The organism is Streptomyces sp. NPDC091682, from assembly GCF_044756625.1.
In the GTDB taxonomy this organism is placed as follows: domain Bacteria; phylum Actinomycetota; class Actinomycetes; order Streptomycetales; family Streptomycetaceae; genus Streptomyces.
Map to the genome: position 1 here is coordinate 230,686 of NZ_JBIVTH010000011.1, position 56,571 is coordinate 287,256.

The window sequence follows — 56,571 nt, forward strand, 5'->3', positions numbered from 1 at the left end:
TCCGGGTTCTTGACGGCGAAGGTGCCGCCGAAGCCGCAGCACTCCTCGGCGCCCGGCAGCTCGACCAGGTCCAGGCCCTTGACCGCGGCCAGCAGCCGCCGCGGCCGGTCCCCGAGCCCCAGGCCGCGCAGGCCGTGACAGGAGGGGTGGTAGGTGACGGTGTGCGGGAAGTGGGCGCCGACGTCGGTCACCCCGAGCACGTCGACCAGGAACTCGGTCAGCTCGTACACGCGCGGCGCGAGCGCGGCGGCCGCCTCGGCGAGCTCGCTGCCGCGCCCCTCGGCCGCCGCCTTCCGGCCGATGCGCGGGTAGTGCTGGCGGATCATCGCGGCGCAGGATCCGGAGGGGGTGACCACGTACTCGTGTCCCGCGAAGGCCCGCGCGGTACGCCGCACGAGTGGTTCGGTCTCGTAGCGGTATCCGGTGTTGTACTGCGGCTGCCCGCAGCAGCTCTGGGCCGCCGGGAAGTCCACGCCGACCCCGAGGCGCTCCAGGAGGCGTACGACGGCGATGCCGGTCCGCGGGTAGAGCGCGTCGTTGACGCAGGTGACGAACAGGGCTGCTCGCATGATGGGCACAATAGCCGGGTGAAGAAGTTCTCAGTGATCGGCATAGGCGCGGGCGACCCGGACCATCTGACCCTCCAGGCGGTCAGGGCGATCGGCGCGACGGACGCATTCCTCATCCTGGAGAAGGGCGAGGAGAAGGCGGATCTGACCGGGCTGCGGCGCGCGATGCTCGATGCGCACGCCCGCCCGGGCCACCGGCTGGTGGAGGGCCGCGACCCGGACCGGGACCGGACGCCCGCCGACTACGCCCCGACGGTGGACGGCTGGCGCAGCGCGCGGGCCGAGCTCTTCGAGCGCTTCATCGCCGAGGACCTGGCGGACGGCGAGAGGGGGGCGTTCCTGGTCTGGGGCGATCCCTCCCTCTACGACTCCACGCTCGCGATCCTCGACGAGGTGCTGGAGCGCGGCCGGGTGGCCTTCGAGCACGAGGTCGTACCCGGCATCAGCAGCATCTCCGCGTTGCTGGCACGGCACCGGACCAACCTGAACCGGGTCGGGCGCCCGGTCCAGATCACCACCGGCCGCCGGCTGGCCGAGGGCTGGCCGCAGGACGTGGACGACGTGGTGGTGATGCTGGACGCGCGGCACGCCTTCACCGCCCATCTGGACCAGGACCTCTTCATCTATTGGGGAGCCTACGTGGGCACCCCGGACGAGATCCTCGTCTCGGGCAAGCTCGCGGAGGTCGCCGGGCGGATCGAGGAGCTGCGCACCGAGGCCCGCGCCCGCAAGGGCTGGATCATGGACACGTACCTGCTCAGGCGCGGCTGAGATAGGACGGGAGGGCGGCGGCGAGGCGTTCGTACTCCTCGGGCCGGTTGTAGATCTGGCCGCAGACGCGGATGCCGCCGCCGCCCGGCCAGGGCCAGATCAGCACCCGGATGCCCTGCTCGGCCGCGATCCGCTCGCGCAGCTCGCGGGCCCGGTCGGGGGTGTCGGCGACCCCGGGCGGCAGGCGCAGGGTGCGCATGGCGAGGGCTTCGCCGTGCGGGAGCGGGGTGAGACCGGGGAGCTCGGCGAGCAGGGCCGCTCCGTGGGCGGCCAGCGCGCTGTTGTGGGCCCGGACCTTGGCCGCGTCGAGCCGTTCGAGCAGGTCCAGCCCCTCGGGGGCGGCGAGCCAGCCGGTGTAGTCGGCGGTGGCGCGGTTCTCGACGGAACGCGGGAATCCGTGCTGGTCCTCCCATGACGGTACGAGGGCCCTGATCCGGTGGCGGTGTTGCGGGGCGACGGCCAGGACCGCGCTGCCGGAGGGCGCGTAGCCCCATTTGTGGAGGTTGCCGAACCAGAAGTCGGCGCCGCCCGCGAGGGGGTCGGCGAGCATGCCCAGGGCGTGGGCGCCGTCGACGACGGTGGTGACCCCGCGTTCGCGCAGGTCTGCGAGGAGTCGGGGGGAGGCGATGATCCGGGCGGTGGGCGAGCTGACGTGGTCGAGCACGGCCACCCTCGTACGGGGTGTCAGCGCGGCCAGTACGGCCTCGCGCACGGCGTCTTCGTCGGGCAGGTGGGGGTCGATGGCCACGGTCGTGACGGGGGCGCGGCGGGCGGCGGCCGCGACGACGGTGCCGTAGCCGTGGTCGGTGACCAGGATCTCGTCGCCGTCGGCGAGCGGGACGGCGTCCAGGGCGAGGTTGGCGCCCTCGGTGGCGTTGGCGATGAAGGCGATGCCGTCGGGGTCGGCGCCGAGGTGTGCGGCGATCCGGGTACGGGCCGCGGCGAGGCGGTCCGGGACGGCGATGAAGAAGGCGTCGGGGTCGGCGTGCACCTCGGCGCGGAGCGCGGCCTGGGCCTCCTGGACGGGGACGGGCACCGCGCCGAAGGAGCCGTGGTTCAGGTGGGCGACCCGGGGGTCGAGACGGAACAGGGCGGGCCCGCCGGGGAACTCCTGGGCGGACCCGGCGGGACGTATCGGCTCGGTCACTGCTCCTCCGGGGATGCGGCGCGGCTGTCCCCCGGATCATCCCCCGCCGCCGCCGGCTCCGGTAGACCGCCGTCGTACGGCGCGTCGGGGTGGGCGCCGCGAAGGCGCGGCTCGCCGGACCGGGTAGAGCAGGGTGCTGCGCACCGGCGTGCGCGGACTGCGCGGTTCGATCATCACGGGCCGACCGCAGGGGGGCGGGTCGGATCGGCACCACCTGCTGCCGGGTGTGGCAGGAGAACCGATCGCCAACACGCCTCCTAGGAGTCCCGGCCGCTGGTGGCCGCGTAGTACTGGAGGTCCTGCACCTCCACCTTGTGGTCCACCCGGTACGGCAGGTCGACCTTCACGCCGGCCTTCCCGTCCCGGACGACCTGCGCCGAGCTGGTGCCCGCCCTCAGCGGCAGCAGTTGCGAGTGGATCCCGGCGGGGGCCTCGTAACTGCCGTCCGCGGTGCCGACGGCCGTCCGGACGGCTCCGGCCCCGGTGAGGAAGCTGAGCACCTCCACCTTGTCCCGGGGCGGGGCGCTCCCCTTGCGGAGCGACATCACCAGCGACTGGTCGCCCGTCGGGTCCGCGTCCGCGAACTGCGTGCGCGCGGAGAGGTAGAGGGTGTCCCGGACGATCTTCGGCCAGCTGCCCGTCTTGAACCGGGTCAGGTAGTACGAGGTCAGGTCCAGGTACGCGTGGCCGTTGTGCAGGGAGGGGGCGAACTGGCTGCCCTCCGAGTAGTCGTTCCAGGTGGTGAGCTGGACCCAGTCGGCGCCGTCCTCGATGGCGTGCGTCCAGGTCGAACGCAGGGTCGCGGTGTTGCCCGCCTCGTCGTAGATGCCCTGGTTGGGGCGCGCGTCCTGGACCGACACCGGCTGCATCCAGATCTTGCCCATGTCGTGGGCCCGCTGGACGTCGCGCGTCGAGCTCTCCTGGCCGACGTAGCTGCGGCTGCCCCACTCGGAGAAGCCGTGACTGATCGGGGCGAACGCGCCGCTGTGGGCGCCGAAGTCGAGGAAGAGCGGGACGAAGGCGGTGCGGATGCCGTGCTCGGACTTGAGACGGGCGATGACCTCGGTCCACCAGTCCACGCTCTTCTCCTCCGCCTTGAAGGGGGAGACCACGAGGCGGCCGTCCGGGAGCCGGTGCGCGGCGGATGCGTCGGCGAGCGTGGCGATCGCCTCGGCGAGCACCGCGGGGTCGTCGGTCTTCAGCGAGGTCATGTCCGGCATCAGCATGATCTTGAAGGCCGGGTCCACCGAACGGGCCGCCGCCATCAGCAGGTTGCAGCGGTCCCAGTTCTTGCCGGAGAGGGAGAGCAGGTCGAGGGTGAAGCCGTCGATGCCCGCCGCGCGGGCGGTGCGCACCTCCTGCTGGAGGTTGGCGTACTCCCAGTCGCCGCTCTTCGTGGGCACGGGCAGCGGCCGGTCGCGCAGCAGGCCGCCGTACCGGCCGTGCTTCCCGTTCTCGCCGTCGGGCTTCAGGTAGTTGCGGGTGTAGTAGTCCCGGTCCGCGGCCGCGTTGTCGAGGGAGAGCGGGTAGGGGGTGAAGTAGTGGGCGAACACCAGCTTCTTGCCCGCACCGCCCGAGCGCAGGGCTGCCTGCGAGGGCATGTCGAAGGGCAGGGCTCCGGTGGGGCGTTCGGCCCCGGAGTCCACCGCCTCCTTGGGGTTGCCCTTGGTGGCCGCGCCCTCGGTGAGCGTCGGGGGCCCGGTGGGTGAGGGGGTGGCCCCGCCGGGTGTGACGGGAGCGCCGCCGGTCGCGGTGGCCGCCGGCAGGCTCCCGCCGGGGGCCGAGGCGTCCTGCACGGAACCCGCGTCGCGGGGGTCCCAGGCGATTCCGGTGGCCGCGCAGACACCGACCAGGAGGAAGCCGGAGAGCACCGTGGCGAGCAGCGACCTGCGCCCCCGGAAGGCCGGCCGGCGCCGGTGCGACACGGGTCCGGCCGCCCGGCCCCCGCGCAGTGTCCGCCTGCCGGCACGGTGCCGTGCTCGCCGGTCCGTTCGCCGGTCCGCTGTCATTCTGGTTCCTCCCGCGAATATGCCCCTTACGAGGGGCTGCACAGCAGTAGAGCCCAATCCCGGCTTCCGGACAACCGTTCCCAGGAGCCGGAGTTCGGGTGCGTACGTCACACGGACCACGGGAACTACGCCGCCCGTCCGGCGGCTCGGACGAAGTCCCCACCTGGGGCGCAGCGAACGCGTTCTTCGGAATGCGACATTCCCCTAGCCTTACGTCGCAAGTGGCGCATAATCATCGTCACGCGGCTCGAAAAAACCCTCTTGCCGCACTTGGTCACGCATGCAATGGGGGGCATCGTGCCGATGAGGGAATCCGGGGCCATGGGGGAAGCCGGGTCGATGAAGGACGAAGGTTTAACCGGAACGCTGCCGGCGACGTCCGCCGAAATGTCCCGGCTGCTCACCACCGTGCGGCGGGGGCGCGTCCTGACCGTGGCGGGAGCCTTCCGGGAGCCGCGGAGCCTGTTGGTACGGGAGATCGCGCGGCGGATCGCGTCCAACTTCTACGACGGGGTGGCCGTTGTCGCCATGAACCCGCAGCACGGCGGCTACGGAGTCCGCGAGTTGACGGCCGAACTGGGCTGCGTACCGGGGATGCCCGCACCGGCCTGCGGGACCGCGCACACCGCCTCGTGGCTGGCCGAACGGGACATGCTGCTCGTCCTGGACGGCGCGGAGCAGCTCGGCCCGGACGCCCTGGCCTGGCTGCGGAACCTACTGACCGTGGCGCCGGGGCTGCGGATCCTGGCGGCCGGGCGGTCCCCGCTGGCCTTCGAGCAGGAGCGGATCCATCGGCTCTGATCCACCGGCTCCGCTCCGCCCGCTCCGACGCGAAGGCTCCGGTGCGAGGGCTCCGGTGCGAGGGCTCCGGTGCGGGGGCTCTTGAACATCGGCTTCCGGGTGGCCGCGGACACCTCCGCGGACGGGCGGCGGACGAAGCCGTGGACGTCGCCGCCGGGGTCAGCCGAGCTGCCGGCTGAGCTGCCGCCACACCGGGGCCGGGCAGCGCCCCTGCGGCCGGGACTTGAGGAACATCCCGTATTCGACCAGGCGCGGTGGACGGCCGAACTCCACCCAGTGCGCGCGGCCGGAGGCCTTGTCCCACCCGTCGTTGGGCATCCGGATGTGGTCGGTGCGCCCGTCCTTGTCCTTGGTGGTGATCTGGGCGACCTCCGCGTGGCCGGGATGGACGGCCAGCACCACGCAGTAGTGCCGCAGCTGCCGCGCCGGGTCCTCCCGCAGCGGAACCATGGCCAGCCAGATCTCCCCCGGCGCCGGCCGGTGGGTGCCGACGGCGACGCGCGGGCCGCCGCGCGAGGCGTCCCACCGGCGGACCGCCACGACGAAGGCGAGCGCCACCAGCCCGGCGGCCATGCTCTCGGCCGTGGCCCGGACGTTCCACACCGGGTACTCCCCGACCTTGCCCTGCGTCCACCACAGCGCCGCGGCGACGAGCGCCAGCAGGGCCGCCGCCCGGGCAGGCACCAGCCACCGGGCGCCGGTCCGGCGGCGCGACGCGAACAGGGCCAGCAGCAGGGCCACGACGACCGGAATGGCGTAGACGATGAGGTACTGACCGAAGCCCTGCAGCTGCTGCGGCGGTGACTGCTCGGCCAGCAGATCGGGCAGTGCCAGCGGCACCGCCAACAGATAGCCGACGGTGGGGAGGACGAACAGAACGAGCAGGACCGCCAGGCAGCCGGTACCGCCGCAGGACGTGTCGGAACGACGTGCCACAGAACCCCCAGAGCGTTTTCGGCGAAGCCCCCCGGGGCACCGACCCCGAACGCTAGCGCAGGGCCCACGCCTCGGCCAGGAGTCCCCTGAGGACCTCGGCCTCGCAGGCGCCGAACACCCGGGCCGAGCGGCGCGGCCCCGGACACGGCTCCGGACACGGCCCCGCCCCGGCCGGGCACGGGGCCGGCCGGGGCGGAGCGGATCACGTCGTCAGGGACGCGTGGGTACGACTGTCGGCATCAGCCCAGGAGGGCGAGCGCCTCGTTGAGGGTCGCGGACGGGCGCATGATCGCCGCGGCCTTCGTGGCGTCGGGCTGGTAGTAGCCGCCGATGTCGGCCGGGGAGCCCTGCACCGCGACGAGCTCGGCGACGATGGTCTCCTCCTGCTCCGACAGGGTCTTGGCGACGGGCTCGAAGGCCTTGGCCAGCTCGGCGTCGTCGGTCTGCTTGGCCAGCTCCTGCGCCCAGTAGGTGGCGAGGTAGAAGTGGCTGCCGCGGTTGTCGATGCCGCCCAGCTTGCGGCTCGGCGACTTGTCCTCGTTGAGGAAGGTGCCGGTCGCGCGGTCCAGGGTGTCGGCCAGCACCTGGGCGCGGGCGTTGCCGGTGGTGGTCGCGAGGTGCTCGAAGCTGGCGGCCAGCGCGAAGAACTCGCCCAGGCTGTCCCAGCGCAGGTAGTTCTCCTTGACCAGCTGCTGGACGTGCTTCGGGGCGGAGCCGCCGGCGCCCGTCTCGAAGAGGCCGCCGCCGTTCATCAGGGGGACGACCGACAGCATCTTGGCGCTGGTGCCCAGCTCCAGGATGGGGAAGAGGTCGGTCAGGTAGTCGCGCAGCACGTTGCCGGTCACCGAGATGGTGTCCTCGCCGCGGCGGATGCGCTCCAGGGAGAAGGCGGTGGCCTCGACCGGGGAGAGGATCTTGATGGTCAGGCCCTCGGTGTCGTGCTCGGCGAGGTACGTCTTGACCTTGGCGATCAGCTGCGCGTCGTGGGCGCGGTTCTCGTCCAGCCAGAAGACGGCCGGGACGCCGGTGGCGCGGGCGCGGGTGACGGCGAGCTTGACCCAGTCCTGGATGGGGAGGTCCTTGGTCTGGCAGGCGCGGAAGATGTCACCGGCGGCGACCTCCTGCTCCAGGACCGTGTTGCCCGCGGCGTCGACGACACGGACGGTGCCCGCGGTGGCGATCTCGAAGGTCTTGTCGTGGCTGCCGTACTCCTCGGCCTTCTGCGCCATGAGGCCGACGTTCGGGACCGAGCCCATGGTGGACGGGTCGAAGGCGCCGTGGGTGCGGCAGTCGTCGACGACGACCTGGTAGACGCCGGCGTAGCTGCTGTCCGGGAGGACGGCGAGAGTGTCGGCCTCGGCGCCGTCCGGGCCCCACATGTGGCCGGAGGTGCGGATCATGGCCGGCATCGAGGCGTCGACGATGACATCGGACGGCACGTGCAGGTTGGTGATGCCCTTGTCGGAGTCGACCATCGCGAGGGCCGGGCCCTCGGCGATCTCGGCGTCGATCGAGGCCTTGATCGCGTCGCCGTCGGGCAGCGCGCCCAGGCCGTTCAGGATGGCGCCCAGGCCGTCGTTGACCGACAGGCCGGCGGCGGCCAGGGTCTCGCCGTAGCGGGCGAAGGTCTTCGGGAGGAAGGCGCGGACCACGTGGCCGAAGATGATCGGGTCGGAGACCTTCATCATCGTGGCCTTGAGGTGCACGGAGAACAGGACGCCCTCGGCCTTGGCACGCTCGATCTGGTCGTTCAGGAAGGTGCGCAGCGCGTCGACGTGCAGGACGGACGCGTCCACGACCTCACCGGCGAGGACCGGTACGGACTCGCGCAGCACGGTGGTGGCGCCGTCGGCGGCGACGTGCTCGATGCGCAGGGTGCCGGCCTCGGCGATGACGGTGGACTTCTCGGTGGAGCGGAAGTCGTTCTCGCCCATGGTGGCGACGTTCGTCTTCGACTCGGTGGTCCAGGCGCCCATGCGGTGCGGGTGCGTCTTGGCGTAGTTCTTGACCGAGGCGGGGGCGCGGCGGTCGGAGTTGCCCTCGCGCAGGACCGGGTTGACGGCGCTGCCCTTGACCTTGTCGTAGCGGGCGCGGATGTCGCGCTCCTCGTCGGTCTTCGGGTCGTCCGGGTAGTCCGGGAGGGCGTAGCCCTGGCCCTGGAGCTCGGCGACCGCGGCCTTCAGCTGCGGGATCGAGGCCGAGATGTTCGGAAGCTTGATGATGTTGGCTTCCGGGGTCTTCGCCAGCTCGCCGAGCTCGGCGAGGGCGTCGGCGATCCGCTGGCTCTCCTGGAGGTACTCCGGGAAGACGGCGATGATCCGACCGGCCAGGGAGATGTCACGGGTCTCGACATTCACACCGGCCGTCGACGCGTACGCCTGGATCACAGGCAGGAAGGAATACGTCGCGAGGGCCGGGGCCTCGTCAGTGTGCGTGTAGATGATGGTCGAGTCAGTCACCGGATGCTCCGCTCCACAGTCTGCGTCTCTCGTCTGCAACATTGCTCGACATCAAGATATCTCGTGATCGGGCCTCTCTGGACAGCCCCCTGCCGCCAGTCCGGGAGACGCGTGTCACGCGGGCCCCGGCGGGCCCCGGAAAAGGCGGAAGCGCCGCCCCTGGCTGTTTCCGGCCGGGGGCGGCGCTCAGGCGTTCGGGCCTTGATCAGGCCCGTACGGCAGATCAGGCGGCGTAGGCCTTCGGGTCCGGGCCGTACTGGTTCTGCTGCGGCTGACCGGCGGTGGCCAGGAGGACGATGAGCCAGATGAAGCCGACGAGGGGGACGAACATGATGAAGTACCAGGCACCGGACTTGCCGAGGTCGTGCAGACGACGGACGAGGAGCGCCAGCGTCGGAACGAAGGTACCGAGGAAGTACAGGCCAACGATGATCATGTTGGCGCCGATGACGGTGTCCAGGATCGCGAGGACGATCACGGCAGCCACCTGGAAGAGGACGAACATCCAGTACTCCTGGCGGCGCGCGCGGCCGGAGAAGACGGCGTACTTCTTCAGAACATCGGTGTAGTGGTTCATGAGGGTCCCCCCAGAGGACGATCGTTCGGGCCCGTCCTGCTGGAGCAAGCCGGGGCAGAACTTATGCCCCCCTTACGTCGCGGTCAAGCCAGTTCACAACCGGTCGAAACGGGAACTTTCCTTCGCTTCTCCAGCCAAACGCTGTTGTATCTGGCGTTACTTGAGCCCCATGGATCACCTTTGACCACAAGGCGTGGCGAAATGGCCCGCGTTCAAGAGGGGCGGGGGCCCCACTGAGAAGCGCAGGGCCACCCGGGGGTGGCGAAAAGCCCTCAATGTCCGACGTGTTAACGCGCCCGCCCCGCCGAACCCGGCTTGATCCACTTACGGATCGTTACCTCACCGCAGCCTGAGCCGTCGCGGCCCGGGACAGAAGATGACATTCCGGCCCGGGCCACAACGGCGTCGCGGCCGTCAGCCGATGTGGAAGGGGTCCCCGTAGACCTTCCAGTCGAGCGGCGTATTGAGGTTCAGATTGCCCTTCTTCAGGAAGACCCGCTGTGCGGTGTCGACCCGACTGGTGTCGCTGTGCGCCTCCTCCTGCTTCATCGCCCAGACCCGGGCGTCGAGGAAGGCGTTGAGGTAAGCGGTCTCGTTGCCGCCCTGGGACGGGGGCTTGGCCTTGGACAGGGCGCGCTTGCGGATGTTGCGGAAGCTGGTGGAGTCGCCGCCGTCGCCGTGCATGACGATGGCGTCGTAGTAGATGAACTGACCCAGTACGCCGACCCCGTCGGCCTTGCCCTGGTTCACGGCCGGATTGAAGTAGACCCGGTCGCGCTCGTGGTCCTGGGCCTTCCGGAAGTCCGCGTCCTGGGCCGCCTTCGCCCAGTCCTTGGTGAAGTTCGGATCGAGGCCGGCGTGCGAGTCGCTGCCGTCTACCTTGCGCAGGGCGGGGAGGTACTTGGCGAGGACGTTGCCCGGCTTGATCTGCGCGTAGTACTCGACGAGGTCGAGCATGTCGCCGGTGCCGGAACAAAATCCGATGATGCCGGCCGTGTAACCGCGGCCGTCGTCTATGTCCTCGATGTATTTGTACTGGGCCTTCCAGTCCAGCGAGGAGTTCTCCGCACTGGAGACGATCTTCATGGCGATTTCCTTCTTCGCCGGATCGTCGAGTCCTACGGCCGCTGCCGCTGCGGTCTCCGCCGTGGAGGCGGGGGCCGTGACTGCGGGAGTCGTGGTGGCGTGGGCGGCGACGGGGGCGGCGATCAGCGCACTGCCGAGCAGTGCTCCGATCGCCAGCATCTTGCGGCGGGGGGTGAACACAAGGCCTCCATCTGGTAGTTGAGGCGTCCCAGCTTCGTTAGGAAACTTTACTACCAGAGCTGACGACGGCTCAATACCCGGGCGCACCCCAAGGAACGGACCCGTCCGGTCAGAGCCAGCCGTTGCGCCTGAAGCCCCGGTGGATGACGAAGCAGGCGAGCACCATGACGCCGAGGACCAGCGGGTAGCCGTAGGTCCAGTGCAGTTCGGGCATGTGGTCGAAGTTCATGCCATACACCCCGCAGACCATGGTGGGGACGGCGACGATCGCCGCCCATGCCGTGATCTTGCGCATGTCCTCGTTCTGGGCGACGGTCACCTGCGCCAAGTGGGCCTGCAGGATGGAGTCGAGGAGGTTGTCGTAGGCGCCGATCTGCTCCGTGGCCCGGGTCAGGTGGTCCGCGACGTTCCGGAAGTACGCGCGGGTCTCCGGCGGGATCACCGGTATCGGCTGCGTGGCCAGCTGCTGCAGCGGGCGGCCGAGCGGTGCCACCGCCCGCCGCAGTTCGAGGAGTTCGCGCTTGAGCTGGTAGATCCGCCCCGCGTCGCCGCGGCCGCCGTCCTCGCTGAACACCGCGGTCTCGACGGCGTCGATGTCGTTCTGCACCGCGTCCGTCACGGCCGCGTAGTCGTCGACCACGTGGTCGGCCATGGCGTGCAGAACGGCCGCGGGCCCGTTGGCCAGTTGGTCCGGGGCGCGCTCCAGCTCCTCGCGGACCGGGCCCAACGTGCCGCGGCCGCCGTGCCGGATGGTGATGATGAAGTCCTGGCCGGTGAAGGCCATCAGCTCGCCGGTCTCCACCACCTCGCTGGTCGCGGTCAGCTCCTCGTGCTCCACGTAGCGCACGGTCTTGAAGACGGAGAACAGCGTGTCGTCGTAACGCTCCACCTTGGGGCGCTGGTGCGCGTTGACGGCGTCCTCGACGGCGAGGGGGTGCAGGCCGAACAGCTCGGCCAGTCCGGCCAGCTCCGACCTCGTCGGCTCGTGCAGGCCGATCCAGACGAAGCCGTCACCCGTCTTGCGGACCCGGCGCAGCGCCTCCTCGACCTCGGCGCAGTCCTCCTGCCGTACGCCGTCGCGGTAGACGATGCAGTTGACCACCGCACTGCCGAGCGGGGAGCGGGCCGGGTGGCTGAGGTCGACGGCCCTCCGGTAGCTGCGCCGCACGACCCGGCGCAGGTTGCTGAACATGGACAACGGCGTACTCCCCTTCGGCGGATCAGCGGCCAGTCTGCCATCGCCGCCGGAACGCCTGCGTCCGGGCTCACCGCCCGGCCGGACCTCCGCCGCCCGCGTCAGATCCGGTCGATGAACACGCTCGTCGACTTCACCCGCGCCGTGGCCCGCGCGCCCACCTCGAGACCGAGCTCCTCCACCGCTTCCCGCGTGAGCAGCGACACGATCCGGTGCGGTCCGGCCTGGATCTCCACCTGCGCGTCGACCGTGCCCAGCTTCACCCCCGTGACGATGCCGGGGAAGGCGTTGCGGGCCGAGGTGTACGGGGCCTCCTCGCCCTCGGCGCCCTCCTGCGCGGCCTCGACGCAGAAGGCGGCCAGGTCGGGCCCGTCCACCATCCGCCGCGTGCCCTCGCGGTGGGTGGGGAACCGTTCGGCATCCGCCCAGCGCCGGGCCGTGTCGACGCTGACGCCGAGCAGCCGGGCCGCCTGGCCGATCGTGTAGGACTCCATGGTCGGCAGCTTAGGGGGTGTGCCGTCGATCGGGCCGGACCGGGCCCGTGCAGGTCTGACCCGGGCCGGACCGGTCAGGCCGCCGGGGGCCGGAGCGACTCCCGGGCCGCCGCCGCGATCACTTCCGCGACCGTCGACAGCGCGGGCGAGTCGAGCCTCCACTGCTGCCAGTACAGGGGGACGTCCATCGGCCGCAGCGGCTCCAGCAGCACCAGCTGCCCCGTCCGCACCAGCGGTCTCGACTGCTGCTCCGGCACCAGACCCCACCCCAGCCCCGCGACCACCGCGTCACGGAACCCCTCCGACGTCGGTATGTAGTGCCGTACCGGCCCTGCACCGGCCGCCGGGTCCCCCGTGAGCGCGCGGACGAAGGCGTCCTGGAGGTCGTCCTTCCGGTCGAAGACGATCGTCGGCGCCTCGCGCAGGTCCCGCTCCGGCTCCCCCGTCAGGTACCGGGCCGCGAACGCCGGACTCGCCGTCGGCAGGTACCGGGCCAGCCCCAGCATCCGTACGCTGCACCCGGCCACCGGATCGGGCGAGGAGGTCACCGCCGCCATCACCTGTCCCTCCCGCAGCAGCGCCGTCGTGTGCGACTCGTCCTCGCGGTGGAGCTCGATGCAGACCGGCGGATCCTGCGGCACCCGCGCGAGGGCGGGCAGGAACCAGGTGGCGAGGGAGTCCGCGTTCACCGCGATCGGCAGCCGCACCGGCCCCATCCCGTCGGCCATGCCCAGCTCGGCGCGCGCGTCGCGCTCCAGGCGGGCCAGCTGCCGGGCGAAGCGGACCACCACCTCCCCGGATTCGGTCGCCCGCACCGGCTTCGTCCGCATCAGCAGCACCCGCCCGGTCCGCTGCTCCAGCGCCTTGACCCGTTGGCTGACCGCGGACGGCGTCACGTGCAGGGCGGCCGCCGCCGCGTCGAAGGTTCCCTCGTCCACCACGGCGAGCAGCGTGCGCACCTGGTCCAGCGGTAGCTCGTCCATCACGAGCGCTAATGGTACGTAAAAATCTTTAGCTGTACTGAACCGACCTCGCTGCCTACCGTCGACGTCATGAACTACGGCATCGTCACCGCGGCCCTGGCCGGCTTCGGCAGCGGACTCTCCCTCATCGTCGCCATCGGCGCGCAGAACGCCTTCGTCCTGCGCCAGGGCGCGCGCCGCCACGCGGTCCTGGCCGTGGTCGCCATCTGCGCCGTCTCCGACGCGGTCCTCATCACCCTCGGCGTCGCCGGCGTCGGCGTCTTCGTCACCGCCTGGCCGGCCGCCCTGACGGTGGTCGGGCTGGCCGGGGGCGGGTTCCTGATCTGCTACGGGGTCCTGGCCGCCCGCCGGGTGCTGCGGCCCGTCCCCGGCGCCGCCCTCACCACGGAGGGGGCGACGAGCGGGTCCGCCCGCCGGGCCGTGCTGACCGCCCTGGCCATGACCTGGCTCAACCCGCACGTCTACCTGGACACCGTGCTGCTCCTCGGCTCCCTCGCCGCCGACCGCGGCGACCTGCGTTGGGCCTTCGCCATCGGGGCCGTGCTGGCCAGCCTGACCTGGTTCGCCGGTCTGGGCTACGGAGCACGGCTGCTGAGCGGCCTGCTGGCCCGCCCGGCCGCCTGGCGGGTCCTGGACGGGCTCGTCGCTGCGACCATGGTCACCATGGGCGGCCTGCTGCTGGCCCGCGCCTAGGCCGTCTCTTCCGGATCTTTCCGGGCCGACGGGAACGTGACGACAGCACCCGGGGGTGTCTTGCCGGGCGGGCCGGCCTGACCTGCAAGACACCCCGGCCCGCATGTCGGCGCCGGGCACCCGCCGCGGCCGGGGCATAGTGCTGTGGCCGCCGACCCGATCCACAGGAGCCCGCCGTGCCCGACCGTCCCTCCCCGCTCGTGGCCGCCACCGGGGTCGTCCTGGACACGCGCGGGCGGGTCCTCGTACTGACCACCCCGGGCCGGACGGACCCGGAGCTGCCGGGCGGCGCGGTCCACGACACCGAGACCCCGGAGGAGGGGCTCGCACGGGTGCTGCGGGAAGGGCTGGACCTCGAGCTGCCGGCCGGCCGGCTGCTGGCGGTGGACTCCCGGCCGCCCGCCACGACCGGCACACCCGGCACGCCCCGCCCGCCCGGCCGCTCCCTGATCGTCCACGTCCACCTCGTCGGCCCGCTCCCGGCGTCGCGGGCCTCGACGATCTCCTTCCCCGTCGGGGCGACGACCGAGGCGCGCTGGCTCCCGCCGGAGGCGGCCTGCGCGCTACTGCCGGCCCCCGTCGCGCCCCGGCTGCGCGCCGCACTGGCCGCCCTGCACACCGGTTCCTTCGCCCACCTCGTCGACGGGGTGCCCCAGCCGGGCTCCCCGGCCGGTCTGGACCCGGCCCGGCGCGTGGCCCTGGAGCACTCGGGCACCCTCGACCCGGCCAGCCACCGGGCCAGCCGCCCCAAGGCGGTGACCGCGGCGAGCGTGCTGTTCACCGGCTCCGACGGCAGGATCCTGCTGGTGCAGCCCGCGTACGGCAGGTCCGACCGCTGGAACCTGCCCGGCGGCGGCATCGACAGCGACCTCGGTGAGATCCCGCGCGCCGCCGCCCGGCGGGAGGTCCACGAGGAGCTCGGCCTCGACCTCGCCCCGGGTCGGCTGCTCGCCGTGAACTGGTCCCACAAGCCCGGCCGTCCGGCCCGCATCCGCTTCCTCTACGACGGCGGCGTCCTCGATGCCCCCACCCTCGCCCGGATCCGGCTGGACCGGGCCGAGCTGCTCCAGTGGCGCACCGTCACCCCCGCGGAACTCCCGAGCCTGGTCAAACCCGCCCTGCGGCGCCAGATCACCGCCTGCCTGACCGCCCGCGCCACGGGCGCCGGCCCGCTGGAACTCCACGCGGGCCGCCCCTGACCGGCGGGCCCCGCCGCCGGGCCCCGGCCGCGGGGTTACCGTCGGCGGCATGGACGGTGATCGCCGACGGTGGCGCCAGTGCTTGCTCGGCGGGGCGGTGTTCGCCGTGTGCATGGCGGGCACCACGCTGCCCACTCCCCTGTACGGGCTCTACCAGGAGAAGTTCGGGTTCTCCGAGCTGGTGGTGACCGTCGTGTACGCCGTGTACGCCTTCGGGGTGATCGGCGTGCTGCTGCTGGCGGGCAACGCCTCGGACACCGTGGGCAGGCGGCCCGTGCTGCTGGCCGGTCTCGCCTTCTCCGCGGCCAGCGCCGTCTGCTTCCTGTGCGCCACCGGCATGGGCTGGCTGTACGCGGGCCGGCTGCTGTCGGGACTCTCCGCCGGGCTGTTCACCGGGGCCGCCACGGCCTACGTGATGGAACTGGCGCCGAGCGGCGGCGCCGCGCGGGCCACGTTCGTGGCGACGGCCGCCAACATGGGTGGGCTGGGGTGCGGCCCGCTGCTCGCCGGAGTGCTCGCGCAGTACGCCGCCTGGCCGCTGTACCTGCCGTTCGCGGTGCACCTCGCGCTGGTGGCCGTCTCGGCCGCCGTCCTGGTGCGGCTCCCCGAAACCGTGCGCGACCGGCAGCCGCTGCGCGCCGTACGACCGCAGCGGCCCGGCCTGCCCCCTCAGGTGCGGTCGGTGTTCGTGCCCGCGGCGATCGCCTCCTTCGTGGGCTTCGCGCTGTTCGGGGTGTTCACCTCGGTCAGCCCCGCCTTCCTCGCGCAGTCCCTGGGCGTGCACAACCGCGCGGTGAGCGGGCTGATCGTCGCGCTGGCCTTCTTCGCCTCGACCGCCGGGCAACTGGCCGTCGGCCGGGTCGGGGTGGGCCGGTCGCTGCCGCTGGGCTGCGCCGGGCTGCTCGCCGGGCTGGCGCTGCTCGCCGGCGCGCTGTGGTGGGACCTGCTGGCGCTGGTGGTGGCGAGCGCCGTCGTCGGCGGGGCCGGGCAGGGCCTGGCGTTCCGCGGTGCGCTGGCCTCCGTCGCCGCGGCCTCGCCGCCGAACCGGCGCGCGGCGGTGATCTCGATGCTGTTCGTGGTGGCGTACACGGGCATCTCGCTGCCGGTGATCGGGGTGGGGCTGCTGGTGGGCCCGATCGGCCTGGAGGGTGCCGGGCTGGTGTTCATCGCCTGCATGGCCGTCCTGGTCACGGCCGCGGCCGGCTACCTGCTGCGCCGGCCCGTGCGGGTGCGCGCCTGAGCACGGACGCGCGTGCGCGCGGCCGCGTACGGTGGCCGCGGTTCACCCCGGCCGGCCCCGGCCGCTCAGCTCGTCGCCGAGCGGGCTGCGGCGGTAGAGGACCTGCCGTCCGTCGCGCGCCCGGGAGAGGAGGCCGGTGGCGTACAACACGCCCAGGTGCTGGGAGACTGCGCTCGCGGTGACCCCGAGGCGACGGGCCAGCTCGACGGTGGGCAGCGGCTCGTCGAGCAGGTCGAGCAGTCTCGCCTTGGGCGCGCCCAACAGGGACACCAGGGCGGCTGGGTCGGCGACGGGCTCGCGCACCCAGAGGGTCGCCACGCCGCGGCTCGGGTACGCCAGCGTCGGCGCCTCCTCGGGACTGACCGGGGGCGCGGGCTTGTGCGCGAACACGGACGGCAGAAGGAGCAGCCCGCGGCCGGACGCCACGACGCGGTGCCGGCTGATCATCTGCCCGATGTGCAGCACGCCGTCCTGCCACCGCAGGTTCGGGTGGATGTCGGCGAAGAGGAGGCGGGCTCCGCCCATGGCCAGCCGCCGCGCACGGTAGGTCATGTCGGCCTCCAGCAAGAGGCGCATCCGCGGCCACATCGGCTGGACGGCGATCTCCCAGTACCGGCGCAGCAGCGCGCAGAGGTCGTCGCGGAGGGCGACGACGGGCCCGTCGTCGGGAGCGAGGGCGGCGAGCAGCGGGGTGGGGAGCGGGTCCGGGTCGTGCGCGGCCAGCAGGTCGCGGCGGACCAGGTCGGGGGGTGTCCGGCCGACGGCGGCCAGTTCCTCCTCGAAGGAGGGCGCGAAGCTCGTGGGGCGCGGGGTGAGGAAGTCGGGCAGGGTGCGCCGTACCGCGACCACGGACATCAACAGCTCGGTGTCGAGCCCGCCGAGGCCGTCGAGGCCGTCGAGCGCGTCCAGTGCGCCGAGGACCGACCTGCGCCACGGGAGGTGCAGGGCGGAGAGCCCGGGCTCGCGCAGCACGCGCAGGCTGAGCACGGTCTCGTACAGGGGTGAGAGCGCGAACCGGGTGTCGGCGAGGTCCTCGACGCCGAGTTCGAAGCTGATCATGAAGGCATACGCTACATCGATTGTCGCGGGCGGGGACGTGCCGTGAACTCCCCCCATGACAACTCCCTGCACGACGGGCGCCGTTCACCGCGGGTCCGGGATGAGCCGCCGGTTGCTCCTGCTCCTCACCCTGACCTGCGCCGTCGGCGTGGGCACCGTCTACTTCCCGCAGGCGGTCAGCCCGCTGGTCGTCACGGCCCTGGGCGCGTCGCCCGGCTCCGCCGCCCTGGTGGTGACCGCGGTGCAGATCGGCTACACGGCCGGGATCTTCCTGCTGGTGCCGCTCGGCGACCGGCTCCCGCACCGCCCGTTCCTCGTCACCCTGCTCGCCCTGACCGGAACCGGCCTGCTGGCCGCGGGCTGCGCGCCGGGGCTGGCGCCGCTCCTCGCCGCCGCGGCCGTCGTCGGTGTGACGACCGTGGCCGCGCAGGTCATCGGTCCGCTGGCGGCCGGTCTGGTGGCCGCCGACCGCCGGGGAGCCGTACTGGGCACCCTGCTGAGCGGTTCGACCGGCGGCATGCTGCTGGCCCGCACCTTCGGCGGCGCGCTCGGTGAGTGGCTGGGGTGGCGGGCCCCCTACCTGGCGGCCGGGGCCGTGGCCCTGCTGCTGGCGGCCGTCCTGGCCCGCGCCCTGCCGATCACCGTCCCGACGTCGCGCCGACCGTACCCGGCTCTGCTGGCCGAGCCGCTGCGCCTGCTGCGCACCGAGCCGGAACTGCGCCGTTCCTGCCTCTACCAGGCGGCGGTCTTCGGCGCCTTCTCGGCGGTCTGGACCTGCCTGGCGCTGCTGCTCACCGGCCCGGCGTACGGCCTGGGCGCCCACGCGGTGGGGATGCTCGCCCTGGTGGGCGCGGTGACGATGCTGTGCACCCCGTACGCCGGGCGCCTGGTGGACCGCGCGGGAGCGGACCGGGTGAACCTCGTCTGCCTGCTCGGGGTGCTCGTCTCGGCGGCGGTCCTCGCGGCGGGCGCCGGCGGCGGGGCGGCGGGACTGGCCGCGCTGGCGGGCGGCACGCTGCTGCTCGACGTCGCGATGCAGTCCGGCACGGTCGCCAACCTGGCCCGGGTGTACGCCGTGCGGCCCGATGCCCGCAGCCGGCTCAACACCGCGTACATGACCTGCGCCTACCTGGGCGGCAGCGGCGGGTCCTGGCTGGGCGTACGGATCTACGACCGGGCCGGCTGGCAGGGCGTGTGCGCGCTCGTGGCGCTGTTGGCCGTGATCGCCCTGGCCCGGCACCTCGTGGCGCCGCACGGGCGCGGGCCGGACGCACGACAGGCGGGGGGCGATGGGCGGGGCGCCCCGCCGCCGGTCGGCGTCGGGGGCCCGCCCACCGCCGCCCCGCCTGTCGGATCAGCCGGCCGAACGGTGTAGCGGTGTGGCGGGTGGTGCGACGGATCAGACCGCCGGCACCGGGTAGGTCGGGTACTCGACGCCGGACACGTGCTGGACCACACGGATGACCTGGCAGGAGTAGCCGAACTCGTTGTCGTACCAGAGGTAGAGGATGGCGTTGTCGCCGTCCACCTTGGTGGCGCCCGCGTCGACGATCGAGGCGTGGCGCGAGCCGACGAAGTCCATGGAGACCGCGTCGGGAGCCGTGGTGAAGTCGATCTGGCGCTTGAGCGGCGAGTGCAGCGAGACGTCGCGGAGGTAGTCGAGGACCTCTTCGCGGGTGGTCTCACGGCCCAGGCGCAGGCTCAGGATGGCGATCGAGACGTCCGGGACGGGGACGCGGATCGAGCTGCCGGTGATCGGCGCCTTGAGGTCGGGCAGCGCCTTGGCGACGGCGGAGGCGGCGCCGGTCTCGGTGATGACCATGTTCAGCGGCGCGGAGCGGCCACGGCGGTCGGCCTTGTGGTAGTTGTCCAGCAGGTTCTGGTCGTTCGTGAACGAGTGGACGGTCTCCACGTGGCCGCGCAGGACACCGTACTCGTCGTCCATCGCCTTGAGCGGCGGAACGATCGCGTTGGTGGTGCAGGAGGCGCAGGACAGGATCTGCTCGTCCGGCTTGATGGTGTCGTGGTTGACGCCGTGGACGATGTTCGGGACGTCGCCCTTGCCCGGGGCGGTCAGCACGACCTTGTCGATGCCGGGGCGCAGGTGCTTGGACAGACCCTCGCGGTCGCGCCACTTGCCCGTGTTGTCGATGAGGATGGCGTCCTTGATGCCGTACTCGGTGTAGTCCACCTCGGACGGGTCGTTCGCGTAGATCACCTTGATGGCGTTGCCGTTGGCGATGATCGTGCTGTTCGCCTCGTCGACGGTGATCGTGCCCTGGAACTGGCCGTGGATCGAGTCGCGGCGCAGCAGCGAGGCGCGCTTGACCAGGTCGGCCTCGCCGCCCCCGCGGACGACGACGGCTCGCAGGCGCAGTCCGTTGCCGGAGCCGGCCTTCTCGATCAGCAGGCGGGCGACGAGGCGACCGATGCGGCCGAAGCCGTACAGGACGACGTCGCGGCCCTCGCTGCGCTCGATCTTGTTCGCGCCGGTGGCGCCGGCGACGGCCTCGGCGGTGAACTCGGCGACCGACAGGCCCCGGTCGTCGCTCTTGTAGTCCGCGGCGAGCATGCCGATGTCGATCTGGGACGGGCCGAGATCGAGCGTGGTGAGCACCTGCAGGAACGGCAGCGTCTCGGTGACCGAGAGCTCCTCACCGGCTATCTGCCGGGCGAAGCGGTGGGTCTTGAGGATGCTGACCACCGACTTGTTCACCAGGGAGCGGCTGTGGAGCAGGATCGTGACGTCCCGCTCCCGGTGCAGCTTCCCGATGATCGGGATCATCGACTCCGCGATCTCTTCGCGGTTCTTCCAGCTGGTGAACGAGTCCTCATTGACAGTCACAGGATTATCTTTCGAGCTAGGCGGTGCTCATATGCTAACCCGCCGCCATTTTGGTCACTTAAGCGGTACCCACCGTGTCGGGAACGGGCACTATGTGACATGAATTTGTACGTTTTTTCAATGGTTTGCCGAGAGAGCGTGCTTCAGAACCTGCGGCGGAGCCGCATCCCGAGCGGGCGGCCGTCCGGGTCGACGAGCACGTGGTGCAACGGGGCGACGAGGAGCCGCTGCGTCACGGCGAGCTCCGGGGGCACGTACCGGCGCAGCCGGCCGGGCGGCCGGGGGCCGGGGCGGCCGCTCTCGTGCCAGGCGTCCAGGGCCCGCGCGCTCGCGGCGAAGGCGTCGAAGGCGGACACCGGGTCGCACAGCTCGTCCGCCGCCCCGGCCCCGGTGTGCTCGCGCATGAGTTCCAGGCGCAGCTCCCGGGCGAAGGCGCGGGCGCCGTCTCCGAGACCGCCCGGGTCGGCCGGCCGCCTCGGGTCCGGGCGCTCGTCGTACACGGCGCAGCCGAGCTCCGAATCGTGCGTCCACGAACGGAGGTTGACGTTGTCGGAGCCGACCGAGGCCCACACGTCGTCGATCACGCACACCTTGGCGTGGACGTAGACCGGTGTTCCCGCCCGGTTCTCCAGCCCGTACACCGCGACCCGGTCGCCGCCGGCCCGGCGCAGTTCCTCCAGGGCGTTGATCCGTCCGATCAGGTTCATGGGCAGTGTGAGCCGGCCGGCCTGCTCCGGGACGGTGGGGACGACCCCGATCAGCCGGAGCCCCGGGTGCCCGGCCAGCGCCCGGGCGAAGCAGTCCACCACCCGGGGGGACCAGAGGTACTGGTCCTCCAGGTAGACCAGTACCCGGGCCCGGCGCAGCGCCTTGGTGTACCCGCGGGCGATGCTGCGCTCTCCGTCGGGGGCGAAGGGATAGCCGTACAGGAGACGGTTCGGATAGGTCCGCAGCAGTTGGACGGTGTGCGTGCCACAGGACTGCGGGTCGGGTGTCTGCGGTGGCAGCCGGTCCGCACTGACGTCCTCGCGGTGCATCAGCTGCCGCAGCCGGGTGAGCGGGCTCCGGCTGAGCGGAGCCGGGTCCTCCCACCGCTCGCGGAAGACGGCCTCGACGTCACCGACCACCGGCCCGCGCAGGGCGAGCTGGACGTCGTGCCAGGGCGGGTGCGGCCCGTAGGCGGCGGCCAGGGGCAGCGACTGGCGGTCACCGCGGTGCGAGGAGTCGTCGTTGCGGTTGCGACAGAGGTCTATCCCTCCGACGTAGGCGACGTCCAGCTCCGGGCGGTCGCGGTGGCGTAGCACCACCAGTTTCTGGTGGTGGGAGCCTCCGGGCCGCACCCTCATGTCGAGCAGGCACTCACCGCCGGCCCGTGCGATCTCCTGGCCGAAGCGGAGGTTCTCTTCTTGGCTGAAGTGAAGACCGTCCAGGTGCGAACGCCACAGCAGGCCCTTGACGAGGACGCCGCGCTCGGCCGCCCGGCACAGCACGGAGCCGACCTCCGTGCCGGGTCCGTCGAGCCGCTCTTCGGGATCGCCGCGCCAGTCGGTGAACAACAGCAGATCGCCCGGACCCGTCGCGCGGACGGCCGCGAGGAGCTCCGCGAAGTAGACGGCGCCGTGGACCAGGGGCCGTACGTGGTTGCCCGTGGACCAGGCCGCGCCGTCGTGGCGGCGCCGGTCCAGGCGCGTCGCCCGGTTGCCGCGCTCAGCGGGGAGCAGGAGCCAGTCGGCGTGTGTCACGGTACCGGCTCCCCGGCCGCGCGCTACCAGGAGTGACGGCGGTCATCTGGTCCTCCGATCACGCCGGTGCACCGCAGTTCCAGGCTAGCCGCCGCCGGACGGCGCGGCGCCCTCACGTCACGGGTTCGACGGGGGCACCGCGGCCGGCCGGGGCTTGCGGGACGGCTCCCCCGCGCACGCCGCGCGTCCCCCGGAAGACGACGTCGGCCATCCGCCGCTCCGGGCCGCTCCGGCGCAGGTAGCGGTAGCCGAGGAAGGCCGCCGGGCCGAAGAACACCTGGGCCGGGACGAGCGTCGGCGCCTGATCGGTGGCCGCGGCGAGGACCTGCAGCGTCGCGACCGGGGCCACCGCACCGAAGAGGGTGACCAGCGCGATCCCGGTCCGCAGTCCCCGTTTCCCGTACGCCTTGTAGGCGGTGGTGGTGAACAGGGCGTACGCCAGCAGGTCGCCCATGCCGACCACCGCCCCCAGTTCCTCGCCGATGCGCAGGCCCGCGGCGGGGGCGTACGGATACCCCTGGACGGCTTCGGACAGCTGCTGGGTCAGTGGTACGACCCAGGCGAAGAAGGCGTCGTACGCGGTGAGCGCGAGCAGGAACCACGCGACGTTCTTCAGCCGCATGCCCCCCCCCTGCACGTTGAGGTTCGTGGCGGAGACGACGATCAGCGCGACGACGGCGCTGTTCGCCACCCAGTACGGCGGCGCGGTCTCGCCGAAGGCCCGGTGCGCGACGAGGACGCTCGCGATCAGTACGGCGATCAGCGCCCGGCGCAGCCGGCCGTTCCCGATCAGTGGCTGGTAGCCGACGGACAGCCCGCCCGCGAAGACGAGGGCGAGCACCACCGGGAGGACCGCTCCGGGCAACGTCAGGTAGATGTAGGGCAGTGCCAGGACGAAGCCCATCATCAGGAAGATGTCGCTGCCGTTGAAGACGCCGACGGGCGGCCTCGGGGTGCGGACGGCGCGGAAGTAGGCGATCGCCCCGGCGCACACGCCGACCGCCCGGGCGATGGTGACCGCGAGCTGGAAGAAGACGCTCACGCGTGGCTCCGGGTGAAGGTGTGCTCCGACAGGTCGCAGCGCAGGGGGAAGAGGCGCGCGGCCTCCTCCTCGTCCACCGGCAGGACCGTGACGCGGGCGTCGACGCCCTGGGCCCGCAGCCGCTCGGCCACCGCCACTTCGGTGACCTCCTTGGAGGCGACCTCCACGTGGAGCCGGCCGTCGGCCCCGACCTCCGCCCGGTGGCTGGCGCAGCGGGAACGGCAGGCCGGGCGTGCCGTCCAGCGCCTCCAGGACGTCGCGCGGGGTGACGATGCCGTCGATGGTGCGGTGCAGGGTGCCCGCCTTGCCGAGGACGTGGGAGACGGCGGGCACGGCCGCCAGCTCGCAGTCCGGCGGGCCCTCCAGGGTGCGGACCACGTCGCCGGTGTTGTAGCGCAGGACCGGCATGCACTCCCGGTAGGGGAAGTAGGGGGTGACCGTCAGTTCGCCCAGTCGGCCGGGGGCGGCGGGCTCGCCGGTCGCCAGGTCGAGGACCTCGGTGTAGCCCGTGTTGGGGTCGATGTGGAGGTGCCGCTCGCTACAGGTGCGTCCGCCGACCGGCAGCAGTTCGGTCATGCCGAAGGCGTCGCCGACGGTCAGGGCCCCGAAGGTCTCGCGCAGGACCTCCGACAGGCGTCGCGACAGCATCTCCCCGCCGGCGTAGATCGCGCGCAGCGCGAAGTCGTCGGGTCCGTAGCCGCGCCGCCGGGCGGCGGTGACCATCTGACCGAGGTAGCTGGGGTTGCCGGTGAGGATGGTGGGCCGGGCGCCGCCTCCCGGGCCCAGCAGGTGCTCGACGGACTCGTCCGGCGGGATCTGTCCCACGACGTGGCACGAGGCGTTGGCGAGCCGGCAGACCTCGACGTCCTCCTGCACGGCGGTCCCCACTAGGGGCGTCTTGTCGGTCGGGCCGGGCACGCCGAGCCCGGCAGGCCACGCGGCAGGACCCGGGCCGGAGTGCCGACGGAGGGTGACCGTGCCACGCTGAATCGGGGGAACGCCGACTCCGGCACGCCGGACCGGCTCTGCCATCGAGGAGATCGACATGGCCAGTGACGCCAGCAGTTCCCGGACCAGTCAATCGCAGCCCAGCTCCTGGACTGCACCCACATCGGGTACGACCATCACGGCGGGCGCCCTGATGGTCTTCGCGGGCGCGATGGCGATCTTCGAAGGGATCGCGGCACTCGCCAGGGACGACCTGTTCGTCGTGACGCGGCACTACGTGTTCGAGTGGAGCGTGACCGGCTGGGGCTGGGTCCACCTGATCCTGGGCATCGTCCTCGTCCTCGCCGGCTGCGCCGTGTTCACCGGAGCCCTGTGGGCGCGCTTCTTCGGCGTGGCCATAGCCGGCCTCGGCGCGATCGCCAACTTCCTGTGGCTGCCGTACTACCCGTGGTGGGCCGTGATCCTGATCGCCGTCAACCTGTTCGTGGTCTGGGCGCTGTGTGCGGGCATGCAACGGGAGGCCGATGCGGGCATGACCGCCTGACCTCGGCCGGAGCACCCGGGGAAGGTCCGAAAACGATCGAAGGGCCGCTTCGGATTCCTCCGAAGCGGCCCTTCGACCTACGACTCTCACGAGTCGGGACGACAGGATTTGAACCTGCGACCCCTTGACCCCCAGTCAAGTGCGCTACCAAGCTGCGCCACGTCCCGATGCGCGCTGACCTGGGGTTTCCCCTGGTTGAACGCGCAGGAGAACGATACCGCACTTCGTGGGGTGGTTGCGCGCACCTTTTCCACGTCCGGTCCGTGCGGCCGTGTCGCCGGCTTCAGCCCGGGTCCACGGTCAGCTCCGGATGGGCGGCGATCAGGCGCTTGGGAGCGGCCTGGAGCCAGGAGTCGGTCAGGATGGTGCGCAGCTCGGCCGCGTTCCGCACGGCCGCGAGCCGGACCCGGATCCAGGCGTAGCGGTCGTCGTGGCCCGCCCGCAAGAAGAACTTCTCCGGCTCCGCCGCGATCAGCTCGGCCCGGTCCTCCTTGGGGCACTTCACCCCGATCGAGGTGTCGTCGTCGGCGAGCGAGACGAAGATCTTCCCGCCCACCCGGAAGGTCGGCATGCCCCAGGCGGGCTTCTCGCTGCTGTCCGGAAGCGACAGTGCGATCAGGCGGACGTCCCGTGCGGTCACGGCCATCCCGGTTCTCCTCTCCAACCACCGGTGAACCCTTGTCCGAACGACCGTAGCCCCCGGCACCGACAGACCCGCTCACCCCCGCCGGTCCTCCCGCTCGTGCACCAGCGCCACCAGGTCCGCGGCGAGCTCCTTCACCGCGGCGAGTCCCTCCGTGCCCCACTTGCGGGGCACCACGTCCACCGCGCACACCGTGCCCAGGACGATCCCGCGCCGGTCCGTCAGCGGCGCGCCCGCGTACGACCGCACTCCGCTCTCGTCCACCACCGCGTTGCCCGCGAAGCGTGCGAAGTCCCGCACGTCCTCCAGTACCAGTGCCCGCCGGCGCACCACCACGTGCGGGCAGTAGCCGTGGTCGCGGGCCAGCACCCGCGCCGGGTACCCGCTCGCCGGGGCCCCGGCGGCGTGGTGCAGCCCGGCGAAGAACTGGCGTTCCTCGCCGATGAAGTTCACCCCCGCGTACGGTGCGCCGAGCGCGTCGGCGACGCGCCTCGCGAAGGCGTCCAGTTCGGCGTCCGTACGCTCCCCCAGGCCCAGCTCGCGCAGCCGGACCGCACGTGCGGGTGCCTCCCGGTCGACCGGCGTGAGCAGCAGGTGTCCGTTCGATTCGTAGTACGTCATGGCGGTTCCCCCGACTCCGAAGACGAAGAGCTGACCGTGGACATGCAGATCAGGTGCCGGACGAGGGCGGCCAGCGTCCCCGTCCCGGAGCTCGCCAGGCGCGCGTCGCACCGTACGACGGGCACCTCGGGCCCGAGCCCCACCGCTTCGCGGACCTCGTCGGGCCCGTAGCGGTGACCGTCGTCGAACTCGTTGACGGCGACGATGAAGCCGATCCCGCGCCGCTCGAAGAAGTCCACGGCGGGGAAGCAGTCCTCCAGTCGGCGGGTGTCGGCGAGCACCACCGCCCCGAGCGCGCCCGCGCACAGCTCCTCCCAGAGGAACCAGAAGCGGTGCTGTCCCGGAGTGCCGAAGAGGTAGAGCACGTGGCGCTCGTCCAGGGTGATCCGGCCGAAGTCGAGCGCGACGGTCGTCGTGGTCTTCTCCTGGACCCCGTGCAGCGGGTCGAAGCCCGCACCGAGTCCGCTGAGGAGTTCCTCCGTGCTCAGCGGTTCGATCTCGCTCACCGCGCCCACGAAGGTGGTCTTGCCCGCCCCGAAACCGCCCGCGACCAGGATCTTCAAGGTCGCGGGCGGAGCTCCGGCGGCCAGGGCCGGAGCGGGGGCCGGGGCCGGGGCGTCACAGTCGTTTACGTAGGCCATCGAGCACCGCCAGGAGCAGGGACCGGTCGTCGGCGGCGCACGAGTTCCCGCCCGGGAACCGCGGCGCCTGCGCCATGACGGCCCCGTGTTCCATCAGATCGGACAGCAACACCTTCACCACGACGGCGGGCAGCCGCAGCTGCCCGGCCACCTCGGCGACGGTGACGGTGGTGGCGCCCGCGCACATCCGCAGGGCGAGCGTGTGCTCCGCCCCGAGCGGAACGTGCGGCCGCACCCCGGTCGCGCTCACCAGCGAGAGCAGGTCGAGCGTGCAGCCCGGCCTGGTCCGCCCCCCGCTGGCGGTGTAGGGACGCATCACGCGGCCCGCCGAATCGTCGAGCCACGGTGTGTCCCGTCCCTTCGCGTACGCCCCCGTCCCGCGGGCCCTCATCGCTCCGTGTCGGCGACGGGCCGCCGCGGCGAGGCCGCGAGGTACGGACGTACGCTCTTGACCAGCATCGCCATCTCGTAGCCGAGCACCCCGGCGTCGGCCTCCCGGTCGGCGAGGACGGCGAGACAGGTTCCGGATCCGGCCGCGGAGACGAAGACCAGCGCACTGTCGAGTTCGACCACGACCTGCCGCACCTCGGCGCCGTCCGCGAAGCGGGCCCCTGCGCTGCGGCCCAGGGAGTACAGCCCGGAGGCGAGCGCGGCCATGTGGTCGGCGCTGTCGGCATCCATCCCGTGGACGCAGGTCACGAGCCCGTCGGCGGTGAGGAGTACGGCGCTTCGCGTGTACGGCACGCGCTGCACCAGGCCGCTGAGCAGCCAGTCGAGGTCAGAGAGCCGGCCGCCGGTCTTCGTCGCCACTTCGCCGCCCATGGGGGTGCGCTCCTTGCTGATGGGGTGAGGGGTCGGGGTCATACCTGGTTCTCCGACTGGGCCAGGCCGAAGCCCCGTTGGAAGGCGGCCATCAGGCCCGGGTCGTGCACCGGCTGCTCGGGGTCCGCGGCCCGCCGGGGGGCGGGGGCCCCGCGCAGCTGGGGCGCGAGGTGCTCCTGAGCGCGGCGCCGGGGCAGCCGCGGCCGGTCGCCCGTGGCGGGCCTGCCCGGTGCGGAATCGGCCGCGGGCACCGGTCCGGGCGCCGGGGCCGGCTCCGGCGCCGACCAGGCCACCGCTCCGGTCGGCGCATCCGGCACGGAACCGACCCGGGGATCTGCCGCGGGCGCCGACCAGGACACCGCCCCGGACCCGTCCGTCGCCCCGGACCGGGGTGCGGGCAGGGACGCGGGGCGGGGCTGGGGCCGAGGCTCCGGCCGGGGGCGGGGCACGGGCCGGGACGCGGGTTCCGACGGGGTCGCCGCTCCGGGCCCGGGCCGGGTGCCGGCGCCGGCCACGGGCACGGACACGTAGGCGTGGGCGGGGGCGGACGGGGCGTGGGACGGCGATGCGGGTGCGGGGTGCGGCTCGGGGTGGTGCGGGGCCCCGGCCCCCGGGCCCTCGGAAGCCTGCCCGGCCTCCGGCCGGGACGTCGGCAGGGGCGTCCGTACCGGCTCCAGGGCGGGCATCGCAGACCCCTGCCCGGTCCCCCACGAGGTGGCCCGCGAGCCGCCCGCCGCGTCGGCCGCGGTGGGCGCCTCCGCGCCCAGCAGCTCCTGCGGCAGCACCAGCACGGCGAGCACGCCGCCGTAGATGTTGGACTTGAGCTCGACGGCGATCCCGTGCCGGCGGGCCAGCGCCGACACCACGAACAGGCCGATCCGGCCGTCCGCCAGCAGGTGCCGGACGCTGATCTGGTCGGGGTCGCCGAGCAGGGCGTTCATCCGGTGCTGCTCCTCGGCCGGCATGCCGAGTCCACGGTCCTCCACCTCGACCGCGATCCCGGCGGTGACCCGCTCGGCGCGCAACACCACATCGGTGTCGGGGGCGGAGAAGACCGTGGCGTTCTCGACGAGTTCGGCCAGCAGGTGCACCACGTCCGCGACGGCGTGCCCGCGGACGCTGCCGCCCGCCGGGGGCACGACCTTGACCCGGGTGTACTGCTCGACCTCCGCGACCGAGGAGCGGAGGACCTCGCTCAGGTCGATGGGCCTGGTCCACTGGCGGCGGGACGCCGCGCCGCCCAGCACGGCGAGGTTCTCGGCGTGCCGGCGGATGCGGGTGGCGAGGTGGTCGACGTGGAAGAGCTCCTTGAGCAGGTCCGGGTCCTCGACCGTGTCCTCCAGGTCGTCGAGCAGCGAGATCTCGCGGTGCACGAGGGACTGGAGCCGGCGCGCGAGGTTGACGAAGACCTCGACCTTGCGGTCGCTGTCGGTCGGGGCGGCCGGTCCGGCCAACCGCAGGAGGGTCGTGTGCGCCTGTTCACGGGCGCCCCGCAGTTCCTGGGAGAGCAGCCAGAACTCGTCCATCCCGGCCGGGTCCGCGCCGGGCAGCGGCGAACTCGGTCCACCGCGCACCGGGAGGGGCGGGTTCTCGCCCCGTTCCAGCCGGTCGGCGGCCGTGCGCAGCTCGCCCCGGCCGCGCACGCTGGAGCGGCGCAGCGCCTCGCACCGGTCCCGTACGGCTTTGGCGGCGCGCTGGGCCCCGAGCAGGGCCGCGGCGAGGGCGCCGACCACGAGGAGGGCGCAGCCGGTCAGTACCGGCCACAGCCGGGCGTCGCGGTCGCCGGCTCCCCCGCCGAGCTGGAGGGTGAAGATCACCGCGGCGGCGCCGCTGAGCCCGGCGGCGAGCGTGGGCAGCAGGGCGGCGCGCACCAACTGGGGGCGTATCTGCCGGGCGGGACCCGAGACGGCGTGTCTCGACGGGGCATGGCGGGCGGCGCGGAGTCCGGACATGTGCGTCCTCGGTACGTGGGGCCCGGCCCCCAGCGTTCCCGGGGCCCGGTGTTGATCACCGAATACCCACGCTAGACCCCATCGCAGCACCCCGGAGCGCCAGTTGGCGAACTTCGCGGGGGTGCTTCCCGCTCCCGGTGGAGCGCTCGTACAGCAGCCCGAATGCGCCGGTCGGCCCCCTGGGACCACCCCGGCGGCGCCCCTCGGCAGCCGTCACCACACCGCTGGAGAAACCGAGTTGGGCGTCCGCCGGGCGGTCCGCGCCGGTGGACGGGAGCCCGCTCGCCGCGCGCCAACGTCTCAGAGCATCCGCTCGGCTGTCGCCGCCCGGGTGCGCAGCGCGTCGGCCTCCTCGTGCCGGCCCCAGGCAGCCAGGATCCGCGCCCGGTATTCCATCGCGTACCCGTCGCCCAGTTCTTCGGCGCGCAGGAACGCCTGGACGGCCCGCTCCAGGTCACCGCAGTCCCGGAAGGCCACGCCCAGCGCGGTGATCGGGAACGCCTCGTCCTGCGCAAGGACGACCGGAGCCCAACGCTCGACACCAGCCGCATCGCCACGGTCGAGCGCCTGCTTGACGAGGCCCAGCATGGCGTCCGGATCGCCGAGCACCGCGGCCTTCTCCCAGATCACCTGCGCGCGGTTCGCGTCACCGGCCACCGCGTGCAACATTCCCAGGTTGAAGCCGGCAACCGCGTTCCCGGCCGCCCATGCCCGGCCCCACCAGTGCAGCGCGCCGTCCCGGTCACCCTTCGCGTGCAGGCCCGCCGCCAGGTTCCCCATCGCCACGTCGTCACCCAGCTCCGCCGCAGTAGTCAGCTCGGCCAGCTTCTCGTCCGACTCCGACCGCCGGCGGAACCACCGAGCCATCAGCAACCACCCCCGCAGCACAACTGCACCGACCCCCGGAATTGCGGGCGGCGAACACCTCTCACCCGGCGATCATGCCAGCCCATGGCCCGGACGGCTCGCGCGAGGGCGGCCCGCCGGGTCAACGAGGTCGACCCCGCCCTGCTCCGGGCGGACGTACTCGGCCACTCGTCCCGGGCGACCGGACCCGACGATCGGCGCCCAGCACTCAGCTCGCCGAGTGAAGCGCTCACCCGCCAACTGAAGAGCTCGATCAGAACCGGTGTGACTGATTCCCAATCGTCGTGGTCAAGCAGTCGGAGTGGTGCGGGAAGGCGAGCTGATGGTCAGGGACGCACGCCGTGGCGATCCTCTGTGCCGACGCCGAGAACGGCTCGAGCAGCCGCCAGACGCTCCCTGGACTCGGCTATCCACTCTTCGCCCATATCGAGCGGGACTGAGACGACGATCTGGGTGCTGGGCCCGTCATGGACTTCGACCACGTAGGGGTCGTCGGCAATGAATCGGAGGTAGGCCGTGCGGCCGGATCGGGGCCAGTCCGCCATGAACGGCTCGTCGAGGTCGGCCTCCTGCTCGTTCTCCTCGAGGGCGTCCAGAAGCCGACCCCAGTCCGAGAGGTCCTCGGAGTCGAACCCGAGATGGACGGTTCCGTTCACGAAGCCGCTTGTGACGACGGCTTCCGCGTCGTAGTACCGGACGCCCAGGCTTTCGAGCGATGGGCTTCGCCGATCCGGGCGGCGTACTGGGACCGCTGCGGCCGGCTTGCCGAACCGCTGACCGCCGACTCAGGAGGACGCCGGTTCGCGTACCAGCATCCAAATGATCGCCGGGCATCGGCGTGGGGGATCAGGCCGGGGCGCGCAGCCCCGCCAGGAGGCGGTCGAGCGCCTGTTCCGCGGCCTGCGGGTCTCCGCCCCGTGCGATCCAGAGCGCGGCCTCGTTCATCGCTCCCGAGAGCAGCCGGGCGAGGGGCTCCACCGGCTGATCGGCGATGATCCCGGCCGCGGCGAGCGCCGCCAGGGCCTCTGCGAGGTGCCGGGCGGAGGACTCCTCGTCCATGGTCCGCCACTCGTCCCAGCCCAGCACGATGGGCGCGTCGACCAGCAGGATCTGCCGCACCGCCGGGTCGGTCCCCGCTGCCAGGAAGGACCGGCAGCCGGCACGGAGCTGCTCCCAGAGGTCCTCGTACTGCCCGGCCTCGGCCGCGACCCGCTGTCCGAGTTCCTGCTGGACCTCGGCGACGACGGCCCGGAAGAGCCCCTCCTTGCTGTCGAAGTGGTGGTAAGCGGCCCCCTTGGTGACACCGGCGGCCCGCGCCACCTCGGCCAGCACCACGTGGTGGTAGCCGTCGGCGGCGAACCGCCGCTGCCCTTCGGCCAGCAGCGCCCGCCGCGTGGCCGCCCGCTGCTCCGCCCTGGAGACCGCCATCGCGCTCATCACCCTTCCCATTTCACATACCGAGGGTATGCTAACGCCAGAATTCACATACCCCGGGTATGCGAAATGGAGCTGAAAGGACCCTGCCATGACGAACGAACCCACGGCCCCGCCCACGACCGGACTCGGCAGCTTCTACCCCGTGCTCGCCACCCGAGACGTGGCGGCCTCCCGCGACTTCTATACCCGTCACTTCGGCTTCGAGGTGACCTTCGCGGCGGACTGGTACGTGAGTCTGCGCCGCCCCGACGCCCCGCAGTACGAACTGGCCCTCCTCGACCACGCCCACCCGACCGTCCCCGAGGGCCACCGGGCAGCGCTCCGCGGCGGCCTGCTGCTGAACTTCGAGGTGGACGACGCGGACTCGGAGCACCAACGCCTCGTCGTCGAAGCCGGCCTGCCCGAAGTGCTCCCGCTCCGCACGGAAGATTTCGGCCAGCGCCACTTCATCGTTGCCGCCCCTGACGGCGTGCTGATCGACGTCATCACCGTCGTACCGCCCGACGAGGAGTACGCCGCCCAGTACACCGACCCGCAGTTCCGGCAAGCGAGCTGATCCCCAGAAGGCGCGGGCAGGAGCCGGCCGGCTCTTGCCCCTCCCCCGTACTGCCCTGCGGCCCGTCACGGCACGCCCGCCCGCCCGCTGGTTGAGCGACGGCCGGGTGTTCAAGCGCCGAAGTGGGTGAGGGGACCCCAGATGTGGGCCGTGTTCCTTTCCTGGGCCAGGCGGGCTACGGCGCGGCCGGCGGCCACGGAGGGCGGGGTGTTCCGTTGCAGTTCCTCGTGCAGGTGGGTCATCAGGAGCTTCGTCTTGTCCACGTCCGGGACCGGCCACAGGGCGGCGATGACGGAGCTTGCGCCCATGGCGAGCACGGAAGCGGGCAAGTCGGCCTGTTCGGCGGATCGGGCGGTGCCCAGGCCTGCGAGGTGGCGGGCGGAGAGGACGACGGTGGCTCCCCGCCGGAGGTCGCGGGGCAGGAGTGCGGACAGCGGGGTGGGGCGGCCGAGGAGAAGGGTGGAGTTCAGCGGGGCCTCGAGGTCGAGGATGCCGTGGCCGGCCAGGTGGATCAGGTCGGCGTCCGCGATCCGCGCGACGAGCCCGCCGGGAACGGCGGCCGGGAGCGGGTCCGCTGCCCGCTGCGGAGCCTGGCCGGTTCCCGCCCCCGGGTCGGGGTCGCGCAGGATCACGGGGTCCACCCCGTGCAGTGCGGCCACCTCGCGGGCCTCGGACACCGCCATCTTGATGGGGACTCCGCCGGCCCCGTCGTGGTACCAGGGGTCGGCCACGACGAGGGTCTTGCGCCGGGTACGGGTAGAGCGCGGCCAGGTGCCGGCGAACATCAGGGCCCGGCCGGAGGGGACGACCGTGAGGTCCGTCCTGGCGCAGACCGGTACGCCGTCAACGGGGGTGGTGAACAGCGGCAGCAGCGCGCTCTCGCCCACGGGGATGATGGCGACGCGTCCGCCTTCCAGGTCCGGCCACGCGTCGAGTACGGGCCGCCACACCGAGGCCGCAACGGCTTCGAACACCGACCGGGCCGCCAAGTCCCTGAGTCTCGGCCGTCGCTCGCCGGAGTTCAGCACGTCCCTGACGCGCTTCGCCTGCACCCGGACGGCGTCGAGGCCGAGCAGGGGCAGCGCGATGCTCTCGCACAGGGTGCGGCCGGTCTCCGTAGCCTCCAGCCGGACCGCGGTGCCGGCGCCCGCGCCGGGGACGACGTAGACGACCGAGCGGCCGGTGAGGCTGGCCGCGAGCACGGCGGGTGCGACGGTGGCCCCTGCGTGCAGGGGCCACCTCTGTGACCCGTCGATCACATCCGTCAGATCCTGCAGGAGCATGGCGTCAGCCTGGCTGCGGAGGGCGGCGACGCCGTCGACGGACACGGCCGGCTCCCGGCTCTCCCGGGCGATCGTCTCCTGCTGGCTGCGCCGGATCGCCTGCAGTCGCCGCAGCGCGTCCTCGCCACCGAGGACGGCGGACATCTCGCGTGCGCGGGTTCGGGCGCCGAGCTGCATGGTGGCCAGGGCCTCCGCAATGATGCAGGCGGCCAGCGGGATGCCGGCCCGGTGGGCGACGTCCAGCGACGTGTCGAGCATGACCTGCACACCCGGCAGCAAGTCTTCCGGGAAGGGCAGTGCAAGGCTCGTGCAGCGAGATTCGACGAATGCCACTGCGGTGCAGAAGTTGAGGGCGGAGCAGGTCGCCGGGAACCACTGCCCGCACAACGCGTGCAGGCCGAAGGACGTGCGGGCGGTTTCGACGAGCAGCGGGGCGTACTCCTCGTCGCCACGGCCGAGTTCGGCGAAGCAGTGGCTCATGAGCTGCCACGATTCGGCCACGACCGCGTCCGCCCCCTGCTGCCGGCCGCGCTGGCGCAGGTCCAGGAGGGCACGGTGCACCGCTTCCCGTTCCCGTTCCCTCTTCTTGGTGCGGGCGCGGCCGAACAGAGCCATCACCCGGCGGCGTCCGATGCGGCGGGGGCCCGGACGGCGGCCAGCACGGAGACGATGGTGCCGGCGAAGGCCGCCGGGTCCCGCGCGGGGGTCCCGTCGTGGCCCGGCGGGCAGCTGATCTCCATGCGCACCGCAGAGCCGGGCGGACCCGCGGTGCCGGTGAACACCGGGGGTCCGGCCTCCCCGGTACGCGGTCCCGGCAAGGCCGCGGTCCGCCGGACGGAGTCGGCGATCTGTTCTCGGGCCGGGTACACGCCCACCAGGTTGGCGGAGACGTCCAGGGCCCCTTCCCCGTACGACACCCCGGCCTCCACCTCGTCGAACCCGTCCTCTTCGAGGAGGGCCCGGAGGCCGGCGGGAACGTGCACGTACATGTGCTCGCTCATGTTCAGCACCGTAGCGAGGTACTGCCGGCGGCGCGGCCGAATCCGGACAATACGCGGGGTCCGGCTCGGGACCGCGCGCCCGCGGGGGTGCGGCAGACCGCGGACCTGCTCTCCGGGCTGAGTGTGGACGGCCGCCGGCCGAAGCAGCCGGTACGCGCATGACCCGGCCGGGCCCGAAACCACCCCGGCCGGATCCGGCCACGCCACGTCACGTCACGTCACGTCGTGTCGTGTCGTGTCGTGTCGTTCTTGGCTCTTGGAGCGCACAGCACGGCTAGGTCGTCCGCCTCGGCCCGGCCCCGATCGGCACCTCATCCTCAACGACCACTACTCGCGCAGCCTCGTGCTGCTTGCCCCGGTGTCGGCGCGCAGCCAGGGGCCAACGGGCATCTAGGGTGATCGCGCGTCAAGCGGTTGCCCCATCAACCGTCCATCTGGCCGCGCCTCTTGGGTAGCCCCCTGCTCCTGATGGCCCTCTCAACGCGATCCCGGCCCTGTTCCGTGAGCATGTAGTGGCCGCGGCTCTCCCCCTGGCAGAGCAGGCCCTTGGACATCAGTGAGCGCAGGATGGCCTTCATCGTCTGGCGGTTGAAGTGCAGGTCGAACGCTGCCCTCAGGTCGGACAACCCCAGGGGGACACCTTGTCGGCAGATGTGCGCCAGCACCGCGAACTCCCAGGGGAACAGCCGCCCACCTCGCCGCCCGTACCGCTCCTTGGACTCCGCGACCCCCTGTTCAGGCCGAGTCGGTGCCACCGGTGCCGAGTCGGCGTCGTCCCAGGGCCCAGGGTTGTCGACGGCGCTGAAGACGGCCAGCTCCCGCCCGTACCCGACGGCGAGAACACCCTCTGTCATAGACAGGGCGCCCACTGCGTCGGGCAAGGTCACGGTGGCATGCGGCTCGCCGGTGTCGGCGTCCCAGAAGCGGATGGTGTTGCCGAGCGGGGAGGCGGTGACCACTACCGGGCGGCCGGACGAATCGCCGACAGCGATGATCGGCGCATGGCCGACCGGGACGAAACACCGCGGCCGGCCGGTCTCCGCGTCCCACACGCGAAGCCGTCCGTCGTCGTACGCGGCAGCGACCAAAGATCCGCCTACCGTGGCGCCCAGGGCGACGCTCAGCACGCCCGCGCCTGCCGCCGAGAGGTTTCTGCGCAGAGTGCCGGATACGGGGTTCCACAGTCCGACGGCGCCATCGTGGTGGCCGATGACGGCCACCGGCTTCTCCCGGATCCGGCCAGCGGCAACGGCTGAGACACCCTCCCGGCCCTGCAGGCCGCCAGGGAGCGGGCGTCCGGAAGTGAGCGAGTGGACGTGCAGCCGTGCGCCGTCGCCCGGGTCGACGGCCAGCACGACGGGGCGCCGCCTCGACCCGCCCACCACCAGGACCGAGAGTGGTGAGTTCGATGGAGCACGCTGCCACTTCCGCTCACCCGTTTCAGGCCTACGGGCGGTCAGCCTTCCGTCGTCGGTGGCAACGACCGCGACGGGGCCTTCCCGCGTCGGGCCGAGACCCACTGCCGTCACCTTGGCCGTGCCGTTGAGATGGATCCCCTCGGACCTGCCGTCCGATGTGGTCAGCACCCGCAGTCGTTCGTCGCCGCACCCGGCGGCGACCAGGATCCGGCCGTTCACTCTCTCGACGGTAAGGGAGTTGACCGGTAGCGGGAACGTGATGCTGCCTGCGGTCTGAGCACGACGGTCGTCGAGCGCCCACACGCGCGCCGTGGAGTCGTATCCAGAACTGACCGCCACCGGGCGACCCGCGACGTCTGCAACGCTGATCTCGCGCGGCGTGTCCGTGTGGGCGGTGAACGTCTGCCGTAGGCTCCCGTCCGCCAGATTCCATTCGTGCAGGGTGTGGTCGGCGGAGGCTGACAGCAGTACGTATCCGGACAGGGAGTCGAGCAGCCGAGCCCTGCGGTCTCGCTCGGTTCCGTGTCGCATGCGCTGTCTGGTGCCCTTCGGCGGGGTGGGGACGTCCGCGTTTCGGCTGTGCGGCGGGTCGGATGCCCGGGCGGAGGGGGTGAAGTACGCAGCCAGCGCGCTGATTTCACCGAAGTGTCCGGCGAGCTGGCGCAGCGGTCGTCCGCCCCGTTCCAGTTCCCACAATCGGATCGTCCCGTCCGCTCCACCGGTGACGGCCACACAGTCGGCCCCGGTGTCGACGACCGCAAGCGTGGCCATGGAATCCGGCGAGCAGTTCAGGGTGGTGAGCAGGTCGCCGCCGAGGAGGTCGAAGACACGCCCGGTGCCGTCGGCATGGGCGACGAACACGGCTGGTCGCTGGCCTACGTGAACCGCAGCGACAGCGGTGACGGGGGAGTCGCCGATCCGTACCCGGTGCTGCCGTTCCGCTCCCGTTCTGGGGTCAAGTGACAGCAGTTGCCCCTGGCCTACGACGGCGATGACGTCGTCCGCGCCGGTGTCGGTGACGACCACGGCGCCCGGCGAGGGCACGGCGGTGAAGAGCTGATGGGCCGTCCCCGTGCCCGGGTCGCGCATGCTCACCGTGCCGTCGCTGCCGTAGGTCACGAGCGTGAACGCGCCGTCCAGGTCGCACGGTTTGATCTCGCGCACCTCGCCCTGATGAGCAACCTCCTCCCACAAGATCGCACCACTGCGCGGATCCCAGCAGCGCAGGATTCCGTCCTCTGCGGCTGTGACCACGACGAAGGGGTGGGGGCCTCCTACGGCGACGGCCGTCAGCGGCGCAGTGTGCCCGTGCGCCTCGTGGTGCAGGGTGCCGGTGGTCAGGTCCCAGACTCTGGCCACCTTGTCGCCCACCGAGGTGGTCACCGCGAACGACCACCCGTCGACGGTTCCGGTGGCCACCGACGAGACCGCCGTGTCGTGGGCGAGGGCGGCCCGGAGCGCGAAACTGATGGTGCTCGCTGTGGACCAGCGGCACTGCCACGGCGTGGGCGGCGCGTGGCGGGGGTGGTAGAGCCGGCGGCTGATGTCCGGCCACTGGTGGCGGGCGGCGTCGACCGCCAGGATGTGGCGCCGCGCATCCGGTCCGACGGAGACGTGCTCCTTGAGTGAAGCCCGGTAGACCGGCAGCGCCTGGGTCGGCGTCTCGGCCTCCAGCAGGGCTCCGAAGCCCAGTACCGAGTGGGGGTCGGCGTGGACGAGGAACTCCCAGTCCTGGAAGAGCCGCCGCAATTGACCGGACTCTGCCGCGTGTTCGGCGGCGTGCCGCAGCAGGTACGGCGAGGCGAGGTCCCAGCGCGGGGTGTTGTCCACATCGATGGGGGCGGTGAGTCGGCCGAAAACCCGGGAGGCAATGGAGCGCAGGCGTTTCTCCTGGACCGAACGGGGACCCGCCTGCTCCGCCCCTTGGAGTTCCTCCGACGCCTCCCCTTGGATTTCGCTCATGCCGGCTCGTGCTTCGTTCATGCCGCCGAGGCCAGAAGTCGGGCCACTTCGGTCGACTTCAGGTAGTACTCAGCGTGATGGAATTTGAACCCCTGGTGGATGACACCGTGTTCGTCGCTGTCGACGCCGCGGAAGCTGCGTGAGATCCCCTTGATGGGAATGGCGACCGGGTCTCCGGGGTCGGCCAGATTCGCCCAGCGACCCACCGCCCGAGGTCGCACGCCCATGCCGCCCTCGGGAGTGGGAACCAACCGATCGAAGATCACCTTGGGAACGGCGAGCGGCGAGCCCACCGTCACCCACAGCGGGACGTGCGGTGTTCCCTCCTGGTGCAGCGTCTCGTACGCCACGACGGATCCCAGGGAATGAGCGATGAGAACGTCGGGCCGATGCTCGACGATCGTTTCGTGCAGCCGCCTCTGCACTTCCTCTCGTGCCGGGCCGGGGGTCCGGTAGGCGGTGACCTCCTTGGCCCAACGGACCATGAGCCACTCCATGAGCCACTCGGGGCACGCCCAGCTCTCCGCGATGTCGGCGATGCCGTCTCGCAGCAGGGTGGTCAACAGTCCCTGAGCCAGGCGTCCGGACTCGGCGCCGCTGTTCGAAGACTGGGTTGCGAGGAGCCCGCGCAGCGTTTCCTCCTCCGCCTGCGTAAGGTCCTCCAGTTCCGTGTCGTCGCTCTGGCGGCCCTTTTCGCGCAGCAGATCGGCATAGTAGACGACCTGTACGTCTGCGTCGTCGACGCCCAGGTGCTTGGCCCAGACGGCGGAAAGGTTCCGGGTGGCCGTTTCGGCCGACTCCCCCGGCCGGTGGTTGCCGATTCCGTGGATTCCGACGATCTTCACTCCGGTCCTCCGGTGGAGTAGGGAAGGGCTTTGAGGTAGTCGGCCAATCCCTGGTGGAAGAGCCGGTAGAGCGTGGACCCGTCGCTCTCGACGCCGGTACGCAAATAGAAGCGGCCTGCCTCCAGAAGCATCCGGACGTTGTGATCGCCGACCTCGGGGTCGAACTCGGGCGCGACGCAGACAACGGCGTCCGTGGGGAACCCCTCCCCCTTGGCCCAGGCCACTGCGGCCAACACGGCCCGCAGGCGGGGGCCTTCCGGGTGCAGGCTCAGGTCGAGTTCCAGCACGCCGGGGAGCGTGAGGGGGACGCTCGCGCCCAGTTCCTCGGCGGCTTCCACGTCTGCCGGCGCCTCAAGCGTCTCCAGCGCCCGGCCGTAGATGCGTGCCACTAGGAACGGACCCCACTCCTGTGTGGCCCGGGGGTCCTTCGTGAGGGTGGCGGCGATCGTCTGGGCCAGCGTGGTGCGGACGGAGCGCCGGGATGCATCGCAGTAATCGGGGAGTCCGGCGAGACGCAGCACGAGGTGGTGGGCAAGGTCGGCCCGCAGCTCGTCCACCGGTACGTCGTCCAGGTCGAGCAGCGTCCCGCGCCGCGCGGCCTGCCCCAACAGCGGCTGAAAGCGCGTGCCGCGCCGCGTGCCGACGAGGAGCCGGACGATGGGCTGGCCATCCGGGCGTACGCCCTCCACCAGCGGCAGCAGCAGCCGCTGCATCAGGTCGACGGGGTCGTCGGCCTCATCCAGGGCATCGAAGATCAGCGGCGGCACGGCCGGGAGCAGAGCCAGCGCCTCGATCAGATCGGGTACGGTCCACGGCTCGGCGCTCCCGGTGTCGCGGCCGGCAAGCCGCCACTGCAGGGCCAAGGAAGTGACTACGGCTTCGAGGTCGCGGTTGCGCGCGTGGATCGCCGCCAGCATCGGGTTCGGTGAGGGAACACCGTCGGGCTGCTGCGCGGCCAGGTGCTTGCGGATGTCGGGTGCAGCCCGGACGATCTCCTCGTGCCCGGCGCAGACCAGCGACCCCAGCAGGGCCGACTTGCCGGACCCGGGTGCGCCGGTGACGACACGCAGCCCACCGCAGGCGGGGTCGTCCACCCAAGGGGCGAGTTCGGCAAGCTGCCGGGTGCGACCCACAAAGTGATCACCGACCCGATCCATGAAGTGCTCAGCGCCCAGGTCGGCGACGAACGCCCGCACAGGGGGCTCGACCGCCTGGAGCCGTTCCAACCGGGGGTCGCTGACCCAGTTCGGGTTGGCGAAGAACGGCAACTCGAGCGGCTGCGAGGTGTCGACCTTGGTGGAGTGGACCTTCTGTCTACTGTTGATCTCGCTCAGCCGGAGCTGGATCGCCGACGTCACCCGGTCCCACCGGACGTAACGCAGCAGAGGTGACGTATCGAGGCCGTTAGCGGCGATCTCTTCCAGAACTTCGGCCACAGCGGTGCTGAACGCACCGTCGTAGGCCGCACGGTCCGGACTCGTGGCCGCGATCACCCAGGCGTGCAGCTGATCGTCGGGGATCTGAGCCAACTGCGCGATCCGGGCCGTACGTCCGGCACGGCACAGGTCGACCAGGAACAGCATCGGGTGCGGCAGACCGTTGGCCTCTTGGACCCAGAGACTCACATCAGTGCCCACCCCGGTGTCGCCGCAAGACGGCACCATGGCCAACCGCTCCGAGCCCTCGGCCGCCTTGGTCCGCCCCCTGCCCGCCGGCATCGTCGTGCCGTGCGAGATCACGTGCACAATGCGGTACTGCTCTTCGCTCGCGTCGGTCCAACTGCGCCGCACGGTCTTGCGGTCGGGCTCTCGCACCGCTGTGACGTCGTACGCGAGCTTCGAGTAGGCCTGCTCCAACCTGGACATCAGGTCCGGCACGAAGGGGAGTTCATCCCACCCGTGCACACCGGGTAGCGGTTCCTCGCCCTCAGCAACAGCCGGGGCGAACCGGCTCACGCCCATCAGCAGCGCCCGCGACGGATCAGCCCCTCCGGGCGTCGCATCCCCCATGCCGCTCCTCCCCCACCCGGGAATGCCGACCAGCGGCCCCTTGCGGAGACCACCCGGCGATCGTACCGGCCGACCAGGTCAGCAACTGCTCGGGCTAGAGTCCAAGGCACAGGACGCAGGCCCAGGACGCAGGCCCAGGACGCAGGCCGAGCAGCCCGTTGCGGCCGCGCGGCCTGCCGTCTCTGCGAGGCTCTCGACAGCCTCACATCCGCACGATCTGCGCCTGCGCCACCACTCGGAGTGACCCGTTCGGCAACGGAAGGGGCGCGAAGAGCCCCGTCCGTCCCCCGGCCGCTCCGCGCGAGCGGACCCGTCGATGTCACGGACGGTCCGCTCGCGCTCCTCGGGGCTCAGCCTGCCCCATCACCGCGCTGACTGCGGCAGCTCCGCGTCCGGCGTCACCGCTCGCCCGCCAGGTCCAGATCACCGGCCCTGGACCCACTCGCCTCCGGTTCCACCGGCTTCGGGCGACGCCACGGGTGGGCGATCGGACGGGCGATGGGGCGCCACCACGGATCCACGGGCAGCGTTCCGGCAGGCTCGAAGGGCTCGCCCGGGCGCGGGAGCGCCACCAGCTGGTCGGCCCCCTCCGCAGCGTCGACCGTCCACTCCCCCGGCTCCGCCCAGGCGTGCAGGGCCAGGTTGAAGGTGCCCCAGTGGATCGGCAGCATCGTCCCGCGCGGGACGCCGCCCTGCAGGTCGAGGTGGGCGCGCATGCCCTCCTCCGGCGTCATGTGGATGTCGGGCCAGTACTCCGAGTAGGCGCCGATCTGGATCATGGTGGCGTCGAAGGGCCCGTGCTCGGCACCGATCTCCTCGAAGCCGGGGAAGTATCCGGTGTCCCCGCTGTGGTAAATCCGGTGCTCGGCGCCCGCGACGACCCAGGACGCCCACAGGGTGTGCTGCTGGTTGCGCAGGCCGCGGCCGCAGAAGTGCCGGGCGGGGGTGGCCGTGAGCGAGAGGCCGGCGATCTCGGTGCTCTCGTTCCAGTCCAGCTCGCGCAGCCGGTCGGCCGGAACGCCCCAGCGTTCCAGGTGCGCGCCGACGCCCAGCGGGACGGCGAAGACCGTGTCCGTCCCGGCCAGCGCCTTGATCGTCGGCAGGTCGAGGTGGTCGTAGTGGTCGTGCGAGATGACCACGACGTCGACCGTGCCCAGCGAGGCCAGCGGAACCGGTACGGGGTGCAGTCGCTTGGGGCCGGCGAAGGGGAAGGGGGAGCATCTCTCGCCCCACACCGGATCGAACAGCACCCGGCGCCCGTCGATCTCCGCCAGCACGCTGGAGTGTCCCATCCAGGTCAGCCGCAGGCCGCTCGCGGGCGGCTTCGCCAGGTCCGCGAGGGTCGTCGGGTGGACCGGGATCGGTGCGGCGGGGCTGCGCCGCTCCCGCTGCTCCCGATGGAAGTAGATCTTCGCGAACTCCGCCATCGACCCCGAGGGCCGGTTCCGGGCCCCGACCGGGTTCTGGAAGACGCCGTCGGCGAAGTTCGGCGAACGGCGGATCCGCTCCAGCCGGGCACCGGACGGGTCCGCACCGAAGGCTTCGGGCCGCAGGGCACGCAGCCGCGGACGCAGGGGACGGGAGCCGGTCAAAGCGCCTCCAGGGAGGATGGGGTCAGGATGGTCGTGCTCTACGACCATCCCAACGCACACCGGCCCCGAAGGATTCCGCTTCCGGCTCCTCGCCCGCTACAGCGGCAGCAGGTCCGGCCGCTTCGCCTCCACGTGGTCCCCGGAGGACTCCCCGCGCAGCCGTCGGCCGATCCACGGCGCGAGGTGTTCGCGCGCCCACTGGATGTTGTCCCGGGTGACGTCCACCGAGCCGCGCGGCTGCTGCGGGGGCCACGGCTGGTCGGGGTCGGCCGGCACGTCCAGCCCGAGCACCTGCGCGGCGCGCAGCGCGACCCGCGTGTGCCCCTCGGGCGAGAGGTGCAGGCGGTCCGTGTCCCAGGCCCGCCGGTCCTGTACGGACTTCAGCGACCAGAGGTCGAGCACCGGGCAGTCGTAGCGGTCGGCGATGGCGCGGACGTGCGCGCTGTACGTCGCCACCTTGCCGCGCAGGTGCTTGAGCACCGGTACGCCCCGGGTGTCGAAGCCGGTGGTGATCATGACCTGGCCCACGGCCCCGGTGAGGTCGGCGACGGCCGCCTCGAACCGCTCCGCCACGTCGTCCGGGTCGGTGCCGGGCCGGATGATGTCGTTGCCGCCCGCGCAGAAGGTCACCAGGTCCGGTGCGAGGGCCTTGGCCCTCGGAAGCTGGTCGGCCACGATCTGGTCGAGGAGCTTCCCCCGCACCGCCAGATTCGCATACCGGAAGTCGTGCTCTTCGCGCTGATCGGCCAGGAGCACGGCGAGCCGGTCCGCCCAGCCGAGAAATGAATCCCCGGGTCCCGGGTCCCCCACGCCCTCGGTGAAGCTGTCCCCGATCGCCGCGTACGAGCCGATGGTCTTGAGTTTCGTCGTCGTCGCTGCCACGAGAACCCATCCTTCACTCCCGTAACCAACCTACGCCAACGTAATGAGGGGTTGACGGACCGTGATCTGTACCACGTCGGGGATAAGGAATAAGTACACATGGGGCCGGGACCCCCCTCGGGTCCCGGCCCCACGCGTGTCTGCTCCTTCCTGCGGCGGGTGCCGTCAGAGGCTCGCGCCCTTGGAGCGGAGGTAGGCGATCGGGTCCATGTCCGAGCCGTAGGACGGGGTCGTACGGATCTCGAAGTGGAGGTGCGGGCCGGTCGAGTTGCCGGTGGACCCGGAGAGGCCGATGGCCTGCCCCGCGGTGACGCTCTGGCCGGAGGAGACGGAGAGCTGGGACAGGTGGGCGTACTGGGAGTACTTGCCGTCCGCGTGCCGGATGACGACCTCGTTGCCGTACGAGCCGCTCCAACCGGCGGAGACCACGGTGCCCGCGCCGACGGCCTTGACGGTGGTGCCCATGGCGGCGATGAAGTCGACGCCGGTGTGATAGCCGGAGGACCACATGGCACCCGCGACCTTGTACTGGGTGGAGATGCCGCCGCTGACCGGCGCCACGAAGCCGGCGGTCGACTGCGGCGCGGCGGCGGGGGCCTCGGCCCGGGGCTCGGCGGCGGCTTCCGGCTGCGCCGGGGCAGCCTGCTCGGCCTGCTTGCGGGCCGGCTTCGGCGCGGCCGGCGCGGCCTGCTCCGCATCGGCTTCGGGGGCCGGGCCGGCCTCGGCCTCGGCGGGCGCCGGCGCGCCGGGACCGCCGAGGTGGAGCTTCAGGCCCGGGTGGATCAGCGACGGGTTGCCCCCGACGGCCTCGCGGTTGTCGGCGTACAGCTGCTCCCAGCCGCCGGACAGGTGGCGCTCGGCCGCGATCTTGGAGAGGTAGTCGCCCGGCACGACGGTGTAGACGGTCGGGGCGGCCTGCACGGCGGCGACGGGGGCCGCCTGCAGGGCGGCGGGGGCCTGCGGCGCCACCGCGGGGGTCACCGCGGTCGCGGTGGCCGGGGCGCCGGCCGCGTGGGCGCCGGCAGCACCGATCAGCGGCAGCGCGAGGGCCGCGCCACCGGTTCCGGCGACGGCGAAACCGCGGGAAAGGGAAAGGGACTTGGGGCGGCGGTGCTTACCCTTTGCAGGCATGACGAATTCCTCTCCGGCGCCTGCGAGGTGAGCTGTCGGGTTCGGACTGGAGATGTCCGGACGTACATGTAGGAGACATGCACGTCTTCACCCCGAGCCGTCCCGGCGAATGGATCTCCGGGTCGGCGGCTTACCTGGTTCCCCCGCTCCTGCCGCGCGAATAGGTCGGATGCGGTTTCCGGGAGGCGGCAGGATTTGGCGGTCCACCCGGATCGATCGCGAAGGTAATCCCTTGCGGCCGCGGGGAACAAGCCGTGAATTCCCTGACGGAATAACAGGCATGAGGGACCGCCGGAATTACCGTCACCCTGCGTCCATTCCCCACCGCCAACGACCGCCCCGACGGGGCCATTCGCCCTTAGCGATCAGGCACTCACGGTCACCGTATGATCTGGCTCACGGGGACGTGCCCGATCTCGCCTCCGGATATGGCAAGTTGGCGCCAAGTAGCGTAATTCGGACAGAGGGCCCAGGACGTGGCGGAGGAGTTGCTTTGACCCAGCAGATACAGGAGCCGGAGCTGTCCGGAGTGCGCAATTTCCGCGATGTGGGCGGATTGCCGACTTCTGACGGACGAACGGTCAGGACGGGACGACTGTTCCGAAGCGGACATCTCGCACATGCCACCGAAAGCGATGCAGAGTTCCTCGCCTCGCTCGGTCTCCACACCATCTTCGACTTCCGCAACGTCGCCGACCACGCGCTGGAGGGACCGGACGTCGAGCTGCCCGGCGTCCGGAACGTCAACATCCCGCTCTCGGACCCGGCCGACGGACGGGAGTTCTGGCGGCTGGTCCGCGACGGCGACCTCGCGCAGCTGCGCGAGATCCTGGGCGACGGCAAGGCGGCCGCCCGGATGTCGAACTCGTACCGCGAGATCATCCGGCAGCGCACCGCCGAACACGGTCGGGTCGTGCACGCCCTCGCCGGGGACAGCGTCCCCGCGCTGATGCACTGCGCGGCCGGCAAGGACCGGGCCGGCCTGTCGATCGCCGTCACCCTGCTCGCGCTGGGCGTGGAACGCGAGGCGATCGTGGCGGACTACCTGGAGTCGAACGCCCCGCACCGCCGCTACCGCGTGCGCCGCACCGACGAGTCGGCGGCCGCCCGCTCCCCCGAGGTGATGGAGCTGCTCGCGCCGCTCTTCGACGCCCGCGCCGAGTACCTGGTGGCCGCCTTCGACACCATCGACGAGATCTGGGGCGGGGTGGACCGCTACCTGGCGGAGGGCCTCGGACTGACGCCCGAGACCCTCGACCGACTGCGCGACCGGCTCCTGGTCTGACGCGGCGGGGAACGGCTTCCCCCCACGGGGTGGGCGGGCCGTCAGCGCGCCGCGACGGCCTGCTTCACCAGTGTCCTGCCGAAGTCCCAGATCAGCCCGGACCCACCGTGCGCCTCGTCCATGACCTCGCGGAAGGCCCCGACGAACCGGTCCACGTCCGCCTCGTCCACGATCAGCGGCGGGATCAGTTTGATCACCTCCAAGTGGTCCCCGGAGACCTGGGTGAGGATCCGATGCTTCTGCAGCAGGGGCACCACGACCATCTGCGCGAAGAGCCCCTTGCGGGCCGCCTGCAGCATGGTCCACCGGCTGCGCAGGCCCAGCGAGGACGGCCGGCCGAACTCGATGCCGATCATCAGCCCGCGGCCCCGCACCTCGTGCAGCAGCTCGTACTCGTCCACCAGCGCGGCGAGCCGCCCGCGCAGCAGGTCGCCCGTGGCCCGGGCGTTCGCCACGACCTCCTCGTCCTCCATGACGGACAGGACCGCGAGACCCGCCGCCATGGCCTGGGCATTGGAACCGAAGCTCGCGGAGTGCACGAGCACCCGGTCCATGGACGAGTAGACCTTCTTGAAGATCCAGTCCTTGCCCAGGGTCGCGCCGACCGGGACGTATCCGCCCGACAGCGCCTTCGCCACGCACACCAGGTCCGGCTCCACACCCGGCTCGTGCTGGTACGCGTAGAAGTCCCCGGTACGTCCCAGCCCGGTCTGCACTTCGTCCGCGATCAGCAGCGCCCCCCGCCGGTGCAGCATCTCCTGCGCGGCGAGCAGGAACCCCGGCGGGGCGGCCAGGACCCCCTTGCCCTGGATCGGCTCGACGACGAAGGCGGCCACGTCCCCGCGCTTCAGCTCGCGCTCCAGCGCCGCGAGGTCCCCGAGCGCGATCCTCGTGTCGGGGAGCAGCGGTGCGAAGCCGTCGCGGAAGCCGCCCTCCCCGTTCACCGAGAGGGAGCCCGTGGTCAGCCCGTGGAAGGCGTGGTCGCAGTAGAGGATCCTGGGGCGCCCGGTGGCGTACCGGGCGAACTTCAGGGCCGTCTCCACCGCCTCGGTGCCGCTGTTGCCGAAGAAGACCCGGTCCAGGTGCGGGCTGTACGAGAGCAGTTTCTCGGCCAGCAGACCGGGTAGCGGCTGGCAGTCGAACCGGGTCAGGTCGGCGAGCTGGGCGTCCAGGACGTCGTGCAGGGCCCGGCGGACGACCGGGTGGTGCCGGCCCAGGCCCATCACCCCGAACCCGGCGAGCATGTCCAGATAGTCGTTGCCCTCCGCGTCCCAGAAGTGGGCGCCCTCGGCCCGCTCGTAGACCTTGTCGAAGCCGATGGTGCGCAGCATGCGGGGCAGCTGGTGGTTGAGGTGCCGGGCGTGCAGCTCGTACCGCTCCGCGCCGCGCTCGGCGAGCAGGGCACCGAGGTCGAAGCCCGGGGCCCGGCCGCCCCCTTCCTCCCCTGGCCGCCCGCTCATGCCGACGTGTCCCGGTTGCTGGCGATCGTTTCGCGGGCCGCGCGCAGGGACTCCTTGAGGGAGCCCATGGTGGCGAGGACGGCGGTCGGCTCGTAGCCGCAGTGCGCCATGCAGTTCGCGCAGCGCGGGTCCTTTCCGCGGCCGTACTTGTCCCAGTCGGTGTCGTTGATGAGTTCGCGGTACGTCGGTACGTAGCCGTCGCTCATCAGATAGCAAGGGCGCTGCCAGCCGAAGAGGGAGTAATTCGGAATGGCCCAGGCCGTGCAGGGGAAATCGGCTTTCCCTTCCAGGAAGTCCAGGAAGAGCGGGGAGTGGTTGAGCCGCCAGCGCCGCCGGTTGCCGCCCGCGAAGGCCTTCCTGAAGAGTTCTCGGGTCTGCTCGACGCCCAAGAAATGCTCCTGGTCGGGTGCCTTTTCGTAGGCGTAGGCCGGCGAGATCATCATTTCGTCGACCTGGAGGTCGTCATTGAGGTAGTTGAGCACCTCGATGATCGTCTGCGGGGTGTCGGTGTTGAAGAAGGTGGAGTTGGTGGTCACCCGGAACCCGCGCCTCTTCGCCTCCTTGATGGCGGCGACCGCCTCGTCGAAGACGCCTTCCTTGGCCACCGACTCGTCGTGGCGCTCGCGCAGGCCGTCGATGTGCACGGCGAAAGCGAAATACGGGGAGGGGGTGAACTTCTCGATCTTCTTGCGCAGCAGCATCGCGTTGGTGCAGAGGAACACGTACTTCCGCCTCGCCACCAACTGTCGGACGATCTCGTGGATCTGCGGGTGCATCAAGGGCTCGCCGCCCGCGATGGACACCATGGGCGCACCGGACTCCAGTACGGCGCCGACCGCCTGGGCGACCGGCATGCGCTGCTTGAGCACCCCGGCCGGGTGCTGGATCTTCCCGCACCCCTCACAGGCCAGGTTGCAGGCGTAGAGCGGTTCCAGTTCGACGATCAGCGGGAACTTCTCGCGCTTGCGGAGCTTCTGTTCGAGAAGATACGTCCCGACCCTGATGGACTGGCGCAGCGGCATGGCCATCTGGCTCACCTCCTGGGGAGCAGCAACGAACGGTGCCATTCATGAAACGCGGGCAGTACGGCACGCAGGACACGGAAGGCCGATATTCCCCCGCGAACCGTGCCGATGCGGACGAGCTCGTGCTCCGGAGCGTCCACGATCACCCGGACGGCCGCAACCGGACGACCGCCGCCCCGGGTGGCGGTCCACAGGGTGGCCGCGGACTCCATGTCGACCGCGATGGCGCCGGTGGCGCGCAGGTGCGCGCGCTCCTGGCCGCGAACGACGTGGTCGGATCCGGTCAGTGCACCGCGGTGCACGGTCCGGCCCGGGACGGCCCGGGCCAGTGCCTCGGCGAGCAGGGCGCTGCCGGTGCACGTGACGGCCCCCAGCGGGTCCCGGGTCTCCTCGGCGATGACCAGGTCCCCGGGGTGCATGCCGGGGACCAGTCCGGCACAGAATCCCGTCGCGAGGACGGCGGCGAGGTCCATTCCCGGCCGCTCCAGTGCCCGGCCGACGGCCCGCTCGGCCGCGCGCGGGCCCATCCCGGTGCGCAGCAGGACGTGCCCGCCGGCCGGTCCGCGCGCGGGGCCGCGGCAGGCACTGCGCAGCGCCGCCTGCTCGATGCGCAGCGCGCAGGCCACCAGCAGCGGGTCGGGCCTGCGGGCCCGGTCCCCGCCGGCGGCGGGCATCACGACTCCCCGGCCGCTGCCGGGTGCGCTCCGGCCGGGGCGAACGGTTCCCCGTACAGGTAGCGGCCGAGCGCGGTGAGCGGGAAGACCTGACGGTACAAGTGGTAGTTGATGGAGAAGTCCCACGGGAAACCGGTACCGGTGAAGTACGGCTCGTCCCAGGTGCCGTCCTCCTGCTGGGTCTCCACCAGGTGGGCGATGCCCCGCTCCACCGCCTTGCCCTCGCGCTCACCGGCCGACAGCAGGGCCATCAGCGCCCAGGCGGTCTGCGAGGCCGTGGAGGCGCCCTTCCCGGCCCAGGACCGGTCCTTGTAGGAACGCTGGTCCTCGCCCCACCCGCCGTCCTCGTTCTGTACGGTTTCCAGCCAGCGCACGGCCCGCCGGATGGCGGGATGCCCCGGGGAGATCCCGGCGGCGGTGAGGGCCGGGACCACCGAGCCGGTGCCGTAGACGTAGTTGGTGCCCCAGCGTCCGAACCAGCCTCCGCTCGCGTCCTGTTCGTCGAGGAGCCAGGCGATGCCGCGCCGGGTCCGGGCGTCTCCCGCGCGGCCCTCGAACGCGAGCATCTCCACCACGTGGGCGGTGACGTCGGCCGAGGGCGGGTCGATGACCTCGCCGAAGTCGCAGAAGGGCAGCTTGTTGGGAAGGGGGCTGGTGTTGTCCGCGTCGAAGGCGCCCCACGCCCCGTTCCTCGACTGCATGCCGAGGGTCCAGGACACCCCGCGGGCGATGGCCGCCTCGACGCGGGCCGGGTCCGGGTGCTTGATCCGACGCAGGGCGAGGACCACCTCGGCCGTGTCGTCGATGTCGGGGTAGGTGTCGTTGTGGAACTCGAACGCCCAGCCGCCGGGGGCGAGCCCGGGCCGGCGCACGGCCCAGTCGCCCGTGCGGACGATCTCCTCGTCGAGCATCCAGTCGGCGGCCTTGACCAGCGCCGGGTGGTCGGGGCGCAGGCCCGCGTCGGCCAGGGCGATCGCGGCGAGGCAGGTGTCCCACACCGGGGACTGGCAGGCCTCGATCATCCGGGCGCCGTCCGCGCGCCACACCGCGAACCGTTCCAGGGACTCCAGTCCGGCGCGCATCACCGGATGCCCGAGGTCGTAGCCGAGCAGGTGCAGGGCGATGACCGAGTACACGGCGGGCGGCTGGATCCCGCCCCAGCAGCCGTCGTTCTCCTGTCGTTCGACGATCCAGCGGCCGGCGGTGGCCATCGCGGCCTTGCGCAGCCGGCGCGGGGCGAACCGCCGGTAGACGTGCAGGGCCTTGTCCATCCGCTGGAAGGCGCCGTCCCAGCTGGTCAGCGGGGCGAGTCTGCGGGCGGGGTGGGGGGTGCGGGCGTCGGTGTGCAGCTCGTCGAGGGCGAAGGGGGCTGGGCGGACCGGGCGCAGTGCGGAGACCACGGTGAGCGGGACGATGGTCTGGCGGGCCCAACAGCCGAAGTCGTAGATGTTCAGGGGCACCCAGGGCGGCAGGAAGACCAGTTCGGGCGGGAGTTCGGGCAGGTGCTCCCAGTTCCACCAGCCGAAGAGGGCCAACCAGATCCGGGTGAAGACGCGGGCGGCGGCGATCCCGCCGTGGGCCCGGATCCAGGCCGAGGCACGGGTCATGTGCGGGGCGTCCGGCGCGTCCCCGGCGAGGCGCAGCGCGACGTAGGCCTCGATGGTGGCGGACAGTTCGGGCGGTCCGCCGTGGAAGGTGGCCCAGGTGCCGTCCTCGCGCTGTTCGCCGCGGATGAAGAGGGCTGCGGCCCGGGTGGTGGCCTCGTCCCGGATCCCGAGGAACTGCCGCAGCAGCAGGTCCTCGGCGTCCATGGTGACGTTGGTCTCCAGGTCGCCCTTCCACCAGCCCTCGGGGTCCTGGCGGTCCAGCAGGTTGCGGGTGGCGCGCGCGGCGGCCTCGTACGCTCCCGGCCGGGTGCCGTCCGGCGGCCGGGGCAGGTCCGCGGCGGTCCGGCCCGGCCGGTCGGGCCCCGGGCCGGTGGACGGGTCCGCGGTGAGGGCACGGCCGCCGCCCCGGACGGTGTTCGGCGCGGGCGGGCCGCCCGGCTTCGCCGCGGGCGGCATCGTGGCCACGCCGTGGCGGCCGGCGGGCGGGGCCAACGGCCCCGGTTCGGCCGTCGGCGGGGCGCAGCGGGCGCTCTGCGCGCCGGCCGTGCCCGGCGGGCCGTACTCGGCCCGCGGGCCCGGCCGGCCGGCACGGGACGGGGCGGGCGGGCCCGGTTCCGCGGCCGGACCGCGGGCGCGCCCCACGCCGGGGCCTGCCGGGAGGCCCTGGGCGCCCGGGGTGGATTCGCTGCCGGCGCCGGCGCTCTCGGCGCTGCCGTCGGTCGTCGCTGTCATGGCTTCCCCTTAGAACAGTGTCCTCTGCTGTGCTGGGGTCTGCCGTCGGCCGGTGCGCGCCACGCTCAGGTGGCGGCGCCGGCCGGCGACTCGCGATTCATATCCGCTGTCGGGTGGCGATCACCTCTTGCGCACGACGACGAAGTCCGCGAGGGCCACGAGCTGGTCGCGCACGCGCTGCGGCATGTCGACGTCGTCCAGGGCCCGGATCGCGACGGCGTGTTGACGGCGCGCCTCGTCTGCGGTCCACCGGCGGCCGCCGGCCTCCTCGATGAGGGCCGCGCGGGCGGCGAACTCCTCCTCCGAGAAGTTCTCGAAGTCGCTGCTCTTGGCGTCGGCGGCGAGCAGTTCGGCGAGCTGCTCGGAAGCCTCCCCGCCGGCGGCGAGGGCGGCGACCACCGGCAGGGACTTCTTGCGCTGGCGCAGGTCGCTCCAGGTCTGCTTGCCGGTCGACTCCGGGTCGCCCCAGATGCCGAGCAGGTCGTCGACGGCCTGGAAGGCCAGGCCCAGGTGGTAGCCGTACTCCTCCAGCTTGTCGGCGGTGCGGTCGTCCGCGCCGCCGAGCACCGCGCCGATGGAGACCGCGCAGGCGAGGAGCGCACCGGTCTTGTTGCCCTCCATCTCCAGGCACTCCTCGACGCTGACGCGCTCGCGGTGCTCGTAGGAGATGTCCTGCGCCTGGCCGTCGATGAGCTTGCGGCTGGCGGTGGTCAGGCGGCGGGTCGCGCGGCCCGCCTCCACGGTGCCGAGCTCCAGCAGCACCTCGTTGGCCAGGGCGAACAGGGCGTCGCCGACCAGGATCGCGAGGGCCGGTCCGTGCACCTTCCACACCGTGTCGCGGTGGCGGCGCTGCTCGTCGCCGTCCATCAGGTCGTCGTGCAGCAGCGAGAAGTTGTGCACGAGCTCGACCGCGACGGCGCCCGGGATGCCGACCTCGGCCGCGGCGCCCGCGGCCTCGGCGGAGAGCAGCGCGAGCGCGGGACGCACGGCCTTGCCGCCGTCGCCGTCGGCCACGTTGCCCTGGGCGTCGATCCAGCCGAAGTGGTAGGCGGCGACGGTGTCCATGGGAGCGGCGAGCCGGTCGACGGCGGCGCGGAGCGCGGGGGTCGAGAGCGTACGGCCGCGTTCCAGGAGCACGATCGTGTCCGCCTTCTCCACGCCCCCTCCGGCTGTGCCCGCACTGGCATCCGTGTTCTCGACAGCCGGGTTGCCCGGGTTCACTGGCTCTCCTCTTGTTCCTGTACTTGCGGTGGTGCTGGTGCTGATGGTGCCGGTGCTGCTGATGGTGCTCGTCATGCCGCCTCCTGCAGAGGGTGTTCGCGGTGGCGGCCGAGCGCGGCGAGTGCGGCGTGGGCCGCGCTCAGTCCGCTCCGGACGGCGCTCTCCATGGTCGCGGGCCAGCCCGTGGCAGTCCACGCACCGGCGAGGTAGAGCCCCGGCGTGTCGGTGCGCGCCCCGGGGCGCAGCCGGCCGACGCCGGGGGTGGGGGCGAAGGTGGCCGTCCGCTCCCGGGTGACGAAGAAGTCCCTTACCTTGGCGTCGCGCGCGGCGGGCAGCAGCCGCTCCAGCTCGGGCAGGTACTTGGCGCGCAGGACTGAGACGGGCTCGTCGATGTCGTCCTGGGCGACGGACTGGGACAGGGCCAAGTACTGCCCTCCGTCGGAGAGTCCGGAGGATTCCGTGCGGTCGAAGACCCACTGGACCGGGGAGCCGAGGGCCGCGAAGAAGGGCTGCTTGAGCACCTTGCGGTCGTAGACCACGTGGACGTTGAGGATGGGTGCGGTGGCGATGTCCAGGAGCTTGTCGCGGTCGGGGAGGGCGTCGGCGGGGAGCAGTGCGTGCGCCTCGCGCTGCGGGACGGCGAGGACGACGGTGCCCGCCTCCAGGGACTCGTCCTCGGTGTCGATCCGCCAGGCCCCATCGGACATGCGGGAGATGTTCGCGACGCGGCTGCGCAGCTCGGTGCGCACGCCGGCCGCGTCGAGCGCCTTGCGCGCGAGGGTGTCGTGGAGTTCGCCCAGCGGTACCCGGGCCCAGCCGATGTCGGCGGCGCCCTTCTCGGAGAGCAGGCCGGTCTTGAAGACCATGGCGGCCAGGCCCAGCGAGGACTGCTCGGCGGTGGCGTTCAGGGTGGCGATGCCGACCAGGTCCCAGAGGGCCTCGATGGTACGGGCGGACTGCCCGTAGCGGCCGAGCCAGGTCGCGAAGTCCACGCCGTCGAGCGCCGGGTCGGTGGGGTCCAGGCGGCGCAGCGCGAGGGCGGCGCGGCCGACGCCCAGCCGTTCTGCGAGGGAGAGGTGCGGGTAGCGGGCGAGCGCTCCGGCCAGGTGCAGGGGCACGGGCAGGGCGCTGCGGCGCAGCCGGCCCAGGCGCGGCCCGCCGGGGCCGGCGACGTCCAGGACGGGTACGTCGAGCCGGTTCTGCAGGGGTGCGAGGGCGGCGCCGTCGATGCGGTCGAGGAACCACCGGTAGGCGGTGCAGCAGCGCAGGTAGACGTGCTGGCCGTTGTCGACTTCGAGGTCGCCGCGCTGGAAGGAGAAGGCGAGCCCGCCGAGCCGGGGGCGGCCCTCCAGCAGGGTGACCCGCAGCCCGGCGCCGGCGAGTTCGAGGGCGGTGGTGACCCCGGCGAGTCCGCCGCCCACGACGACGGCGTGCTGTTCGAAGCCGGTCATGAGCCCTCCCCCGTGGTGACGTCGTGGCCGGAGCCCGCCGGAAGAGACGCGGCGTCCGCCGCGGTGGTTGCGCGGGCGCCGTCCCCGCCGGGACGGACGGCCGGGCGCGGGCGCGGCGCGTCGGCCCGACGCACCGGGTGAGCACCCGGTGCGGTCCCCGACGCGCCGTGGGGACCCGCCGCCGGGCGCGGGGGGCGCGGGGTGGCGGACGCGCCGGCGCGCGCGGCCCGGTGCGCCGCGGCGAACGCGGCGGGACCGGCCGGCGCGTGCGGGGTCCGGGGGATCGTGGTCATCAGGCTCGCCTCCGGGCGTTCTGGCGGGAGACGGTCCGTGCGTCGAGGCCGGACAGGCCGCGCACGGCGACGTACGCCTTCTCGTGCGGCGGCAGCGACACGCGGCCCCGCAGCACCGCCTCCGGCTCCCGCTCGATGCGGTCCAGCAGACGCCGGTAGATGCCGGCCATGGCGGCCACGCAGGCGCCGCTGCGCCGGTCGAGCATCGGCAGCAGCCGGTAGCCCTCGGCGAACAGGGCGCGGGCGCGCCGGACTTCGTGGTGGACGAGTCCGGCGAAGTCGGCGCCGGCGGGCATCCGGTCCCTGTCGAAGCCTTCCGAGCAGCCGAACTTGGCGAGGTCCTCGGCGGGCAGGTAGGTCCGCCCGTTGCCGGCGTCCTCGCGAACGTCCCGGAGGATGTTGGTGAGTTGCAGGGCGAGGCCGAGGGTGTCGGCGTACTCCGCGGCGCGCGCGGCTTCGTCAGCCGCGAGGCCCGGGGCGTTCACCGTGCCGAACACGCCGAGCGAGAGCCGTCCGATGGCCCCGGCCACGCAGCGGCAGTAGGTCCTGAGGTCGTCCCAGGTCTCGTAGGTCTCGCCGCGGACGTCCATCAGGACCCCGTCGATGAGCTCGTCGAGACCGCCGAGCGGGATCGGGAACCGGCGCGCGGCGTGCGAGAGGGCGACGGCGACCGGGTCGGTGTCGTCCTCGTCGACCTCCTCGGCGAGGATCCGCCCGAGCAGGGCGCGGGTCTCCTCCAGCCGGGCGAACTTGGCCTCGGGCGCCAGCGTGCCGTCGCCGATGTCGTCGACCCGCCGCGAGAAGGCGTACAGCGCGGACATCGCCTGCCGCTTGTCGGTCGGCAGCAGCCGGATGCCGTAGGCGAAGTTGCGCGCCTGTGAACCGGTGACGGCCTCGCAGTAGCTGTAGGCGGCCTGGACCGGTGCGGACACGTGTGTGGGGCCCTCCACGGTCGGGCTCACCCCTTTCTCGGCGCTGTGCGCAGGACGGCGGCCACCTCGCGGAGCAGGCCGCTCTTGGTGGGACCCGGCGGGCCGGGGAGTACGTCGAAACCGGCGGCGGTGACGGCTCGCAGAGCCGCGCGCCCCCCTCCCACGAAGCCCGCGAGCAACAGCCGGAGTCTGCCGTGCACGCTCCCCACGAGCGGGGTGCCTTCGTCCAGCAACGCGCGTGCGCGCTCGGTTTCGAATGCGACCAGCGAGCGTACGGACGCGCCGGCGGACGGGGCCGCGAGCTCCGCCTCGGTCACGTGGAAGCGGCGCAGGTCCTCGGCGGGCAGGTAGATCCGGTCGCGACCGAGGTCCTCGGCGACGTCCTGGATGTGTTCGACGATCTGCAGGGCGGTGCAGACGGCGTCGGAGCGGCGGATCCGTTCGGGGGTGCTGGTGCCGGTGAGGGCGAGCACCAGGCGGCCGACCGGGTTCGCGGACAGCTCGCAGTAGCCGGCCAGGTCGGCGTACGTCTCGTAGCGCGAGACCCGCTGGTCCTGGCGGTTGGCCTCGATCAGGGCGAGGAACGGCTCGGGGGTCAGGTCATGGGCGCGGACGACGGGCCGCAGGGCCTGCAGCAGCGGGTGCCGCGGCGCTCCGACGGGGCCGGAGCCGTTGAAGACGCGGTGCAGGTCGGCTTCGAGGGCGTCGAGCATGGCGGGCCGGTCGTCGACCGCGGCGGGGTCGAGACCGAGGAGCACGGCGTCGCGCCCGCCGGGGGCCAGGTCGCCGTCGCCGATGTCGTCGACGAGGCGGGCGTACCCGTAGACGGCCGTCAGCCCGTCGCGCCAGGCGCGGGGCAGGAAGACGGGAGCGACGGGGAAGTTCTCCGCCGCCGCCTTGTCGAGGGTGGCACTCACGTGGACCGTGTCGGCCGGGGGTCGGATGCCGAGCCCCGGGGTCACCGCCCGCCGCCCGGGGCGGGGACGGCCGTCATGCCTGGGGGCCGGAGAATTCCCGTAGCCATTGCCGTCACATCTCCCGTTCTACACTGCCGACCCATTACATACTATTTCGGACACGCCGCCGGGGGATTCCCCGGGCTGCCCCAAGGCCCTTCAACTGCGGGGAATCGTCCCCTCTTGCCGCGATTGAGGACCGCCTCAGCTTACGCTGTAGAACGTCGCGGAGCCCTCCCGGGTATTCGCTCCGCCACCGAATGTCGCCGCGAAATGCAAGTACACGATTGAGGCCCCCGCCGCGCTGAGCGGCGGGGGCCTTCGGGTGAAGCGGAAAAGCGCCGGAAGGGGGCGCCGCGCGACCCGGAGGTCAGCCGTTGGTGGCCTTCTCGTATGCCGAGACGACTTCGTCGGTGGGCCCGTCCATCAGGAGCTCGCCCTTCTCCAGCCACAACACCCGGTCACAGGTGTCACGGATGGACTTGTTGTTGTGGCTCACCAGGAAGACCGTGCCGGCCTTCTGCCGCAGTTCGCGGATCCGGTCCTCCGAACGCACCTGGAAGCTGCGGTCACCGGTGGCCAGGGCCTCGTCGATCATCAGGACGTCGTGGTCCTTGGCCGCCGCAATGGAGAAGCGCAGGCGCGCCGCCATACCGGAGGAATAGGTGCGCATCGGCAGGGAGATGAAGTCGCCCTTCTCGTTGATGCCCGAGAAGTCGACGATGCTCTGGTAACGCTGCTTGATCTGCTCGCG

Annotated in this window: 49 protein-coding genes, 1 tRNA gene, 1 pseudogene and 1 riboswitch (2 of these 52 cut by a window edge); of the genes and pseudogenes, 9 read left to right on the forward strand and 42 right to left on the reverse strand. The window is 72.2% G+C overall.

Annotated elements, in window-relative coordinates; translation table 11 throughout:
* Positions 1 to 569, reverse strand: partial view of a (Fe-S)-binding protein gene (locus tag ACIQK6_RS25575; protein WP_329097367.1) — the 5' portion only. 187 nt of this gene lie to the left of the window's left edge; only the first 569 of its 756 coding nucleotides appear in the window; its start codon is at positions 567 to 569; its stop codon lies off the left edge, out of view.
* An 18-nt stretch (positions 570 to 587) separates the two neighbouring features.
* Between ACIQK6_RS25575 and cobF the strand changes: the two genes are divergently transcribed.
* Positions 588 to 1,340, forward strand: coding sequence for a precorrin-6A synthase (deacetylating) (gene cobF, locus ACIQK6_RS25580; RefSeq protein ID WP_329097368.1), 753 nt, complete (start codon positions 588 to 590; stop codon positions 1,338 to 1,340).
* Here the strand turns inward: cobF and ACIQK6_RS25585 are convergent.
* Both ACIQK6_RS25585 and ACIQK6_RS25590 read right to left on the reverse strand, forming a co-directional pair.
* Positions 1,327 to 2,487 (reverse strand): aminotransferase class V-fold PLP-dependent enzyme, encoded by a 1,161-nt coding sequence (locus tag ACIQK6_RS25585; RefSeq protein ID WP_329097370.1) that lies wholly within the window; start codon positions 2,485 to 2,487, stop codon positions 1,327 to 1,329. The genes cobF and ACIQK6_RS25585 overlap by 14 nt on opposite strands.
* 257 nt (positions 2,488 to 2,744) lie before the next feature.
* Positions 2,745 to 4,412, reverse strand: a complete 1,668-nt coding sequence (locus tag ACIQK6_RS25590; RefSeq protein ID WP_402695534.1) for a glycoside hydrolase family 71 protein — start codon at positions 4,410 to 4,412, stop codon at positions 2,745 to 2,747.
* Between the two features lie 405 nt (positions 4,413 to 4,817).
* Here ACIQK6_RS25590 and ACIQK6_RS25595 point away from each other — a divergent pair, with 405 nt between their 5' ends.
* Entirely contained in the window at positions 4,818 to 5,297 is a 480-nt protein-coding gene (locus ACIQK6_RS25595; RefSeq protein ID WP_329097375.1) for a hypothetical protein, read from the forward strand.
* Positions 5,298 to 5,456: 159 nt separating this feature from the next.
* Here ACIQK6_RS25595 and ACIQK6_RS25600 read toward each other — a convergent pair whose 3' ends face one another.
* From ACIQK6_RS25600 to ACIQK6_RS25630, 7 genes are all read right to left on the reverse strand, one after another.
* Positions 5,457 to 6,233: a hypothetical protein gene (locus ACIQK6_RS25600; protein ID WP_329097376.1), complete on the reverse strand. Its 777-nt coding sequence runs from the start codon at positions 6,231 to 6,233 to the stop codon at positions 5,457 to 5,459.
* A 239-nt stretch (positions 6,234 to 6,472) separates the two neighbouring features.
* On the reverse strand, positions 6,473 to 8,692 hold the full coding sequence (locus tag ACIQK6_RS25605; RefSeq protein ID WP_329097377.1) for an NADP-dependent isocitrate dehydrogenase: 2,220 nt from the start codon (positions 8,690 to 8,692) through the stop codon (positions 6,473 to 6,475).
* A gap of 223 nt (positions 8,693 to 8,915) precedes the next feature.
* Positions 8,916 to 9,269, reverse strand: coding sequence for a DUF805 domain-containing protein (locus tag ACIQK6_RS25610; protein ID WP_329097378.1), 354 nt, complete (start codon positions 9,267 to 9,269; stop codon positions 8,916 to 8,918).
* Positions 9,270 to 9,683: 414 nt separating this feature from the next.
* Positions 9,684 to 10,514, reverse strand: a complete 831-nt coding sequence (locus ACIQK6_RS25615; protein WP_402695556.1) for a chitosanase — start codon at positions 10,512 to 10,514, stop codon at positions 9,684 to 9,686.
* A gap of 130 nt (positions 10,515 to 10,644) precedes the next feature.
* Entirely contained in the window at positions 10,645 to 11,727 is a 1,083-nt protein-coding gene (gene corA / locus ACIQK6_RS25620; RefSeq protein ID WP_402695535.1) for a magnesium/cobalt transporter CorA, read from the reverse strand.
* A 104-nt stretch (positions 11,728 to 11,831) separates the two neighbouring features.
* Entirely contained in the window at positions 11,832 to 12,224 is a 393-nt protein-coding gene (locus tag ACIQK6_RS25625; RefSeq protein ID WP_329097380.1) for a TOBE domain-containing protein, read from the reverse strand.
* Between the two features lie 74 nt (positions 12,225 to 12,298).
* Positions 12,299 to 13,207: a LysR family transcriptional regulator ArgP gene (locus tag ACIQK6_RS25630; protein WP_402695557.1), complete on the reverse strand. Its 909-nt coding sequence runs from the start codon at positions 13,205 to 13,207 to the stop codon at positions 12,299 to 12,301.
* A gap of 69 nt (positions 13,208 to 13,276) precedes the next feature.
* Between ACIQK6_RS25630 and ACIQK6_RS25635 the strand changes: the two genes are divergently transcribed.
* The 3 genes from ACIQK6_RS25635 (at position 13,277) to ACIQK6_RS25645 (ending at position 16,339) form a co-directional block, all read left to right on the forward strand.
* Positions 13,277 to 13,900: a LysE/ArgO family amino acid transporter gene (locus ACIQK6_RS25635; protein ID WP_402695536.1), complete on the forward strand. Its 624-nt coding sequence runs from the start codon at positions 13,277 to 13,279 to the stop codon at positions 13,898 to 13,900.
* Positions 13,901 to 14,076: 176 nt separating this feature from the next.
* Positions 14,077 to 15,099: an NUDIX hydrolase gene (locus ACIQK6_RS25640; protein WP_402695537.1), complete on the forward strand. Its 1,023-nt coding sequence runs from the start codon at positions 14,077 to 14,079 to the stop codon at positions 15,097 to 15,099.
* Between the two features lie 49 nt (positions 15,100 to 15,148).
* Entirely contained in the window at positions 15,149 to 16,339 is a 1,191-nt protein-coding gene (locus tag ACIQK6_RS25645) for an MFS transporter (RefSeq protein WP_402695538.1), read from the forward strand.
* A 42-nt stretch (positions 16,340 to 16,381) separates the two neighbouring features.
* On the opposite strand, the gene ACIQK6_RS25650 is transcribed toward ACIQK6_RS25645, so the two are convergent.
* Positions 16,382 to 17,398 carry a helix-turn-helix domain-containing protein gene (locus ACIQK6_RS25650; RefSeq protein ID WP_329097384.1) on the reverse strand — a complete coding sequence of 339 codons (1,017 nt, stop codon included), beginning with the start codon at positions 17,396 to 17,398 and terminating at the stop codon, positions 16,382 to 16,384.
* A 100-nt stretch (positions 17,399 to 17,498) separates the two neighbouring features.
* Between ACIQK6_RS25650 and ACIQK6_RS25655 the strand changes: the two genes are divergently transcribed.
* Positions 17,499 to 18,773: an MFS transporter gene (locus ACIQK6_RS25655; protein WP_402695539.1), complete on the forward strand. Its 1,275-nt coding sequence runs from the start codon at positions 17,499 to 17,501 to the stop codon at positions 18,771 to 18,773.
* A 24-nt stretch (positions 18,774 to 18,797) separates the two neighbouring features.
* Here the strand turns inward: ACIQK6_RS25655 and ACIQK6_RS25660 are convergent, their stop codons facing one another.
* From ACIQK6_RS25660 to ACIQK6_RS25670, 3 genes are all read right to left on the reverse strand, one after another.
* Positions 18,798 to 20,243 carry a glyceraldehyde-3-phosphate dehydrogenase gene (locus tag ACIQK6_RS25660; protein WP_329097386.1) on the reverse strand — a complete coding sequence of 482 codons (1,446 nt, stop codon included), beginning with the start codon at positions 20,241 to 20,243 and terminating at the stop codon, positions 18,798 to 18,800.
* 143 nt (positions 20,244 to 20,386) lie between these two features.
* The gene (locus tag ACIQK6_RS25665) at positions 20,387 to 21,985 is read right to left on the reverse strand and encodes a phospholipase D-like domain-containing protein (RefSeq protein WP_329097387.1); all 1,599 of its coding nucleotides are present in this window, start codon (positions 21,983 to 21,985) and stop codon (positions 20,387 to 20,389) included.
* Positions 21,986 to 22,097: 112 nt separating this feature from the next.
* Positions 22,098 to 23,915 (reverse strand): AMP-binding protein, encoded by a 1,818-nt coding sequence (locus ACIQK6_RS25670; RefSeq protein ID WP_402695540.1) that lies wholly within the window; start codon positions 23,913 to 23,915, stop codon positions 22,098 to 22,100.
* A 157-nt stretch (positions 23,916 to 24,072) separates the two neighbouring features.
* Here ACIQK6_RS25670 and ACIQK6_RS25675 point away from each other — a divergent pair, with 157 nt between their 5' ends.
* On the forward strand, positions 24,073 to 24,519 hold the full coding sequence (locus ACIQK6_RS25675) for a hypothetical protein (protein ID WP_329097391.1): 447 nt from the start codon (positions 24,073 to 24,075) through the stop codon (positions 24,517 to 24,519).
* Between the two features lie 93 nt (positions 24,520 to 24,612).
* Here the strand turns inward: ACIQK6_RS25675 and ACIQK6_RS25680 are convergent.
* The 10 genes and pseudogenes from ACIQK6_RS25680 to ACIQK6_RS25725 form a co-directional block, all read right to left on the reverse strand.
* Positions 24,613 to 24,686 (reverse strand) — tRNA-Pro (locus ACIQK6_RS25680).
* Between the two features lie 116 nt (positions 24,687 to 24,802).
* Entirely contained in the window at positions 24,803 to 25,165 is a 363-nt protein-coding gene (locus tag ACIQK6_RS25685) for an MmcQ/YjbR family DNA-binding protein (protein ID WP_329097392.1), read from the reverse strand.
* A 72-nt stretch (positions 25,166 to 25,237) separates the two neighbouring features.
* Entirely contained in the window at positions 25,238 to 25,783 is a 546-nt protein-coding gene (locus ACIQK6_RS25690; protein ID WP_329097394.1) for a GAF domain-containing protein, read from the reverse strand.
* Positions 25,780 to 26,424 carry an ATP/GTP-binding protein gene (locus ACIQK6_RS25695; RefSeq protein WP_329097396.1) on the reverse strand — a complete coding sequence of 215 codons (645 nt, stop codon included), beginning with the start codon at positions 26,422 to 26,424 and terminating at the stop codon, positions 25,780 to 25,782. The genes ACIQK6_RS25690 and ACIQK6_RS25695 overlap by 4 nt, the downstream gene beginning before the upstream one ends.
* Positions 26,402 to 26,815, reverse strand: a complete 414-nt coding sequence (locus ACIQK6_RS25700; RefSeq protein WP_329097397.1) for a DUF742 domain-containing protein — start codon at positions 26,813 to 26,815, stop codon at positions 26,402 to 26,404. The genes ACIQK6_RS25695 and ACIQK6_RS25700 overlap by 23 nt, the downstream gene beginning before the upstream one ends.
* Positions 26,812 to 27,246, reverse strand: coding sequence for a roadblock/LC7 domain-containing protein (locus ACIQK6_RS25705; RefSeq protein ID WP_329107489.1), 435 nt, complete (start codon positions 27,244 to 27,246; stop codon positions 26,812 to 26,814). The genes ACIQK6_RS25700 and ACIQK6_RS25705 overlap by 4 nt, the downstream gene beginning before the upstream one ends.
* 38 nt (positions 27,247 to 27,284) lie before the next feature.
* Entirely contained in the window at positions 27,285 to 29,198 is a 1,914-nt protein-coding gene (locus ACIQK6_RS25710) for an ATP-binding protein (protein WP_402695541.1), read from the reverse strand.
* Between the two features lie 300 nt (positions 29,199 to 29,498).
* A complete protein-coding gene (locus ACIQK6_RS25715) occupies positions 29,499 to 30,065 on the reverse strand; it encodes a hypothetical protein (protein ID WP_329097403.1) in 567 nt (188 codons plus the stop codon).
* 326 nt (positions 30,066 to 30,391) lie between these two features.
* Positions 30,392 to 30,781, reverse strand: a pseudogene (locus ACIQK6_RS25720) (DUF5959 family protein); the annotation flags it as partial.
* Between the two features lie 130 nt (positions 30,782 to 30,911).
* Positions 30,912 to 31,493, reverse strand: a complete 582-nt coding sequence (locus ACIQK6_RS25725; protein WP_402695558.1) for a TetR/AcrR family transcriptional regulator — start codon at positions 31,491 to 31,493, stop codon at positions 30,912 to 30,914.
* Positions 31,494 to 31,590: 97 nt separating this feature from the next.
* Between ACIQK6_RS25725 and ACIQK6_RS25730 the strand changes: the two genes are divergently transcribed.
* Positions 31,591 to 32,058, forward strand: coding sequence for a VOC family protein (locus tag ACIQK6_RS25730; protein ID WP_329097407.1), 468 nt, complete (start codon positions 31,591 to 31,593; stop codon positions 32,056 to 32,058).
* Between the two features lie 110 nt (positions 32,059 to 32,168).
* Here ACIQK6_RS25730 and ACIQK6_RS25735 read toward each other — a convergent pair whose 3' ends face one another.
* The 8 genes from ACIQK6_RS25735 to ACIQK6_RS25770 form a co-directional block, all read right to left on the reverse strand.
* The gene (locus ACIQK6_RS25735; RefSeq protein WP_402695542.1) at positions 32,169 to 33,956 is read right to left on the reverse strand and encodes a CHAT domain-containing protein; all 1,788 of its coding nucleotides are present in this window, start codon (positions 33,954 to 33,956) and stop codon (positions 32,169 to 32,171) included.
* Positions 33,956 to 34,342, reverse strand: a complete 387-nt coding sequence (locus ACIQK6_RS25740) for a hypothetical protein (RefSeq protein WP_402695543.1) — start codon at positions 34,340 to 34,342, stop codon at positions 33,956 to 33,958. The genes ACIQK6_RS25735 and ACIQK6_RS25740 overlap by 1 nt, the downstream gene beginning before the upstream one ends.
* Before the next feature lie 422 nt (positions 34,343 to 34,764).
* Complete coding sequence (locus ACIQK6_RS25745) at positions 34,765 to 37,722, reverse strand: WD40 repeat domain-containing protein (RefSeq protein ID WP_402695544.1); 2,958 nt, start codon at positions 37,720 to 37,722, stop codon at positions 34,765 to 34,767.
* Positions 37,723 to 37,739: 17 nt separating this feature from the next.
* Complete coding sequence (locus ACIQK6_RS25750; protein WP_329097415.1) at positions 37,740 to 38,567, reverse strand: hypothetical protein; 828 nt, start codon at positions 38,565 to 38,567, stop codon at positions 37,740 to 37,742.
* Entirely contained in the window at positions 38,564 to 40,471 is a 1,908-nt protein-coding gene (locus ACIQK6_RS25755) for an ATP-binding protein (RefSeq protein WP_402695545.1), read from the reverse strand. Before ACIQK6_RS25755 ends, ACIQK6_RS25750 begins: the two co-directional genes overlap by 4 nt.
* A gap of 503 nt (positions 40,472 to 40,974) precedes the next feature.
* Positions 40,975 to 42,168 (reverse strand): MBL fold metallo-hydrolase, encoded by a 1,194-nt coding sequence (locus tag ACIQK6_RS25760; RefSeq protein ID WP_402695546.1) that lies wholly within the window; start codon positions 42,166 to 42,168, stop codon positions 40,975 to 40,977.
* Positions 42,169 to 42,264: 96 nt separating this feature from the next.
* Entirely contained in the window at positions 42,265 to 43,050 is a 786-nt protein-coding gene (locus tag ACIQK6_RS25765) for an SGNH/GDSL hydrolase family protein (protein ID WP_329097419.1), read from the reverse strand.
* A 165-nt stretch (positions 43,051 to 43,215) separates the two neighbouring features.
* Entirely contained in the window at positions 43,216 to 44,181 is a 966-nt protein-coding gene (locus ACIQK6_RS25770) for a LysM peptidoglycan-binding domain-containing M23 family metallopeptidase (protein WP_329097420.1), read from the reverse strand.
* A gap of 4 nt (positions 44,182 to 44,185) precedes the next feature.
* A riboswitch (cyclic di-AMP (ydaO/yuaA leader) is annotated at positions 44,186 to 44,382 on the reverse strand.
* 292 nt (positions 44,383 to 44,674) lie between these two features.
* Between ACIQK6_RS25770 and ACIQK6_RS25775 the strand changes: the two genes are divergently transcribed.
* A complete protein-coding gene (locus ACIQK6_RS25775; RefSeq protein ID WP_402695547.1) occupies positions 44,675 to 45,466 on the forward strand; it encodes a tyrosine-protein phosphatase in 792 nt (263 codons plus the stop codon).
* 41 nt (positions 45,467 to 45,507) lie between these two features.
* Here the strand turns inward: ACIQK6_RS25775 and ACIQK6_RS25780 are convergent, their stop codons facing one another.
* The 10 genes from ACIQK6_RS25780 to ACIQK6_RS25825 form a co-directional block, all read right to left on the reverse strand.
* Complete coding sequence (locus ACIQK6_RS25780) at positions 45,508 to 46,926, reverse strand: aspartate aminotransferase family protein (RefSeq protein WP_329097424.1); 1,419 nt, start codon at positions 46,924 to 46,926, stop codon at positions 45,508 to 45,510.
* On the reverse strand, positions 46,923 to 47,954 hold the full coding sequence (gene hpnH, locus ACIQK6_RS25785) for an adenosyl-hopene transferase HpnH (RefSeq protein WP_329097425.1): 1,032 nt from the start codon (positions 47,952 to 47,954) through the stop codon (positions 46,923 to 46,925). Before hpnH ends, ACIQK6_RS25780 begins: the two co-directional genes overlap by 4 nt.
* A gap of 5 nt (positions 47,955 to 47,959) precedes the next feature.
* A complete protein-coding gene (locus ACIQK6_RS25790; protein WP_329097427.1) occupies positions 47,960 to 48,625 on the reverse strand; it encodes a 1-hydroxy-2-methyl-2-butenyl 4-diphosphate reductase in 666 nt (221 codons plus the stop codon).
* Positions 48,625 to 50,964, reverse strand: coding sequence for a squalene--hopene cyclase (gene shc / locus ACIQK6_RS25795; RefSeq protein WP_329097429.1), 2,340 nt, complete (start codon positions 50,962 to 50,964; stop codon positions 48,625 to 48,627). Before shc ends, ACIQK6_RS25790 begins: the two co-directional genes overlap by 1 nt.
* 120 nt (positions 50,965 to 51,084) lie before the next feature.
* Positions 51,085 to 52,260, reverse strand: coding sequence for a polyprenyl synthetase family protein (locus tag ACIQK6_RS25800; protein WP_402695548.1), 1,176 nt, complete (start codon positions 52,258 to 52,260; stop codon positions 51,085 to 51,087).
* Positions 52,257 to 53,636 (reverse strand): hydroxysqualene dehydroxylase HpnE, encoded by a 1,380-nt coding sequence (hpnE, locus tag ACIQK6_RS25805; protein ID WP_402695549.1) that lies wholly within the window; start codon positions 53,634 to 53,636, stop codon positions 52,257 to 52,259. Before hpnE ends, ACIQK6_RS25800 begins: the two co-directional genes overlap by 4 nt.
* Positions 53,633 to 53,929 (reverse strand): hypothetical protein, encoded by a 297-nt coding sequence (locus tag ACIQK6_RS25810; protein ID WP_402695550.1) that lies wholly within the window; start codon positions 53,927 to 53,929, stop codon positions 53,633 to 53,635. The genes hpnE and ACIQK6_RS25810 overlap by 4 nt, the downstream gene beginning before the upstream one ends.
* Positions 53,929 to 54,891, reverse strand: a complete 963-nt coding sequence (gene hpnD, locus ACIQK6_RS25815) for a presqualene diphosphate synthase HpnD (RefSeq protein ID WP_329097433.1) — start codon at positions 54,889 to 54,891, stop codon at positions 53,929 to 53,931. Before hpnD ends, ACIQK6_RS25810 begins: the two co-directional genes overlap by 1 nt.
* Positions 54,888 to 55,778, reverse strand: coding sequence for a squalene synthase HpnC (hpnC, locus tag ACIQK6_RS25820; RefSeq protein WP_329097435.1), 891 nt, complete (start codon positions 55,776 to 55,778; stop codon positions 54,888 to 54,890). The genes hpnD and hpnC overlap by 4 nt, the downstream gene beginning before the upstream one ends.
* Before the next feature lie 409 nt (positions 55,779 to 56,187).
* Positions 56,188 to 56,571: the 3' end of an ABC transporter ATP-binding protein gene (locus tag ACIQK6_RS25825; RefSeq protein ID WP_329097437.1), read on the reverse strand. 399 nt of this gene lie beyond the right edge of the window; only the last 384 of its 783 coding nucleotides appear in the window; its start codon lies off the right edge, out of view; its stop codon occupies positions 56,188 to 56,190.

What these genes read in the sequence shown, in the direction of transcription:
- ACIQK6_RS25595 (WP_329097375.1), top strand. Translation starts at nt 4,818, where the DNA reads ATGGGGGAAGCCGGGTCGATGAAGGACGAAGGTTTAACCGGAACGCTG.
- ACIQK6_RS25610 (WP_329097378.1), bottom strand. Translation starts at nt 9,269, where the DNA reads ATGAACCACTACACCGATGTTCTGAAGAAGTACGCCGTCTTCTCCGGC.
- ACIQK6_RS25615 (WP_402695556.1), bottom strand. Translation starts at nt 10,514, where the DNA reads ATGCTGGCGATCGGAGCACTGCTCGGCAGTGCGCTGATCGCCGCCCCC.
- corA (WP_402695535.1), bottom strand. Translation starts at nt 11,727, where the DNA reads ATGTTCAGCAACCTGCGCCGGGTCGTGCGGCGCAGCTACCGGAGGGCC.
- ACIQK6_RS25625 (WP_329097380.1), bottom strand. Translation starts at nt 12,224, where the DNA reads ATGGAGTCCTACACGATCGGCCAGGCGGCCCGGCTGCTCGGCGTCAGC.
- ACIQK6_RS25630 (WP_402695557.1), bottom strand. Translation starts at nt 13,207, where the DNA reads ATGGACGAGCTACCGCTGGACCAGGTGCGCACGCTGCTCGCCGTGGTG.
- ACIQK6_RS25635 (WP_402695536.1), top strand. Translation starts at nt 13,277, where the DNA reads ATGAACTACGGCATCGTCACCGCGGCCCTGGCCGGCTTCGGCAGCGGA.
- ACIQK6_RS25645 (WP_402695538.1), top strand. Translation starts at nt 15,149, where the DNA reads ATGGACGGTGATCGCCGACGGTGGCGCCAGTGCTTGCTCGGCGGGGCG.
- ACIQK6_RS25650 (WP_329097384.1), bottom strand. Translation starts at nt 17,398, where the DNA reads ATGATCAGCTTCGAACTCGGCGTCGAGGACCTCGCCGACACCCGGTTC.
- ACIQK6_RS25655 (WP_402695539.1), top strand. Translation starts at nt 17,499, where the DNA reads ATGAGCCGCCGGTTGCTCCTGCTCCTCACCCTGACCTGCGCCGTCGGC.
- ACIQK6_RS25675 (WP_329097391.1), top strand. Translation starts at nt 24,073, where the DNA reads ATGGCCAGTGACGCCAGCAGTTCCCGGACCAGTCAATCGCAGCCCAGC.
- ACIQK6_RS25685 (WP_329097392.1), bottom strand. Translation starts at nt 25,165, where the DNA reads ATGGCCGTGACCGCACGGGACGTCCGCCTGATCGCACTGTCGCTTCCG.
- ACIQK6_RS25690 (WP_329097394.1), bottom strand. Translation starts at nt 25,783, where the DNA reads ATGACGTACTACGAATCGAACGGACACCTGCTGCTCACGCCGGTCGAC.
- ACIQK6_RS25695 (WP_329097396.1), bottom strand. Translation starts at nt 26,424, where the DNA reads ATGGCCTACGTAAACGACTGTGACGCCCCGGCCCCGGCCCCCGCTCCG.
- ACIQK6_RS25700 (WP_329097397.1), bottom strand. Translation starts at nt 26,815, where the DNA reads ATGAGGGCCCGCGGGACGGGGGCGTACGCGAAGGGACGGGACACACCG.
- ACIQK6_RS25705 (WP_329107489.1), bottom strand. Translation starts at nt 27,246, where the DNA reads ATGGGCGGCGAAGTGGCGACGAAGACCGGCGGCCGGCTCTCTGACCTC.
- ACIQK6_RS25710 (WP_402695541.1), bottom strand. Translation starts at nt 29,198, where the DNA reads ATGTCCGGACTCCGCGCCGCCCGCCATGCCCCGTCGAGACACGCCGTC.
- ACIQK6_RS25715 (WP_329097403.1), bottom strand. Translation starts at nt 30,065, where the DNA reads ATGGCTCGGTGGTTCCGCCGGCGGTCGGAGTCGGACGAGAAGCTGGCC.
- ACIQK6_RS25725 (WP_402695558.1), bottom strand. Translation starts at nt 31,493, where the DNA reads ATGGCGGTCTCCAGGGCGGAGCAGCGGGCGGCCACGCGGCGGGCGCTG.
- ACIQK6_RS25730 (WP_329097407.1), top strand. Translation starts at nt 31,591, where the DNA reads ATGACGAACGAACCCACGGCCCCGCCCACGACCGGACTCGGCAGCTTC.
- ACIQK6_RS25735 (WP_402695542.1), bottom strand. Translation starts at nt 33,956, where the DNA reads ATGGCTCTGTTCGGCCGCGCCCGCACCAAGAAGAGGGAACGGGAACGG.
- ACIQK6_RS25740 (WP_402695543.1), bottom strand. Translation starts at nt 34,342, where the DNA reads ATGAGCGAGCACATGTACGTGCACGTTCCCGCCGGCCTCCGGGCCCTC.
- ACIQK6_RS25745 (WP_402695544.1), bottom strand. Translation starts at nt 37,722, where the DNA reads ATGAGCGAAATCCAAGGGGAGGCGTCGGAGGAACTCCAAGGGGCGGAG.
- ACIQK6_RS25770 (WP_329097420.1), bottom strand. Translation starts at nt 44,181, where the DNA reads ATGCCTGCAAAGGGTAAGCACCGCCGCCCCAAGTCCCTTTCCCTTTCC.
- ACIQK6_RS25780 (WP_329097424.1), bottom strand. Translation starts at nt 46,926, where the DNA reads ATGAGCGGGCGGCCAGGGGAGGAAGGGGGCGGCCGGGCCCCGGGCTTC.
- hpnH (WP_329097425.1), bottom strand. Translation starts at nt 47,954, where the DNA reads ATGGCCATGCCGCTGCGCCAGTCCATCAGGGTCGGGACGTATCTTCTC.
- ACIQK6_RS25790 (WP_329097427.1), bottom strand. Translation starts at nt 48,625, where the DNA reads ATGCCCGCCGCCGGCGGGGACCGGGCCCGCAGGCCCGACCCGCTGCTG.
- shc (WP_329097429.1), bottom strand. Translation starts at nt 50,964, where the DNA reads ATGACAGCGACGACCGACGGCAGCGCCGAGAGCGCCGGCGCCGGCAGC.
- ACIQK6_RS25800 (WP_402695548.1), bottom strand. Translation starts at nt 52,260, where the DNA reads ATGACGAGCACCATCAGCAGCACCGGCACCATCAGCACCAGCACCACC.
- hpnE (WP_402695549.1), bottom strand. Translation starts at nt 53,636, where the DNA reads ATGACCGGCTTCGAACAGCACGCCGTCGTCGTGGGCGGCGGACTCGCC.
- ACIQK6_RS25810 (WP_402695550.1), bottom strand. Translation starts at nt 53,929, where the DNA reads ATGACCACGATCCCCCGGACCCCGCACGCGCCGGCCGGTCCCGCCGCG.